Raw genomic sequence first — 55,820 nt, 5'->3', positions numbered from 1 at the left:
CCGTCACCCAGCGACAGGACTTCCACTGTGTCACCGGCTGGAGTAAGCTCGACTGTGCGTTCACCGGCGTCGAGTTCGCCGAGATCGCGGAGCACGCGGGCGTTCACGACGACGCCGAGCACGTGATGTTCCACGCCCTCGACGGCTACACGACCGACCTCCCGCTCGAGGAGTGTACCCGCGAGGGCGTCCTCTTCGCCTACGGCTACGACGGCGAGGACCTCCCGTCCGACCACGGCGGTCCGCTCCGCGTCGTCACGCCCCACAAGTACGCCTACAAGGGCGCGAAGTGGGTCTCCGGCGTCGAGTTCCTGACGGATCGGGAGCTCGGGTACTGGGAGAAGCGCGGCTACAGCGACACGGCGAACCCGTGGAACGAGGAGCGGTACAGCTAGCTCGCGGACGGCGCCGGTCGTCCGTGCCGGTCGGATGAGTTGACACGCTTAAGAGCCTCCGGTCCCGAATCCTTTTCAATGGAACCGGCGCGTTCGACGTCGTCGCCGACGCTGGTCAGCCGCACGACCGCGATCGACCCGCCCGCGTTCGCCGCGGCGTTCGACGCGCTCCCGACGCCCAGGACGGTCTGGAGCGCCCCCGACGACGCGGTCGTGGTGGCGGGCGGCGCGGCCGCGACGCTAACCGCGAGCGGGGCCGACCGATTCGCCGCCGTCCGTCGGGCGACCGACGAGCTGTTCGACTCCGGCGACGTCCACGCCGGAACGGAGGCGGCCAGGCCGCGCGTGTTCGGCGGGTTCGCCTTCCACGAGGGGGCCTGTGCCGGCGATCCCTGGAAGCCGTTTCCGGAGGCGCGGTTCGTCCTGCCCCGCGTCCAGGTCACCTTCGCCGACAACGGGACCTGGCTCACGGCCACGGACGCCGGGTCGGACGCGTCGCCGGAGGCGGTCGAACGACGATTGGAACACGAGACCGAGCGGCTGGCGGGACGCTCGGTCGCCGGCCCCCGTCCCGCGCGGCCCGGGATCCGCGAGCAGCGACGGACGACGAGTCGGGACGCCTGGCGCGGGAGCGTCACCGCCGCGCTCGACCGGATCGGCGACGGCGAACTCCGCAAGGTCGTGCTCGCGCAGGCGCTCGAGGCGGACCTCGAGCGGGAGTTCCCGCGCGCGGCGACCCTCGAGCGCCTCGCCGGGAAGTACCCCGACTGTCACCGCTACTGTTTCGAACCCGACGACGGCGGGAGCGTCTTCTTCGGCGCGACGCCCGAGCGACTCGTCTCGCTTCGCGGGCGGACCGTCGAGACGGACGCGCTCGCCGGGACGACCGGTCGGGGAGAGACGCCGGCGGAGGACGAGTGGCTCGCCGAGGAGCTGCTCGCCGACGCCAAGAACGTCCACGAACACGAGCTCGTCGCCGAGACCGTGCGCGACCAGTTGGAGCCGTACGCCGCGTCCGTCTCGGCCGGCGACCGTCGCGTCCGCCGGCTCGCGACGGTACAGCACCTCCACACCCCGATCACGGCCGAGTTGGACGCGGATCGACACGTGCTCGAGCTGGTCGAGGCGCTCCACCCGACCCCGGCGGTGGGCGGGCTCCCCCCGGACCAAGCCCTGGAGACGATCCACGAGACCGAGCCGTTCGATCGCGGCTGGTACGCGGCCCCGGTCGGCTGGATCGACGCCGCCGGCAACGGCGCGTTCGCGGTCGCGATCCGTTCCGCGGTCGCGACGCCCACTCGAGCCACGCTCTTCGCCGGCGTCGGCCTCGTCGGCGACTCCGACCCCGACCGCGAGTGGGACGAGATCCAGCTCAAGTACCGGCCGATCCTCGACGAGCTGGAGGCGGACGGCGAGGACTGATCGGGCTACTGGAACATCTTCAGCGGCTCCGCCTGCGAGCTCTCCTCCGTGGCCTGTTGCATCCGCTCGGCGAGCTTCTGCTTCGCGTCCCGGATCTCCGTCGCCTGGTCCACGAGGCCGTCCGTCGGCGTCTCCGTGCCCGCGATCGGATCGATCCCGTCGAGGATGAGCCGCCGTGCGGCCTCCGGGTCGGGGAACTGCGGGTCCGACTCGACGACGAGGCCGACCGCGTCGCGACCGCGCTCCAACGCCTCGGCGAGCATCGCGCCGGTCGGGCCGGAGACGAGGCCGGCCTCGGGCGGGCTCGACAGCTCCGCGCGCGACAGCGCCTCGCCGCCCTCCCCCGTCGCGATCCCGTACAGCTCGGGCGGCTCCTCGTCCTTCTCCCGGCCGAGTCCCGAGAGGAACACCGGGAACGTACCGGTATCGTCGAACCAGGAGTCGAGACAGCCGGCGACCTCAGCCGCCGCGTTCGGGTGAACCGGCACGTCGCTGCGAAGGGCGACCAGGTCGCGGTCGGGATCGGCGTAGAGCCGAACCGGCGTCGTCACCGCCGGGTCGTCCTCCCGATAGACGGCCACCGGCGGGAGCCCGTCGCAGTGGACGTTGGCGTAGTGGGTCATCTCGTGCGCGTCGATCATGTGATCGGTCGCGATCTTGCCGACGAGCCCGACGCCCGGGAACCCCTCCACGAGCGTCGGCTCCTCGAGCGTCACGTCGCCGTCGAGAACGGATATTCGGGCCATACGCGGGCGTACGACGGCGGCGGACCTAAAGGTAGGGCCGTGGACGGATCGGACTGTCGATGGATCGGGCCGTGGCGCGCCTCCTCGCGCCCCGCAGGGCGGGAGGAGGCGGCGAGGTCGCCGGCGTTCCCGATCGCGACCACGTCCGGCCGGGAGACCGCCGACTGCCGACTGCAGACCATCGATCGTGTCCCGAAACCGACTAACCGACCGACACGAAAGAGCGCGCATGAACCCGCTCGACCGGTACGAGACGCTCGTCGACGACGTCGACGCGTTCCGGGCGGCCTGCGACCGACCCCTCCCCTCGGTCGTCCGCACGAACCGGATCAAGGCCTCGCCCGTCCGCGTCCGCGACGCGTTCGACGAGGCGGGCGTCGCATACGACCCGGTCGACTGGCACGACGGCCTGTTCCGGCTGCCGGACGGGAACCCCGGCGGGAACTGGCCACATCTCCACGGCTGGACGCACGGCCAGGAGGAGGTCTCCGTGCTCCCGGCGCTGGCGCTCGACCCGCAGCCCGGCGAACGCGTCTGGGACGCCTGTGCGGCCCCGGGCAGCAAGACGACCCAGATCGCCGACGCGATGGACGACACGGGGACGGTCGTCGCCAACGACAACAACCTCGGCCGGCTCTCGGCGCTCAGACACAACGCCGAGCGCCTCGGCGTGACGAACGCGATCGTCACGAACCAGGACGCGCGAAACTTCTCGACGAAGCCGCTCGCGTTCGACGAGTTCGACCGCGCGCTGGTCGACGCCCCCTGTTCGTGTGAGGGGACCTGTCGGAAGAACCCCGACGTGCTCGACGAGTGGACCCTCGACCACGTCCACGGCGTCGCCGGGATCCAGAAGGGGATCCTGACGCGGGCGATCCAGGCGACCCGCGCCGGCGGAACCGTGGTCTACTCGACCTGTACCTTCGCGCCCGAGGAGAACGAGGCGGTCCTCGACCACGCCCTCGCCAACGAGGCGTGCGAGGTCGTCCCGTTCGACCTCCCCCTCGAGACCGCGCCCGGCGTGACCGAGTGGGAGGGAGAGGAGTACGACGAGAGCGTGACTCGCGCCCGCCGGGTCTACCCCCACCACAACGACACGGGGGGGTTCTTCTGTGCGAAGCTGCGCGTCGGGGGGCCGGACGACCACGCCGGCGAAACGGAGGTGGCGCGATGAGCGATCCCGACCACGACCTCGAGCCCGACGCCGACCACGAACCCGCCAACGACGGCCAGCGGTTCGACCGGCTCCCGGCCACCCCCGCGGACCGCGAGGTCGCGGGACGCGCCAGCCGCGAGGAGGTCCTCGACTGGTGGGAGGAGCGGTTCGGGATCGGCCGCGACTTCCTCGACGGATACAGCTTCTGGGAGAAGGGGGCCGGGAAGGTGTGGGTCTTCAACGGGGAGGCGGACGACCCGAGCCGGGTGGAGGCGATCGGCATGACGTTCCTCCGGACCCGCCAGGAACACTGGAAGCCGACGACCCGTGCAGTCCAGCGGTTCGGCGGGCACGCGACCCGGAACGTCGTCGAACTCGACCCCGAGCGTGCGAGCCGGTTCGCGGCCGGCGAGGATCAGGACCTCCCCGACTGGGACGGCGACTGGGGCTACCTGATCGTGGCCCACCGGATCGCGGGCGGGACCGCCCCGATCGGCGTCGGTCTCTACCTCTACGACGAGCTGCGCTCCGTGGTGCCGAAGGGGAGCCGTGCGGACCTGCCGGTCGTCGATCGATGAGTCGGAGGCGGCGTACATACGGAAAAGGCGGGTGCTCGACCGGGGCGACCGTCCCGATCAGACCGACGTGTCGGTAGGCGGTTCGCGGGCCACGCTGGTGGCCGCGTACGCCCCCCAGAGCAGCAGGCCGAGGAGCATGATCGACGACCGGACCGTGAGCGGGACCAGCGTCTCGTGGACGATCTGGCCCTCCCCCGACACCGGATGCGGTGCCCCCGCGAGTATCTCGAGCAGCCCGATCCCGAGCGTTCCGATCAGGAGCAGGCCGCCGCCGCCGTACAACGCGATCCGTTCCGCCGTGGTGAGTTGAGTCATGTCTGGTTCCTCCGTTAGCCGATGAAGTGCCGCAGCCGCGGGTGGTCCCTCACGAGGTCCGTCCGGGCGAGGTAGGCGTCGATCCCGAGCACGCGGCCGGCCCCGAGCGTCGCGATCATCGCGAAGATCAACAGCCCGAGCAGGTCGCCGGTGATCACGCCGTGTGACCAGCCGCCCGTCTCGCCGTTGACGAAGTAGAAGAACGTCATGAGGAACGCGCCGAAGAAGGCGGCGAGTCTGGTCATCGCGCCGACGATCAGCCCGAGCCCGATCAGCGTCTGCCCGAGCGGCACCATCACGTTGGTGAACGAGAGCAGGATCCCGTCGGAGAACAGGACGAGTATCGGTCCCAGCGTCGTCTGTGCGGCCGCGCCGCCGACGAACCAACTCGCGTCGAAGGGCCACGCAAGGAACTTGTCCAGTCCCGCATGGAGGAACCACCAGCCGACGATCAGCCGCATCACGACCAGCCAGTAGGCCAGTCGCGACTCGTCGACCGGGAACGACACGTCCTGGCCGAGCAACCGCGTTCGGATGTCTGTAACCATATGTATCCCAGATTACACTGCGACCACCAGCTACATATATTTATTTCTGGATTACCACCATGCAGGAACGCCAATTCCGGAGCATGGCTCCGTTCGACGGGTTTCAGGCGTTGTCATCCCCGCGACCGTCGTGATCGTCATCGTCACCGTCGTCGTCACCGCCATCGTCGTCGGTTTCGTTCTCGGCCTTCCGACGGACGGTGCCGCCACCCAGTCCCTCCCATGCGACGCGGTAACCCAGCGCCGAGAGCGTCGCGCTCGCGTCGTCGATCCCGTACGCGTCGAGGCGTTCCTCGACCGCCGACAGCGACATCCCCGGCTCGATCTCGCCGCGGAGCCGCTCGAGGACGGCCGGCCGAACCAGCGTCCGTCCAACGAGCTCGTGGTCGGGGAACGGGCCGTCCTCGATCGCCGACTCGCTCACGCCGTGGCGATCCGCCAGCGCGTCGATCCGGATGACGTCGTCGTCGGGCGCGAACGAGTCCGGGAGCCCCGCACTCGCCTCGGCGACGAGGTCGGCCTCGTACTCGCGGAGGACGTCGACGACGTCCTTAACCCGGACGGTTCCCGTGTAGGTGAGCACGCGGTGGTCGCGCGCGGCGATCTCCTCGCCGACGCCGAGGCTCTCGTCGGCGGCGACGAGCAGGTCCACGTCCTCGACGCCCGCGAGCTGGTCGAGCTTCTTTGCGACGTACTCCGGCGTCCAGAATCCCATCACCTCGAAGTAGAGCCGGAAGTCCGCGTGGTCGTACTCGAACGCGAAGTCGGGGATCATCACCCGCGTTCCGGTCGCGAGGGGATCGGGCTCCCGAACCAGCGTCCAGTCGAGGTCGAGCCCGCGGAACCGTCCGGCGAAGTCGGCCTCGACGCCGCTGTCGAACTCCGGCTCGACGACGGGCTCGACGCCGGGGACGGTCACGTCGGCCTCGGAGAGCGTCATCGTCCGTTCGGTGCCCCGGTCGTCGATCGTCGCCTCGAACCGCCACTCGGCGGTGCCCGCGGCGGTCCGGAGGAGCCGGGCGAACGCGGTTCCATAGCGCCGGGTTCGCCGGAAGAGCGCGTCGGGGCCGGTGACGACGAGCTCCCGCCCGTCGTCGGTCCGTCGGAGCTCGTACATCAGCCGCAGCCGCTTGACCACGCTCACGAGCGCCTTTGGGTCGACGGACCGGACTCGGACCTCCGTGGCGTCGAACAGCGCGGTCTGGGCGAGCGAGAGGTTATACTGTTCGAGCAGGGTGTCGGGGGCGAAACGGACGTCGGCGTCGACGAGCACCTCGTTGACGTCGCGGTCGGCGTACAGGTCGGCGTCGACCGTTTCGGACTCGACGCCGAGGCGGTCGGCCGCGCGGCCGACCGCCCGGTCGCGGTCGCTTTCGCCGGCGACCCCGACGGCCTCGGCCGCCTCGAAGGCGGCACGACGGACCCGCGGCGGCGGGACGGTCGCACGCGTCTCGAAGGTACACTCGCGCTCGACCAGCGCCGCGAGCCCCCGGACGAGCTTGAAGTCGTCCGATCCGGCCTCCAGCGCGTCGAGCGCGTCCGTCAGGACCTCCCGTCGGTCGCCGACGCCGTCCGCGAACGTTCCGAGGACCTTCGCGGCGAGCGGGCGGTGCTCCCGGTCGACGAACTCGGGTCGGTAGCCGCCGCCGGCCCGGGAGACGCGCAGGAGGTCCTTCCGTAACACGCGACGTCGTAGGCGACGGGGGCGTTAATACCCGACGGAGACGATGCGGACGGGAGTAGACCCGAACGTGTTCGGACGTGTTTCCGAACCTCGAGATTCCGATCGCCCCTTAACCGAAAGCGGGGCCGAGGCCGATTCGTGATGAACGACGACGACGCCACCGGTCGGCGCATGGCTTCCAGACGCGGCTTCCTCTCAGTGGGGGCAGCCCTCGGAACCGCGGCGATCGCGGGGTGTGGGGCTCCGCGGTCGGACGCCAGCACGGCGAGCGCGGCGACCACGGACGAGGGAGGTGCGTCGGAGCCGGTCGAGCAGGCCGAGCGGAGCGAGTGGTCCGGGAGCGACTCGACGGCGGTCGAGACGGACCATCCCTACACGGCACCACGGACGACGATCGACCTCGACGAGACGGACGGCGCGATCACGATGTCCACGCGGGCGTGCCGTCACCAGTTGCTCGGAGACGACGCACGCGGTGGCCCGTGGGAGCTCCCGGAGGTCTGGGCGTGGGAGACGCCGGACACCGACCCGAGCGTCCCCGGACCGTTGCTCCGGGTCACGGAGGGGACCGACCTGGAGATCACCTACGACAACACCGAGCACAACCGGCCGCACACGTTCCACGTCCACGGGCTCTCCAAGGACTGGATGGACGACGGGGTCCCGACAACGACGGGACGGCAGGTCGCGCCGGGCGAGGAGTACACCTACGAGATCAGCGCGAACCAGCCGGGAACGCACCTCTACCACTGCCACTATCAGACGCAGAACCACCTCGACATGGGGATGTTCGGGATCCTCCGCGTCGACCCCGAAGGGTACGAGGCCCCGGACAAGGAGGCGTTCATGACGATCAAGGACTGGGACAGCCGGCTGTCGGCGTCGACCGCGGGCGGCGACGTCGACTTCAGTCACCGGAATCGAAACCCCGATGTCTTCACCGTGAACGGTCGCTGTGCGCCGTACACCTTCCACCCCGAGCAGGGATCTCCCCTCATCGTCGAGGAGGGCGATACGGTACGGGTCCATTTCGTCAACGCCGGCTACGAGTCGCACGCGATGCACACCCACAACCACGGCTTCACCGTCGTCGAGAAGGACGGCGGCGTGATCCCCGAGTCCGCCCGGCACCGCGAGGACGTGATCCCCATCGCGCCCGCGGAGCGGAAGACGATCGAGTTCACCGCCGACGCCGACCCCGGCGTCTACGCGCTCCACTGTCACAAGGTGAACCACGCGATGAACGGCGACACCTACCCCGGCGGCATGATCGGCGGGATGGTCTACGAGAGCGTCACGGACACGGAGCAGTTCGCCTCGGTGATGGAGATGGCCGGGTACGAGGGTAACTGACCGCGGGTCAGTCCGCTCCCTCGCCCGTCAGCCTCCGTTTCAGCTCGCCGCTCACGGTCGGGAGGTCCTCGACGAACTCGCGGACGATCGTCCGCTCGACGCGCTGGATCGTCTCGCTACACGTCGATTTCGCGATCCCGGCCGCCTCGGCGACCTCGGTGAGCGTGCTCTCGCGGGGGACGTCGTAGTAGCCGGCCTCGACGGCGATCAGGAGGAGTTCCAACTGGTTGTCGGTGAGCAGCTGGCTCGGATTCACGCGCTGTTGGACGAACTCGACCTCGTAGGACAGCCCCATTCCGGCGAGATGGTCGCCGAACGTCGAGAGGCGGTCGTGCGCGCCGGTCGCGTCGAGCGTGGCGATCCCGTTCGTTATCTCGACGGGCATCTCGATCGGGACGCCGGCACCCTGAGCGGCGAGGAGGAGGAGCGGGGAGGTCGCCTCGATCTGGACCGTCGTCTCGTCGGCCGAGCGCGTCATCACCGACGTCTCGGCGAGCCCGGAGTGGGCCTCCATCGCGGCGAGCACGTCCTCGACCTCGTCGGTCGTGATCCGGACGAGCGCGAACCCCGCCTCGTCCCCGGGCGTCGCGGTCAACACGCGGAAGACGGCGTCGGGAAACTCCCGGGAGACGTCGGCTATCCACGGGCCGTCCGGGAGGTCGACGAGGAGGCGTATCTGTGCCATGGTGATCACCCGAGCCGCCCGGCGTCGCGGGCGGTCGAACGACCGACGGTCGGAGCCGTCGGCGTATAAACGTGTCCGACCGTGTCGACGTACGGGCGTGTCCAACGGAGCGTCGGAGGTCCGGACCGACTCAACAGCAGAACATGAACGGGTAGACGAGCGCGACCCGGTCGCCCGCCTCCAGTTCGGTGTCGAACCCGCGTTCGTTCTCGTTGAACCGGCCGTTGACGAGGATCCGGGCGTACGCGATCGTCTGTTCGCCCACCGGGTTCTTCGTCCACGTCCCGGGAAGCTCCTCGGGCGTCGGGGCCCAGCCGCTGTGGGTGGCGTCCGCCTCGGTCTCCGCGATGAGCAGGTCCTGGAGCTCCGGATAGTCCTCGAAGAGCGCGTCGAGGAAGTCCCGGAGCGTGTCCCCCGCGAAGGTGTACTCGAACTCGTAGGTCCCGTCCAGTTCCGTGCGAACGTGGCCGGTACACCTGACCGTCACGGTCGTCTCCGGCGGCTCCTCGGCGGTCGCGGCGTCGTCCTCGGTCACCCGTTCGTCCGGGCGTTCCTCGGCGGTCGTGCTCATGCCGGAGGATGCGTTCGCCATCCGGGTAAACGACGACCCGAACACGTTCGCCTCCCTGGCCACCGGTGTGGCTCGAGGCGATCTGAGGGGAGGTTCGTGGAGATCGTACGCGTGTTTCACGCCGATCCTCCCGGATCGATCGCTCTCACCTCCCCACGGATCGATGGGCTCCCACTGCGGCCGATCAGCCCTCGTCGGGACCGGCGTCCAGCCGCCGGAAGGACCGACCGGCGAGCCACACCGACGCTCCGGCGATCCCGAGCGTGGCGAGCGCCAACCCGCCGCCGGGTTCGTACAGAAGCGGCGGATGGTAGCCGGCCCAGTAGTCGACGACGACGTTCGCGACGCCGAGCACGGCGGCGAGCCCCAGCGCCCCGCGGGTGGTCCGCCCGAACGCCGGGAACGAGAGCGCGAGCCCGACGAAACACAGGTGCGTCCCCAACACCCCCCAGTAGTAGATCCACGCGTCGGGCGCGGTCACGTACGACCGGAACGCGAGGTTGAGCGAGACGACCGGCCAGAGTCCGAACTGGACGAGCCAGACGAACGAGACGGTGTGGAGGTACGCGAGCGGACGGTTCGTCGGGGTCTCAGTCACCGGATCCCCGGAGCCGACGGTCGGCAGCAGCGTCGCGAGCGAGAGGGTACCGAGCGCGACCGCCACCGCGGAGTCGGCGTACAGCGGCCACAGGACCGTCGGAACCTCCCCGAGAGTGCCGGCGTAGTAGTCGACGCCGATGAGGAACATGAACGCCGTCAGTCCGAACACGACGCCGAGGCTGCGAGCGTCCCCGAGCAGCTCCCCGGCGACCGCGTCACGAACTCGCCGACGAACCGTCGGATCGCGGAGCCGACGGAGACGAGTCACGTCCCCGTGTGAGCGGTGAGACGGCTAAAACCTCACGCTCCCGACACCGTGGTTATCAATCACGGGTATTTGCCAGACACCTTTTTCAACGGGCGAGGAGTGTTCCGACTCATGAACGGAGGCGGCACGGAGCGTTCGCCAGTTCCCCCGGAGGACGACGACGGGAGGGCGGGAGCGACGCCTCCGTCCGCCGACGTCGCCAGGGTCGGCCGGTACACCTGGCACGACTTCCTCGTGGGACGAGGTAGGGACGACGTCGCGTCCGTGCTGTACGAGTGGGTCCCCAACGTCCCCTCGGTGCCGGCGAGCGCGATCAAGGGGAGGTTCGACGGATTCGACGGGCCCGTCGTCCGTGCGGTCGGCGTCGTGGAGCCCTTCCTGGCGGACGGCTCGACCGCCGTCGACGGTCACGGCACCCCCGAGAAGGGGGCGCTCGTCGTCGGGGACCGCGACGTGGTCGTCGACGGTCGAGCCGTCTTCGACGACGGCTACGGCGGCTCCGACGAGGTGGATGACACGAACGGCGTCCCGGGCTCCGTCGTCGTCTCGGGAACGGACGTCGAACCCGCGCCGGCCGGCCCGCCGACCGAGCTCGACTGGGAGCGCGTCGCGTTCGACCCGACGGAGTTCCTCGGCTTCGACCCGACGGAGACGGACGATCGGGTCCGGGGGGCGGTCGCGGTCGGCGATCTCCTGTGGGACCGGTGTCACGCCCGGTATAACCTCTACGAAGTACCGGTGCTCAAGGGGTACTACACCTGGGACGACTACGCCGACGAGTACTTCTACGACGAGGAGGGGAACCCGCCCACGGACGAGGAGGGCGAGCCGCTGTCGTTTACCCAGCGGGACAAGGCCGACGCGCTGGGGTTCGATCCGGACCGGATCGACGAGGCGCTCTCCTCGGGCGGGGACGCGGCCGAGGACCTCGCCGAGCTGGTCGACGAGCGGACGGTCGACGTCGACCCCGAGATCGACGAGGACGCGTTCTTCTCGACGGCGGACGGGTCGACCACCCTCGTGAACCGCTACGACCTCGAGAAGGCGGTCCCGATGCCGAAGAAGACCCACTTCCGCGAGGAGGAGCGCTACTGGGTGAACGAGCCGTACGCGTTCGTGATCGTGTTCCGCTCGACGAAGGAGAACGAGCGGAAGTACTACGCGGTCCAGCCGTACCTGACGCGGATCGAGACGGACCTGACCGAGTTCCTCACGGGAAAGCTCCGCACCTCGATCAAGTACGCGGACGAGTCAATCGCGGGCGGCGACGAGGCGTTCCGCGAGGACGTCATCGCCGAGGAGACCAGAGCGCTGCTCGACCGATACGGCCTCTACGAGGAGACGGGAGGAGCCGACGAGTTCGTGACGGACCTCCTCGACCGACTCGACCGGTTCGGGATCGACTTCGACCGGCTCGGGATCGACCCGACCGAGGGTCTCCCGGGCCGACTCGCCGAGGCGATCGGATACCGTCCGGCGGACGACGGGGACCCCGCGAGCGACGGGGACGCTCCCGTAAGGATCAGCGTGCGTCCGGAGCCGGCGATACTCGAGGACGACGCACGGACCCTCTCGGCGTATCAGGTGGAGAAGCTGTTGTACTACCTCAAACGCGACTTCATCGGGTACGAGCGGATCGACCCGATCAAACACGACATCAACGTGGAGGACATCTCCTGTGACGGGTACGAGTCGCCGGTCTTCGTCTACCACGCCGACTACGAGCAGATCATCACCAACGTCTACCACGGCACGGACGAGCTCGACGACTTCGTGGTGAAGCTCGCCCAGCGGTCCGGCAAGGGGATCTCGAAGCGCCGTCCGCAGGTGGACGCGACCCTCCCCGACGGTTCGCGGGCACAGCTCACGCTCGGCCGGGAGGTCTCGGACCACGGAACCAACTACACCATCCGGCAGTTCAACGACATCCCGTTCACGCCGATCGACCTGATCAACTGGAAGACGTTCTCGCTCGACCAGATGGCGTTCCTCTGGCTCTGTATCGAGAACAACAAGAACCTGATCTTCGCCGGCGGGACCGCCTCCGGGAAGACGACGAGCCTGAACGCGGTGTCGCTCTTCATCCCCTCGAACGCGAAGATCGTCTCTATCGAGGACACCCGCGAGGTCGAGCTGCCCCAGCGCAACTGGATCGCGTCGGTGACGCGGCCCTCCTTCTCGGACGACGACAAGGGAGACGTCGACGAGTTCGACCTGCTCGAGGCCGCGCTCCGCCAGCGCCCGGACTACATCGTGATGGGCGAGATCCGCGGGGAGGAGGGCCGGACCGCGTTCCAGGTGATGTCGACGGGCCACACCACCTACACCACGTTCCACGCCGACTCCGTCGGCGAGGTGCTCAAGCGCTTCACCACCGACCCGATCAACGTCTCGAAGACGATGTTCACCGCCCTCGATCTGGTCTCCATCCAGACGTCGACGCGGGTCCAGGGGCGGAAGGTCCGCCGGAACAAGTCGATCACCGAGATCAACCACTACGACGCCGAGAACGACGAGATCAACGTCCAAGACGTCTTCCAGTGGCAGGCCGAGACCGACGAGTTCCTCCGGATGGGCGACTCGAACGTCCTCGAGGAGATCATGTTCGACCGCGGATGGAGCCGGGCGACGCTGGACGACGAGCTCCGAAAGCGCCGGATCGTGTTGGCGTACCTCATCGACCGCGGGCTCAACAGCTACGCGCAGGTGGCCGCGACGTTCCAGGCGTTCATCAACGACCCGGAGACGGTCCTCGCGCTGATGGCCAACGACGAACTGGAGCGGTCCCTGGAGGACCTCCGGGAGATGGAGTCGGTCCTGATCGACGTCGACCGCGACAAGGAGGCGATGGTCCCGCGACCGGACCCCGACGAGGCGGGTCGCGAGGAGGCGGCGGCGATCCTCGCGGACGCCGAGGAGGTGTTCGAGACCTACCGCGGCTCGGTCCCCGACTCGGTCGCCGGCGCGCTGCTCGCGGTCGACCCCGCCCCCGGCGTCGAGGCCCACCCCGACGACGAGCGTGAGGTCCTCGCGGAGATAGCGGAGGACGCGGCCGCGTTCGAGGCGAATGCAGCCGAGTTCGAGGCGGACGCAGCCGAGCCGTCGGCCGGGGGTGACGACCGCGTGGACGGCCCCAGTGACGGTTTCACGGTGGACCGGGAGGGGTCGAACGCAGATGCCAGCGGCGGGATCGACTTCGGACGATCCTTCGACGACGGGATCGACGTGGTCGGACCCGTGTCTGACCCGGAAACCGAGACGGACGGCCTCCTCGGAGACGTCGGGTCGTCCGAGAATCCTCCGACGGAGGCGATCGATCGCGAGTGGGACGAAAACGAGTCCACGCGGGAGGAGAGCGACGCGCGAGAAGCCGGCGACGGGGAAGTGGGCGGGCGAAACGGCGAGGAGGCGACTCACGATGAGGGTGAGGACGGGAGAGCCGTGGTAGAGGATGAGGGTTCGGACGAGGAAGGCATGGCCGACCATAACGTCGAGGACGAGGAGGACGCGACCGAGGATGAAGGCGAGGACGAGGGAGACGCGGCCGACGACGATGCCGAGCCCGTCGACGACGGGTGGGGATTCGAGGCCGTCGAGCCGGCCGAGGAGGGGGGATAGCGCCGTGAGATCCCGCCGAGGGCATCGATGAGCCTCGACGCAGGCGTCGGAGCCGATTCGGTCGACGGCGACCTCCTCGGACAGCTCTTCTATCCGGTCTTCGGCCTGCTCTTCGATCCGGACGGCGACCTCGTCGGCGACGTCGAGCGCAAACTCGCGGAGGCGCGGATGCCCGACCCCGTCGAGATGTACGTCTCGCGGGCGCTCGGCGTGGGCGTGCTGGTGGGCGTCGCCCTCGCCGTCGTCGGAACGCTTCTGGGGTACGGCGTGTTCGCGCTCGGAGCGCTCTCGCCGGAGGCGCTGTCGCTCGGGATCCCCGCACCCAACCCGGGCACTCGGGAGCTGATGCGGTCGCTCGTGGTCCCGACGGCGGTCCTCGTCAGCGGCGGCGTCTTCGGATCGATCGGGTTCGCCACGGGCTTCGGCGGACTGCTCGCGGTTCCGTACTCGCGGTCGGCGAGCCGGGAGCGGGAGATCAACATGCTGCTCGCCGACTCCGTCTCATTCATGTACGCGCTGTCGGTCGGCGGGCTCAACCAGCTCGAGATCCTGCGGGCGATGGCGACCGCTGAGGACACCTACGGGGAGGTGTCACGGGAGTTCCAGAGCATCATCAACGAGACGGAGTACTTCGGGACCGACTACCGGAACGCGCTTCGAAAACAGTCGATGGAGACGCCCTCCGAGGAACTGTCACAGTTCCTCGCCGACATGCTCTCGATCGTCAACTCCGGCGGCGAGATGGAGCCGTTCCTGAAGGACAAAAAGGAGAAACACCTCCGGACGTCCAAACAGGAGCGCGAGATGACCCTCGAGACGCTGGAGCTGTTCGGGGAGATGTACATGACGCTCTCGCTCTTCCCGTTGCTTCTCATCATCATCCTCGTGATCATGGGGATGATGGGCGAGTCCGACGATCGACTGCTGTACGCGACGGTGTACGTCCTCATCCCGTTGACCGGGATCGGTTTTCTCGTGCTGGTCTCGACCGTGAAACAGGACGAGCCGGGCGACGGCTTCCTCCGGCCGGACGGCGGCAGCGACCGGCTCCGACAGACGAGCCGCGAGGGACTGCTCCACTTCGGGCTGATCGAGGCGTTCGTCGGCCGCGGTAGCGTCTTCGACCGGATCCGCGACCGCGAGGGGACCCACAAGACCAAGCAGATCCTCGCGGCACCCCACCACTTCCTCCGGGACAACCCGCTTTACACCCTCGCGTTGACCGTCCCGGCCACGCTGGCGCTCCTGGCGATCGCGCTCGGGGCGGAGGCGGCCCCGACGACCTTCGACGGCTGGGTCGGTGCCCCGGTCTGGTCGGCGTTCCTCTGGGTATACGTCCCGGCGTACCTGACGCTGATCCCGCTCGCGACGTTCTACGAGTGGGACCAGCGCGCCAAGCGGTCGGTCACGGGGAAGCTCTCGGAGAACCTCCGGAAGCTGTCGTCGGCCAACGACACGGGACAGACGCTCCTCGAGTCCGTCCGGACCGTCGCGGACACCTCCTCGGGAACGCTCGCGGAGGAGTTCGAGGTGATCCACGCCAAGGTGAACTACGGGATGAGCCTGCGCGACGCGCTCGTCGAGTTCAACAACAAGTACGCGGTCCCGCGGCTCGCGCGGACGGTGAAGCTGATCGCCGAGGCACAGGAGGCCTCCTCACAGATCACGGACGTGTTGACCACCGCGGCACAGGCCTCCGAGAACCAGGACGACATCGAGCGGGAGCGGCGGTCGCGGACCCGGATGCAGGTGGCGATCATCATCATGACGTACGTCACGCTGCTCGGCGTGATGGCCATCCTCCAGACGCAGTTCATCGACGTGATGGGCGGGCTCGCACAGGGTGCGGAGGGAGCCTCCGGCGGTGCCGGGGCCGTCGCCGGCGGCGGGGGCGGGTTCGGCGGCGGCGGCGTCGATCCCGACACCCTCTCGATGCTGTTCTTCCACGCGGTGACGATCCAGGCCGTGCTCTCGGGGTTCATCGCCGGATACATCCGGAACGCGGAGCTCCTCTCCGGAGTGAAGTTCGCCGTCGCCCTGATGACGCTCGCGCTGGGGGTGTGGATCTATGTCGGGTGAGAGGCCCGACGGGAGCACAGTCGCCGACGGGGGCCGCCGGGACGACCGCGGCCAGACCCAGATCGACTTCGCGGTCGGTGCCGGCGTGTTCCTGGTGACGCTCGCGTTCGTGATCGCGTTCGTTCCGACGCTCTTCGAGCCGTTCGCCGTCGCCGATACCGCCTCGCCGCTCGTTTCGGACCGGATCGCCGACGGGACCCTCGACCTGCTCGGCGCTTCCACGAACGTCTCCGGCGAGGCCACCGCGGTCCACGCGCCGACCCGACCGGGCGTCCTCTCGCCGGCGTGTACCGTCGCGTTCTTCGCACCTGACGCACCGTTCGCGAACGACACCGGCTGCCCGTTCGACGCCGACACCGACCTCGCCGTGCTGTTCGGGACCGACGACGACGTCCAGATCGTCGTCCACGACCTCAACGAGACCGCGCCGACGGAAGGCGCCGACGGACTCGACGTCGAGACGCGGGCCGGAACCGTCGAGAACGTCAGCCTCCATCGGTCGACCGCCGATCCCGGGTCCGCCGTCGACGACGTCACCGTCTCCCGCCGGATCGTCTCGCTGAACGGGGCCCAGTACCGGCTGACGGTGCGGGTGTGGTGACGATGTCTCACCCCCGTTCCGTCCCGATCGGCCCCGACGACCGCGGACAGGCGCACACGCTGGAGGCGTTCGTGGCGGCGATGTTGCTCGTCGCGGGTCTCACCTTCGCGCTCCAGGCGACGGCCGTGACGCCTTTGTCCGCCAGCACGTCGAACCAGCACGTCGAGAACCAACAGCGGGCGGCCGCGACCGACCTTCTCGAGACGAGCGCCGCCAACGGAGACCTCCGCGAAGCCGTCCTCGACTGGCATCCCGGAAACGCCACTACCGACTCTCTCGGGTTCAATTCGGGGAGCGAGGATCGCGACTACTACGCGGCCGGCGGACCGCCGAACGCCTTCGGGGACGCCCTCGATCGAACGTTCCTCGATCGGCGGATCGCGTTCAACGTCCACGTCCGCTATCACGTCGACCCGGCGTCGTACGACGAGACGCCGATGAAACGACAGCAGATGGTGTACATGGGAACGCCGAGCGACAACGCCGTGATGGCGAGCCGAACGATCACCGTGTCGAACGACACTACGCTGACCGCCTCCGAAAACGAGACGCTCGCCGAAGTCCCGCCCGACTCTGACTCCGATAAGGGGTTCTACGCTCCGCCCGTCGACGACGGCCCGATCTACAATCATCTGGAGGTGCGCATCGTCGTATGGCGGATGTGATCCCCCATCGCCCGGACGGCCGACGGTTCCGTGAGGCCGACCGTGGGCAGATGTTGGTCGTCGCCGGACTCGTGATGGCGGTCTCGCTCGTGGCGCTCGTCGTCCTGTTGAACGCCACCATCTACAGCGAGAACCTCGCCACGCGCGGCGTCGAAGGGGCCGACCGTGAGGCGGCGGACGTCAGGGCGACCGCGGTCGGGGGGGTCGGGGAACTGATCGACGCGACGAACCGGGCAGGACCGGCCCCGAACGAAACCGTCGTCAAAGGGGTCGAAGCACTCGACCAACGGATGGCGCGGAGCTACGCGGAACGTGGCGGGGTGGTCCACCTCACCACCAACGAGTCACGGATCACGCGGGGGAAGTACGTCACAACCGACGGCAACGCCACGAAGCTGGCGAACGCAACGAACGCGACCACATACACGTTCGCGGGCGGCGTCGACCGGACGAGACGGTTCACCCTCGAGATCGAACTCGAATCACTCGCGAATACTACCAGATCGAACGCGACCGACGAGGCGTTTCACGTCGCGTTCAACGGCTCCGATCTCTCGGAGAGCCAGGAAGTGTACGTCTATCGGAACACGACGACCGATCGCGTGATCGTGGCGAACGCGACCGGCGGCGGCGATCCGACGGTTCGCTGTGAGATCGATCCCGGAACTGACGGGGAGGTGACTGTCGACCTCACCGACGAACGCCTCGACGATACGCCCTGTTTCGGCGTCTGGCCCTCGGCGCTTTTCGCCCCGTCCGCCACGTACACGATCGACTTCGGGAACGCGGACGCGGCCGAGGGAACCGCGACCGCGACGGTCAGGCCGCGACCGACGGGGACGGACGTCGACGCCGACCACGCGGGCGTCTCCCCCGCCGTCTACGACGCGACGATCGACCTCCGCTACCGAACGGCGAACTTCCGGTTCGAGACGACGGTCCGGGTCGCCCCGGGTGAGCCGCGTGCGTAACTCGAACGAACTCGCCGATCCGAGCGGGCCGAACGATCCGGACGATCCGAGCGATCCGAACGGATCGCTCCGTGGCGACGACCGGGCGGTGAGCACGACCGTCGGCTACGTGTTGACGCTCGCGATCGGGGCCGTGTTACTCTCGGGGGTCGTCATCGGCGTCGGCGGCGTGGTCGACTCCCAGACCGACCGTGCGGTCCGCGGCGACTTGACGGTCGTCGGCGAGAAGCTCGCGGCCGAACTCGAGGGTGCGGACCGACTCGCCAGGCTCGCGGAGGCGGGGCGGACCGACCCCGATATCGATCTCGACGACGCGAACGCGACCGCCACCGTCGACGTCGACCTTCCGGGGCGGGTGGCGGGAATACCTTACACCGTCGAGATCGTGGATGACCCGGATTCTGAGGTGATCCTCCGAACGACCCGACCTGACGTGATCCTTCGGATTCCGTACCGGTCGGACACGACGGTCGAGAACACGACGCTCCGAGGTGGTCCGGTCCGGATCACGTACGTCGCCAACGAAACCGACCCGAGTGACGGTACTCTGGAGGTGACGGAGCGGTGAGTCCAGACCGCTATACTGGGCCAAGCAAGATCCGTGGGTGGCTGTCCATCCTCGATGACCGGGGCGTCAGCGACGTGGTCGGGTACGTACTCGTGTTCGCGCTGGTCACGGCGACTATCACATCGGTGTTCGCCATCGGAATGGGTGGGATCGAGGACCGGCGGGACGCCGAACGCGTCGAGAACGTCGAGCGGGCGTTCGACGTCCTCGACGACAACCTCCGGGACCTCGAACGGTACGGTGACCCGAGCCGCGCGACCGAAGTCCGACTCAGCGGCGGCGAGCTCTCGCTGTCGTCGAAAACGAATGTCACGATCGAGCAAGTCGACGACAACGGGACGCGTATCAGCGAGAACGTAACCGAGGTGAACTCCAGCGCGGTGACGTACACTCGCGGGGAGACGACGATCGGCTACGACATGGGCGCGCGGTTCCGGACGGACGGGGACACGACGCTGTTCCGTTCGGAACCCCGGTTCGTCTCGGCCGAAGGCGAACCGAACCGGACGGTTATCCCCATCGTGCGGACCCGACCCGGCGACGGCCCGGAGACGGCGACCGGCGACGGGACGGTACAGATATCCGCCTCCGTGGGCGAAGTGAAGCGATTCGAGTACCCGGAGGACGGCATTGATCCGGACGAAATCGACGAGATCGACGAGATCGGCGAAATCCGGATCCGGATCCGGATCGAATCGCCGCGGGCCGACGCGTGGGAACGGTACCTGGACGACACCGAGGAGGTATTCAGCAACGTGTCGGCAGACGAGAACGAAGTAGTCGCGACGGTCGACCGCGACGAGGCGGTGTACGTGCGGGTGATCGTCGTGAACGTGTCGTACCGTCGATGAACGGTTGAGAGAGGAGTCGGCCGGAGTGGGGAGCGCGGTCGGCGTCATCTCACTGAACCGCGAGATCCCGTTCTCAGTCGAACCGTAGCTTGACCCTGTTCCGGCTCACGTGGAGATAGGTGATCGGGTTCTGTCCCGGTCCGCCGGTGATCGTCAGCGTGAGGTCGTTCAGGCTATCGTCTTCGTCGTCGTATTCCATTGCGGCCGCGCCGCCGAGGTCGAGCCGTTCGAACACGAACGCCCCTCTGAGCGTCGGGTTTCCGTTCGCCTCCACGTTCGCGTTCGGGGCGTAGATGATCGCATCGATCTCCGCGTTCCCCATCCCGTTGGTGTTCTCCGCGATCCCGCCGTTCACGTAGAACTGGGTTCGCCTCGCGTCCACCGTCGACGCCTCGGTTCCGATCGTGGGGTTGTTGAGATCGACGCTCCCGTTGACGTAGTATTTGACCACGTTATCCGTTCCGTCGGTGATCTGGAGGTCGTTGCCGCCGATGTCGAAGTCGCCGTCGATCGCGATCGTCACGTTACCACCGGTGGTGTCGAAGTCGACGTCCCCGTTCAACGCGGTGTCGCCGTCAGCGTAGTAGAGTCCGGACGAACACGACCCGCCGTCGAAACAGTCCTCGACCGACTGGCCGTTCGTCGAGGCGTTCTCGATCCGTTCGTCGATGATCGGCGACGGCGACGGGTGGGACGCGCCGAGTTCGTAGTCGTCCTCGTGAAGCGGGATGTCGGTGTCCGTGTCTGAACTGCCGAGAGACAGCGGCTTGTCCAACTCGACCTCACCCGGGACGACGAGCCGCGCGGTGGCCGTCCGGTTCGCGTCGTCCTTCGTGACCTCGCCCTCCGCCCGCTGACTGAAGAAGTCGTACCACCCCTCGTAGTAGTCGCTTTGAACCTCGACGACCACGGTCCCGTTCTCGAGCGGGTTCGACACGGTCGGGAAGACCTCCTCGCTGGTGGCGTTCGTAACGACGCCGGTTCCGCGGGACGGGGCGGTCTCGTCGCCGGTCAACTGAACGATCGGGAACGTGAGCGTCGAGTCGCGGTAGTGGTACTCCGGCGGCGACACCATCCGCCCGCGGGTGCCGTCGGTCGTCCAGACGCCGCCGCCCTGGACCGCGATCTCTCGGTTCTCGCCGGCGTACACCAGCGTCCCGAGACTGGACCTGTTTCTGGCCACGGTTCCGTTCTCACCCTCGATCCGGACCTCGACGTGCCCGGCGTCCTCGTCCAGCCGGAGGTCGCCGCCGTCGACCGAGCCCAGGTCGAACCGCTTGGCGTCCGTCTCGCCGAGGGCGACGAGGCTGGCTTGGGAGGTGAACTGGGACATCCCGTTCTCGACGCCCGCCGTCTGCGCCTCGTCGGTGACGGCCGCGAGCGCCGCGCTCCCCGTCGCCACCGTGACCGTCACGGCGGCGATGGTGATCCCCAGAAGGAGCACGGTCCCGAGGACCTCGCTCTGGGCGCGCTCGCTGCGGTACATGCCGGCCCTCGGCGCCCCGGACGGTTAAACGTCGACCCCCGGATATCGGATCTGATAGCGGATCGACTCGGATCCCGGCACGCCGTCGGCTTCGCGCCGGGGCGCACCACTTAACACCGATGGCGAGCGAGACACCGATATGACGGCTCCCCCGGTCGGCGACGAGAAGCGACGATTCAGGCGGGCCGCCGGGGTGAACGTCCTCGGCAACGCCGCGAAGATCCTCGTCGAGGGGGCTGCGGGGTTCGCGTTCGGCAGCGTCGCGCTCGTCGCCGACGCGGCCCACTCCGTCGCCGACCTCGTCGCGAGCGGCGTGGTGTTCGTCTGGGGCGGGGCCCGCTACGACGCCGCCGACGCGGAACACCCGCACGGCCACCAGCGGATCGAGCCGCTAACCGCGCTCTTCGTCGGCGCGGTGGTCGCCCTCCTCGGGCTCAACCTGCTGTGGAGTTCGATCGAGGGGATCCGGTTCGGGACCGACGTGCGGTTCAGCCGGCTGCTGCTCGCCGCCCTGGCGTTCGCGCTGGTCGACATGTACGTCCTCTACTGGTACACGATGCGGGTGAACGCGGACCTGGGGTCGACAGCGCTCTCGGCGCTCGCGGTCGACTGTCTCAACGACATCTACACCACCGTCGCCGCGGTGATCGGCGTGTTCGGCGTGTTCCTCGACGTTCCGATCCTGGACCCGATCGCGGGCGCGGTCGTGAGCCTGCTCGTCGTCTACCAGGGCGTCGACATCGGCCGCGAGAACGTCACGTATCTCGTCGGCGCGGCCCCGCCGTCGGGCGACCGCGAGCGGATCACCGAGGCACTCCGCGAGCATCCCGAAGTCGTCGGGGTTCACGACCTCCGCGTGTTCTACGACGGGACCGACCTGGAGGTGGAGGTCCACGTCGAGGTCGACGGCGAGATGACGCTCCGGCGGGCGCACGACATCGAGACGGAACTCGTCACGCGGCTTCGCGGGCTGGCGGACGTCGGGGACGTCCACGTCCACCTCGACCCCTCCGGCGTCGGCGAGTGGAAGGACGCGGACGACGGCGGCTCGGACACCGACCAGGACGCCGCAGGTCCGGTCGGGAGCGAGTGAGAACGGGACGCGGTTCGGGCCGGAGAGTAGGGCCGACCGCTACGGGAACAGTCCGCGGTACTCGTGGGCGCTGGCGGTGCGCTCGAGCGCGAGGGTGTACGCGGCGGTCCGGAGGTCGGGGACTTCCCCCTCGTCGTAGCGCTCGATGGTCTCGTCGAACGCGGAGCCGATGCGGCGCTCGAGCTCGACGTTTACGGTCTCGAGCGGCCAGGAGAACTCCTGGGAGTTCTGGACCCACTCGAGATACGAGACGATGATCCCGCCGGCGTTCGCGAGGATGTCCGGTACCACGGGAACGTCACGCTGGGTGAGCGTCTCGTCGGCCGCAACGGTCGTCGGGCCGTTGGCGGCCTCGACGATCGCGCTCGCGCAGAGGTCGTCGACGTTGTCGGCGGTGATCACGCCCTCGATGGCCGCGGGAATGAGCACGTCGACGTCGAGCGCCAGCAGCTCCGCGTTCGAGACGAGGTCGGCGTCGTCCCCGGCGGAACCGGCCCCCGTTCCGCGGACGTCGCCGGCGGTGTACTCCTCGATCATGCCGCCGGCCTCCACGTGTGCGCCCAGCGCGCCCACGTCGAGCCCGTCGGGGTCGTAGGCGGCGCCGGTCACGTCGGAGGTCGCGACGATCCGCGCGCCCGCGTCGTCCAGCAGGCGGGCCGCGTTCGAGCCGACGTTCCCGAAGCCCTGGATGGCGATGCTCGCGTCGGTCAGGTCCCGCTCGAGGTACTCGAAGAGCTTCTCGGTGATGATCGAGACGCCGCGGCCCGTCGCCTCGACGCGCCCCGGCGTCCCGCCGATCTCCAGCGGCTTCCCGGTGACGACCTTGGGGACCGTGTACCCCTCGTACATCGAGTAGGTGTCCATCATCCACGCCATCGTCTGCGGGTTCGTGTTCATGTCCGGCGCGGGCACGTCGATGTCGGGGCCGATCATGCGGCGGATGCCCTCCGTGTAGCGCCGGGTGAGCCGTTCGAGGTCACGCTCCGTGAGGTCCTTCGGCTCGCAGATGACGCCGCCCTTCGCGCCGCCGTACGGGAGGTCGACGAGTGCGGCCTTCCAGGTCATCCATCCCGCGAGCGCCTCGACCTCGCGCTGGGAGACCGTCGGGTGATACCGGACGCCGCCCTTGAACGGCCCGCGCGCGCCGTCGAACTGACACCGGAACCCCTCGAACACCTCCACCTCGCCCGACTCCAACTCAACGGGGAGCGTGACCTTCAGCGTCCGCTCGGGGTGTTTGAGCCGCTCGAAGACGCCGTGGTCGACGTCCGCGTACTCCTCGGCGCGGTCCATCTGTGCAAGCATGTTCTCGAACGGATCGTCGGCCATCATCGAGGAGTCCTCCATGATCGATTATATTCCTTTCGCAAATATTGCGAGGGCGTGTAAATAACACGCATGGGACGGGATCGAGACGAGGGGCCGAACGAACACGGCCGGGGCGACACGGCGGGTCGCCCGTTCCGCCGGATCTTATAAGTGGCCGTCGACAACGGTGGGCCATGAGCCCTCGACACGCGACGGAGGACGGCCGATGACGACCCAGCGACTCCATCCGCGCGTACGGATCGTCTGGATCCTTCGCGCCGTCCTCGCCGCCGCGATACTCACCGCCCCCGTCGCCGGCGGGTACTACTTCGGCTACCTCCCGGAGTGGGCTCCGGTCGCCGCAGGGGGAGTCCTCGTCGCTCTCGGCGTCGTCCACGCGGTCCTCCGCTACCGACGGTGGAGCTACGAGATCCGCGAGGACGCGCTCTACCTCGACCGCGGCGTGATCACGCAGGTCAGGACGACGGTCCCGCTCGTCCGCATCCAGCACGTGGACTCCCGACGCGGCCCCGTCGAGCGGGGCGTCGGGCTGGCCTCGTGTGTGGTGTACACCGCCGGTTCCCGTGGGGCCGACGTCCGCATCCCCGGGCTGACGCCCGACGGGGCGAGCGACCTCCGCGAGGAGTTGAAGCGACTGGCGATCCGCGCCGACGGGGAGGACGCGGTGTGAAACTCGCGCCCCAGTCGGTCCCGTACCGCGCGCTCCAGAAGGTGGCCGGGGTCGTCGTCGTCCTCTTCTTCGTCGTGAACGATAGCGGATGGGGGTTCCCGGCGGCCGCCGGCGCCGTGGGCGCGGTCCTCCTCGTCGCCGGCGGGTACGAGATCGCGTACTACCGACGGTTCGAGTACGAACTCACCGAGGACACCCTCGACATCCGGTCGGGCGTGATCTCGCGACGCGAGCGGGAGATCCCCTACCGCCGGATACAGAACGTCGACGTGAGCCGAAGCGTGATCCAGCGAGCGATCGGCGTCGCCGCCGTCGACCTGGAGACCGCGGGCGGATCGAGCACCGAGGGGTCGATCCGGTTCGTGACTCCCGAGGAGGCCACGCGACTCCAGCGCGAGGTCCAGCGGCGGAAGTCCGCGGACTCGGACGAAAGCGACTCGGCCGGCGACCCGACGGGACCCGTCGAGGAGGACCTGTTCGCCATCTCGCCGCGCGAACTCGCCCTGGTCGGGGCGTTATCGTTCGACGGCCGGCTCATCGGGCTCCTCGCGTTCGCGGGATCGGGGTCCGTTCCCGTGTTGTCCGGATACCTCCCGGAGACCTCGGCGCTGGCGCTCAGCGCGGCGGCGGTCGTCGCCGCCGGGGCGCTGTTCCTCGTCTCCTGGGCGATCGGCGCGGCGGTGTCCTTTTCGAACTACTACGGCTTCCGGCTCTCCCGTGCCGGCGACGAGCTCCGGTACGAACGCGGGCTGTTCCGCCGGTACAGCGGCTCGATCCCGACCGAGAAGGTCCAGACGTTGACCGTCTCGGACAACCCCGCGAAGCGCGCGCTCGGGTACGCGACCCTCTCGATCGAGACCGCCGGCTACGCGCCCGGACAGGGCGGCGAGTACGGAAGCGAGGCGGCTATCCCCATCGCGAAGGCCGGTCGCGTGTACGAGCTCGCACACGAGATCGAGTCGTTCGGCACGCCGTCGTTCCGGCGGCCGCCGCGACGGATCCGCTGGCGGTACGCGGTCCGGTACGCCCTCGTCGTCGCCCTCCTGGTCGGCGTCGCCTTCGCGGTCGACTGGTACGTCGCGGCCGACGTTCCGTGGTACGCGCCGGCTGCGCTGCTTCTCGCGGTCCCGGCGGCGGCACACCTGAAGTGGAAACACCGCGGCTACTGGCTCGGCGAGAACCACCTCGTGACTCGAAACGGGTTCTGGAGCCGCAGCGTGCGGGTGGTTCCGTACTACCGGATCCAGAACGTGATCGACAGCCGGTCCGTCTTCCAGCGACGGTGGGGCGTGGCGACCGTGGTCGCCGACACCGCCGGGACCAGTTCGCTCGTCGGAAGCGACGCCGCGGCGGTCGACTTCGACATCGACGAGGCTGCCGATCTCCGGGCGGAACTCGGCGAGCGGCTCCAGCGGGCGCTTCGCGACCGTCGAGAGCCGGCGGCGTCCTTCGAGTGGGTCGAGGGGAAACCCGCCGCGGGAGGCGAGACGGACGCGAAGCCCGACGGCGACGCCGCTCCCGACGGCTCGGATCGCGTCGCCGATGGACCCGACGCCTCCGGGAATCTCGAACCTGACGAGGATCCCGAACCCGACGGGGATCCCGAACCCGACGACCATCAGGACCTCGACGAGGACCTCGATGTCCCCGACGACGGCGTCGTCCGCCCCGACTTCTCGACGTCGGAGCGCGATTACTCCGAACCCGCCGAGCGCGTCGACACCGGCGAGTACGCCGTCGACCGGTTCCCCTCGGACGCGGACGTGGCCCACCGACCCGAGACGGAGAGGGACGCCAGCGACGACCCGGACGCCGGTGGCGACAGGGACGACAACAACGGAGATCCGGAGAAGAGCGGCGGCGACCCGAACGATCCCCCCCGGGACGACGTGACCGACAACTCGAAGTACTGAGAGGAACGCCGACTTCGGCGGCTGAAGGCGTTCTCCGCCTCGGCCGTCGACCGCGACTCCGCTCCGTCCGCTTCTCGAGACGTGTCCCGCGAGGCTTTTTTATGGGTCGTGCCGTAAGATCGGGTAACTGAATGAGCGGACGAGAACACGACACGGCGGATCCCGACCTCGAGTGGTGTCACGAGGCGGTTCAAGGCGTGTCCCGTACCTTCGCGTTGACCGTGGACGTGTTGGAGGAGCCGATGGCCTCACAGATCTGTCTCGGCTACCTCCTCTGTCGGGTCGCCGACACCGTCGAGGACGCGGGCCACATCCCGCCGGAGAGACAGACCGCGGTCCTCGAGACCTACCGGGAGGCGATCGACCCGGACGAGGAGACGGAGATCGGGGACTTCCGGTTGGCGGTCGACGAGTGGCTCCCGGCCCCCGAGGATCGAAACGAGGACTGGGAGGTCGTCGCCGAGTCGCCGACGATCGTGGCGACCTTCGAGGACTTGGAACCCGAGGCGCGCGCGGCGATCGTCCCGCCCGTCCTGGAGATGGTCGACGGGATGGCGATGTTCGTCGACCGCCACGCCGAGGAGGGAGGGCTCCGGATCGACGACCGCGACGAGCTCGAACAGTACTGCTACTACGCCGCCGGCACGGTCGGAAACCTCATCACGAACCTCCTCACGCGCGGCGAGGTCGGCGAGGCGCGCGCACGACGGCTCCGGGAGACCGCCGAGGAGTTCGGGCTCCTCTTACAGCTCGTGAACGTCTCGAAGGACGTCTACGACGACTTCACCGAGGAGAACAACGTCTACCTCCCCGCGCAGTGGCTCGAGGACGAGGGCGTCGACCAGGAGGCGGTGATCGACCCCGAGAACCGCGAGTCGTCCGCCCGCGTCGTCGACCGCACCGCCGAATACGCCCGGTCGTTCCTCGACGACGCGCAGGCGTACCTCGAGACCATGCCGCTTTCACACGGTAACACGATGGAGGCGTGGACCGTCCCGTACCTGCTCGCGGTCGGAACGCTCCGGGAGCTCCGATCCCGTCCGGAGGACGCGCTGACCGAGACCGGCGTGAAGGTGTCCAGACAGGAGGTGTTCGCGGTGATGGCCGTCGCCGGCGAGGCCGGCCGCGACTCGCTCGCGGACCTCAGAGAGACGATCGCGAACACCCCGTACCACCGAGCCGTCGAGCCCGCCGACTGACCCGTTCGGTCGTTCACCGTTCTCCCGTTCAGACCCGGCTTCGCGCCCGCGTCACCGCTGCCACGGAGATCCCGACCGTGTCCGCGAGCGCCTCCGCCGCGCTCAACAGCCACTCCGCGCGCTCGACTCGCGAATCGAGGTCCCCGGGGCCGATCCGATACGCTTCCACCAGTTCCTCGACGGTCGCACCGCGGATCCACTCCTCGAGGATCCGCGCGGTCTTCACCGACTCAAGCCATCCCTCGAAGTCCTCCGGCTCGTTCATTCCGGTCGTCAACCGCGCGGCGTTCGCCCGGGCGAACCGGTACATCTCCGCGCGCTCGCGGTTCCCGAGGTACGTGTCCTGCATGTCCGGCGTGTCACAGATGGTCTCGAAGACGGTGAGCGTCGTGGCGTGCTCCATCCCGGCCGCGGTCCGGAGCCCCTTGACGATCCGTGCGCCGGTCTCCGGACGAACGTACTGTTTCGAGGTCGTCTCGCCGACGGGCGTGGCGTCGATCCGGTAGGTCTCCGCGTCCCCTCGCCGCCGGACCATCCCCGCGTCGACGAGGTCGTCGACCGCGACGGCGACCGCGTCGGCCAGCCCGCCCGCGCCCGTCTCACGGGCGTAGAACGTCCCGTCGAACACGTCGAGGATCTCCGCTTCCGTCTCCGCGAAGCCGGTCGCGATCGCCGAGAGCACGTGGGTCCGGAGCGACGCCGGGTCGGCGAGCTTCGACTCGACGGCCTCGGGATCTCCCTCCACGTATCGCTCCACCAGCTCCTCGCGGGTCGACGCCTCGCCGACGAGGACCGCCTCGCCGTGCGGGTCGAGTCCCGGCCGACCCGCCCGGCCACACATCTGGTGGACCTCGAGCGTCGGCAGCCACTCCATCGACGACCCGGTGTATCGCTTCTGGTCGCGCACGACCACGCGGCGCGCCGGAACGTTCACGCCCGCCGCGAGCGTCGGCGTCGCACAGATACACGCGATCTCGCGGTCGCGAAACGCCGCCTCGACGGCGGCGCGGTGATCCGCGCGGAGCCCCGCGTGGTGGAACGCGACGCCCGCCCGGAGACACGCCGCGAGCTCCCGTCCCGTCACCGTTCCGTCGATGTCGGCCACGTCGTCGCCGACGGCGGCCGCATCGGGACCGATCCCCATCCGCTCCGCGAGGTCGTCCTCGGCGAGCCGCTCGGCGAGCGTCGCGGCCTCCGCCCGCGAGCGGACGAACGCCAGACACTGGCCGCCCTCCGCGACCGCGTCCGCGACGAGCGCGGCCGTGAGGTCCGTCGCGTCGGGGCCGTCCTCCGGGGTCGTGTCCTCGACGACCCCATCGCCTCCATCAGCGACGGATTCGGCGGCCGAGCCGCCGACCTCGACGTGGCGTTCGGTACCGTCGTCGAACCGTATCTCGCCGTCGACGCAGACGCCAGTGCGGAGGTCGACCGGCCGCCACTCAGACTCCACGAGGGTCGCGTCGAGCCAGTCGGCGATCTCCTCGGGGTTGGCGACGGTCGCCGAGAGCGCGACGACCTGGATCGCCGGATTTCGCCGTCGAAGCGTCGCGAGCGTCACCTCTAGGGTCGGGCCGCGCCGCTCCGCGCCGAGCAGGTGGACCTCGTCGACGACGACGCACGCCAGGTCGTCGACCCACTCCGCGCCGTTGCGGATCGCGGAGTCGACCTTCTCGCTCGTCGCGACCACCACGTCGTGGCCCGCGAGGTCCTCGCCCGTCGCGTCGAAGTCGCCCGTCGATATCGCCACGTCGACGCCGGGCAACGCCGCGAACGTCTCGTACTTCTCGCGGGCGAGCGCGCGGAGCGGACAGACGTACAGTCCCGGTCCGCCGGCGGTCAGGAGTGCCGACTGGGCGATGAAGGTCTTCCCCGACGCGGTGGGGACCGCCGCGACGACGTTCGCGCCGTCACAGACGCCGGCCTCGACCGCGGCGACCTGTGGCGGGTACAACTCACGGATCCCCCGGCCTGCGAAGTGATCGACGAACCGCTCGGGAAGCGGCAGGGAACGGACGCGCATCCGAACGTGGGTTCGCCGCGATCGTATTTAAATAGTGTCCGGAGACCGGTAGTGAAGCGTTCGGATGGCTCAGTCCTCGGTGTCGAACTCCCTGAATAGGCCCTCGAAGTCGTCCTTCTCCGTGATCGCCTCGAGCGAGCGGTCGACGTCCTCGCGGATCTCCTCGATCCGAGCCGCCAGCTCCTGGTACTCCTCGTTATCGGCGAGTTCGCTGGCGCTCTTTTCGGCCTCGAGCATCGCCTTCTTCGAGGTCAACGCGAAGAGGTCCTGGACGCCGGCGTCGTACTCCCCACGCCGGAGGAGTCCCTCGACGGTGTCCCGGAGGGTGTCGCTGGCGACGGGTTTGACGAGGTAGTCGTCGAAGCCCATCTCGAGGATGTCGAAGTCGGGCTCGACGGCGGTCACCATCGCGACGCGACAGTCGATCCCGCGTTCCCGGACCGCGGCGAGGACCTCGTCGCCGGAGAGTCCGGGCATTCGCCGGTCGAGCAGGATCGCGTCGACGTCGTCATCGAGTTCGTCGATGGTTTCGAGTGCCTCGTGGCCGCCGTACGCCGTCCGAACCCGGTACTCGTCGCCGAGCCAGGCGGCGTACAAGTCTGCCAGGTCGGGTTCGTCCTCGACGACGAGGACGAGCGGCGGTTGTTCACTCATGGGTCACCCGAGCGACGACGAGTTCGCTCACACGTTTCGTCTCTGCGCGGACTATATTAAAATACCTCTTCGATCCCGACCGAGGGACGCGAGTGCCGCGGGCGTGGGAGGTCGAGCGACGGATCGAGGCGTCCGGACGTGCCGTCACGGTCACGCGTCGACGCCTCCCGGTATCGCCTCCTCCGGACCGTCGTATCCCGTCACGGTGATGCGTCTCGCCTCGATGTCCTCGACGACCGCTCCCCAGCCGCCGACGGTCCATCGCCGATCGTCGGCTGCCACCTCGACGGTCACCTGCCCGGCGAGCTGTCCGATCGGGATCTCGCCGTCCTCCCGCGGCTCGCCGGCGTACACGACGTCGGTGACCGTCCCGGAGACGGTGACGGGATCGCCCGAATCGATCTTCGATCCCTCGACGGTGACGTGAACGTCGGCACCCTCCGCGAAGAGCGGCTCGATGTCGCGGACGAACCGACGGAGGTTGGCGTACACGAGGGGCGGATCCTCGGGTCGTCCGTCGTAGACGAGGTCCCACACCTCCCAGAGGCTGGTGTCGAAGTACCAACGGAAGACGTACGTCAGAGAGAAGTCGCGGACGAGCACGCCGTACTCGTTCACCGACCGTCGGTGCGGCGCGAAACACGTGACGGTCCGGTCCACGATGGCGACGAACGGCGTCGGAAGCGTTCGATGGCGGACCTCGGTCGCGACCCCCTCGTACTCCGTCGGGACCGCCTCGTTCCCGTCCGCGGTGTGGATCGACGCTTTCACTATCGCTCCGTTGTCGTGAGCGGTCGACAACGACTCCCGAAGGTCGTCGAAATTCTCCGGGGTCACCGCGACCTGTACCTCCGTTTCGGCCTCGGCGATGACCTCGCGTGCGTGTTCGAACACCGTGTCGAACCGAGTGACGATGTCGACGCGGTGGTGCTCCAAGGAGGGGGCCTCCCACCGCGTCTCGATCTCGTCGGCCGCCTCCGAGAGTTCCTCCGAACGACGTCTCAGCTCCGAGAGGACGGTGTCCGGCTCCGACGCGCGGGCCCGTAGCGTGTCGCCGTCGTACGTCTCGACGTATCCCTTCTCCTCGAGGTCCCGGAGGACGTCGTAGATCCGCGCGGCGGGGACGCCGCTCTCGTCCGCGAGCTCGGTCGCGCTCGCCGTACCGAGCCGGAGCAGCGCGGTGTACGCCTGCGATTGGTATTTCGAGAGGCCGGCGTCGCGCAACACCCGGCACAGCTCGGATGCGTCCATGTCTCCGTACACAGGTACGCACGCATTAAGTCCAACGCGTGAGAGACGATCACACGCGTACGAGTGGAGACCACACGCTCCGCGGAGCGATCACTCCTGGGGACTGTAGTTCGGCGCCTCGTCGGTGATCATCACGTCGTGCGGGTGGCCCTCGGTCTGGCCCGCACTGGAGACGCGGACGAACCGGGCGGTCTCGTGGACTTCCGGGATCGTGTTCGCCCCGACGTACCCCATCCCGGAGCGCATGCCGCCGGTGAGCTGGTGGAGCTCGGAGGCGAGCGTGCCCTTGTACGGGGTCGCGGCCTCGACGCCCTCGGGGACGAACTCCTCGTCGCCGTCGTCGTCCTTGAGGTAGCGGTCGCCGCCGCCGGACTTCATCGCGCCCACGGATCCCATCCCGCGGTACTGTTTGTACTTCTTCCCCTGCATCGTGATGACGCGGCCGGGCGCCTCCTCGGTGCCGGCGAAGTACGAGCCGAGCATGACCGCGTCGGCTCCGGCGGCGATCGCCTTGATCGCGTCGCCGGAGTAGCGGATCCCGCCGTCGGCGATGACCGGAACGTCGCGTTCGGCGGCGACGTCCGCGACCTCGGAGACCGCGGTGATCTGCGGCATTCCCGCGCCGCTGACGACCCGAGTGGTACAGATCGACCCCGGCCCGATCCCGACCTTGAGCCCGTCCGCGAAGCCGACGGCCGCCTCGGCGGCCTCCCGCGTGCCGACGTTTCCGACGACGACGTCGGCGTCGACGGTCTCCTTTATCGCCTCGGCGGACTCGAGGACGTTGAGGTTGTGCGCGTGCGCACAGTCGATGAAGAGCACGTCGGCGTCCGCCTCGTCGGCGGCGACGGCGCGCTCCTCCTCGAAGGGGCCCACGGCCACGCCGGCGAGCAGGCGACCGTCCTCGTCGCGGGCGGCCTGTTCGTGCTCGCGCCGCTGTAGCACGCCCTGCATCGTCACGAGCCCCACAAGGTGGTCGTCGTCGTCGACGACCGGGACCCGCTCGATCTTGTGGTCGTACATCAGCTCGAGCGCCTCCCGGGCGTCGACCGACTCGGGGGCGGTGATCACCTCGTCGGTCATCGCCTCGCGAACCGCGTCCTCCTCGCCGACCTCGAGGTACGGGCGGATGTCGGTTCCGGAGATGATGCCGAGGACGACGTCGTCGTCGTCGACGACCGGCGCGCCGGAGACTCCCTCGCGTTCCATCAGCCGGTCGGCCTCACGGACCGTGTCGTCCGGCGAGACCGTGACCACGTTCTCGCGACGGATGACGAGCTCGTGGGCGCGTTTGATCCGCTCGACCTCCGCGGCGGTCTCCTCGACGGTCATGTTACGGTGGAGGACGCCGAGACCGCCCTCGCGGGCCATCGCGATGGCGAGGTCGCTCTCGGTGACCGTGTCCATCGCCGCCGAGAGGACGGGAACGTTGAGTTCGACGTTTCTCGAGACGCGGGAGGAGAGGTCCGCGTCGTCGGGTTCGACGCGACTCTCCATCGGACGGAGCAGTACGTCATCGAACGTCAGCGCTTCCGGGACGTCGAGTTTCGCCGAGAACCGGTCGGAATCTGTCGCCATGTAAACCGTCGTGAGAGCGGAATCAAAAACGTTGCGAGTCAGCACGGATGTGCCGGGAATTCACATCCGACCCCGCCCGGTTGATCAGGATCATGGATGAATCGGATCGGCGGGTCGTGATGCGCACGTCCGACTGCTCCGGACACGGCGGGGTCGACGCCCGGAAACCATCGATATCTGGATCGTTTCTCGTGATATTCGTTTACCGATGGATCCTCGGAAGATACGCGATAGAACCTGAACATCTTCACCATTATATATAAATGCGGATTTCGAAACGGCCGAGTCGTGCGATCACTCCTCACACAACGTTTAACCCACGCGCAACACGTAATACGGGTATGGACTCCGACAGTCCCGTGAACGTGCGTATCGCCGGTCAGCCGACGATCGAACTCGGCGCCCCCTTTACACCCGGCAATACGCACACCACCTTTACACGGACTCGTCGGACCCCGGTCGGCTCCGACTCCGATGACCGGATCGGTCATCGGAGGTCGTCCGCTTCCCGCCGTGTGCCCCACGGTCACGGGCATCATCCCTGAATGAGCGTCTCACGTCACCCCGTCGCGCTCCGCCTGGAGCAGCAGGTGGGCGGCGCGACGAAGCTGCTCGCGACGGTGATGGCGCTGCCGCTCGTCGACGGCATATTTCCGGCGCTCGTGGTCGCCGGCGTGCTCGGATCGGCGGCGGGGGTCGTCGAAACCGGGATCCTCATCTTCGGCGGCTCAGCGACCATCGCCGTGATCCTCGCGGAGATGGACGGAACTCGCAGGGAGATGGTGATCTCGGTCCTGCTCATCGGTGCGGTCATCGTGCCGGTCGCCGCCATCGAGGCGGCGTTCGCGCCGACTCTCCGCGGGTTCCTGGAACTCGCCATCTTCGAGCGGTTCGCCGGTCTCGTCATCCTGTCCATCGCCGCGAAGACCGCCAGCGCGGAGTTCGGCGAGTACCTGCCGAGTCCGGCCGTCATCATCGGACTGGGGCTCGTCGCGAGCTTCGATCCGGCCGGGTTCGCGGTCGAGACGTCCATGGAGTACGTCGTGAACGGCACCGCGGCCGCCGCGATCGGGGTGGGCTTCGCGCTCTCGGTCGCGCTGTTGTCCCCGCATCTGCGCGGTCGCGTCGACATCGACCGGTTCCGGTTCGGATCGGCGGTCGCGCTCGGCGTGCTCGCACTTCCCATCCTGTTGCGGCCGTTCGGCCTGATGCAGACGGAGGCTCCCATCGCGTTGGCGGTGCTCGGCGTCACCGCGCTGTTCGCGTACGACCCGAACGCCGACGGCATCGGAGCCTCCGAGAGCGACCACGGAGACGACGACGGAGACGGCTCGATCGACGCCGACGACCCGGACGACACGGACGACGACGGTTCGAGGGCGGACGTCGACGGTCCGGCGACCCCGGACCCGACCGATCGGCCGGTGGACGCGCCGACCGACTCCGGCGGTTTCGTCGATGACGACGTGGCCGTGGCGGCAACGGGAGACGACGGGGACGGGGAGGAGCCCTCGAGCCCGTTCACCGAGGACGACTCCCGCGCGCCGTGGCTGTAGCGCGGTTCCGGTCGTCCCGAAAACCCGTCGTTACCCACCTCGTCCATCCTCCCGAGTCGACGGATCGTCCTCACGATCGCCGGACCGGCTTGACGGGTTTTAGGTAGCTCCGTCGCGTACGTCGGGTATGTCAAATCGCGTCGTGCAGGGTCGGATGGTGACGCCGGAAACGCTTGCAGAACTGGTCGAAGGAGAGTCGATCCTCGAAGCCGAGGACATCGCCGACGCCGACCGCGAGTGTCCCGACTGCGGCGGCGACGTCATCAGCGTCGGGTACATGCCGAGCGTCACGGAGTTCGTGACCGGGTACAAGTGCCAGGAGTGCGATTGGTCCGACGACGACCGGGAGTAGTTCGACGACGGTCGCGTCCCTCGATCGCTCCGGATCGAAACCCCTTTATCCGCGTTTCGGCAACCCTCACTCGCAGAAGCGCGGGGCTGTGGCCAAGCCAGGCATGGCGACTGACTCCAGAGGCCACGCCCGGGACGACACTCCAGACTGATATACCGAGCGGGCGACTGATCATCGCTCGCGTTGACGACCCTCTGGAGTTCCGAGGCGTACCGGAGATATCAGTCGATCGGGGGTTCAAATCCCTCCGGCCCCATAGCGGTCTTCACTCTATCTTATCACTTCCGACAGGTATCTATTTGACTAAAAACACCTCCGCTTCAGGAGGTGTTTTCGCGTGAGCCTCAGTTACTCGCTCCTTCACTGCCGACGGACCCGGAGAGTTCTGGTGTGAGATCTGTGGGGGCTCGCTGTACTCGAAGCCGGAGCGACGGGACCGAGTACGGCCACCTCGTCGGCTGTCCGGACATACGAGCCTACAAGTCCGTCCGGCCGGGATCGCTCGTATGGTACGCGTCACGGTCTGGAACGAGTTCCGTCACGAACGCGAGAACGACGACGTCGCGGAGGTCTACCCCGACGGGATCCACGCGGTCCTCGCCGAAGTGTTCGAAGCGGCCGGCCACGAGGTGCGAACCGCCACCCTCGACGAGGGTCCGGAGCACGGCCTCTCGGAGGAAGTTCTCGAGGACACCGACGTGCTCACGTGGTGGGGCCACGCCGCCCACGACGAGGTCCGAGACGAGATCGCGGAGCGCGTCCACGAGCGCGTCCTCGATGGGATGGGACTTCTCGTCCTCCACTCGGCGCACTACTCGAAGGTGTTCAAACGGCTCATGGGCACCAGCTGCTCGCTCAAGTGGCGCGAGGCCGCCGAGACCGAGCGGCTGTGGACGGTCGAGCCCGGCCACCCGATCGCGGACGGGATCGGAGAGTACGTCGAGCTCGAGGAGACCGAGATGTACGGCGAGCGGTTCGACGTTCCACAGCCCGATTCGCTCGTGTTCACCTCCTGGTTCGCGGGCGGCGAGGTCTTCCGCTCCGGCTGCTGTTACCGGCGGGGGAGCGGCCGGGTGTTCTACTTCCGGCCGGGACACGAGACCTACCCGATCTACTACGACGACGACGTCCGGCAGGTGCTCCGGAACGCCGTCGAGTGGGCGGCGCCGGGCGACGGACCGATCCCCGACTTCGGCAACGCCGACCCGATCGAGGACGTCGACACGAGCGACGATCGAACGGTCCACTAGCGACGGCGTCCTCGTCGGCCCCCGCCGCCCGAACCGCACGACTCCGCGGCCGCTCACGACACCTCGCGCAACCCGATGAACGCGGACATCACTGCCGACTCGGCCTTTCGGAGGTGTTCCGAGGCGGTGCTCGGAGCGGCGTCGATCCGTTCGGCGACCGTCTCGACGGTCGTCTCCCGCGGGGACTCGTAGTACCCGAGCTCGACGGCGGCGGCAAGGGCGTCGAACTGTCGGTCGGTCAGCCCCGGATCGAAGAGGTCCTGTCGCCAGTCGTATTCGCCGATCCGGAGTACCGTCGTCTCGATCCGATCCGGAAGTTCCGCGAGCGCGTCGCGCAGCGGGCCGCCGGTTCCGATGATCGTCAGATGGGCGACCCCGTTCGGACGGAAATCGATCGGCGGGACGACGACGATTCCGGTTCGCTGAAGGGGGCCGAACATCGCGTCATCGACCGTGTCACGTCGCTGTGTGAGGAGGACGTAGTGGGCCGTCTCGTCGATCCGGGTGACTCCGAACTCCCGGATACGGTCGATCGATCGGAGCGCGTCGGTGTACACGTCGATGTCGCCTTCGACGTAGAACAGGAACGTGTCGTCCGGCTCGCCGAGGACCGTTCCGTGGAGGAGGACGTCCCGATCCACCGCGTCCGACTCGTCGATGAGCCGGTGCATGGGATGTCTGAGATCCGGAGGGTATCGGAGTTCGACTCGGAGGTACTTCATGTCGGCCAGTGCCGACGGGCATCGCATAAACACCCGTCCTGATCCGGCAGAAGCGTCGGGTCGTCGGGTCGCGTTCGTCCGAACATGTCGACGGAGGCGCCGATCGAACGGAAAGCAGCCGACGTGGAGGGCCCGTTCTCGTCGATCCGAGGACTAGTCACGACACGAGAGACACATCTGAACGCCCCCGCAGCTCGGATCCGGCCGGACGCGGTCCGGGAGGCACTCTCGACGCTCAAGTCGGAGGCGGGCTACGACCATTTGGCATGTGTCACGGCCCAGGAGTACGAGGACCGGTACGAGTCGATCTACCACCTTCGCTCGTTCGACGACCCGACCCGGGAGGTCAGCGTCGTCGTCCCCGCGGACAAGGACCGTCCAGTCTCGGAGTCGGGCGAGGCGGTGTTCCGCACGGCCGACTGGCACGAGCGGGAGGCGTACGACCTGATCGGGATCGAGTACGACGACCATCCCGACCTCCGGCGGATCCTCCTTCCCGAGACGTGGCAGGGTCACCCGCTCTCGATGGACTACGACGAGGACCAGCCGCAGATCGTCGCGCTCTCCGAAAACGAGCCCGTGGAGCCGGGATCGACGACGGCGACCGGCAGCGACACGATGTTGCTCAACATCGGGCCGCACCACCCGGCGACCCACGGCGTCCTCCACCTCCAAGTCACCCTCGACGGGGAGGACGTGATCGACGTGGAGCCGGACATCGGCTACATCCATCGGTGTGAGGAGCAGATGGCCCAGTCGGGCACCTACCGCCACCAGATCATGCCCTACCCCGACCGCTGGGACTGGGTCGGCGGGGGGCTGCTCAACGAGTGGGCGTACGCGCGCGCGGCGGAGGACCTCGCCGACGTCGAGGTCCCCGAGTACGCGCAGGTGGTCCGGACGATGGCCGCCGAGTTCAGCCGGATCCTCTCGCACATGCTGGCGATGGGAGCGTACGCCCTCGACGTGATCGGCGACTTCACCGCGACGTTCATGTACGCCATCCAGGAGCGGGAGCGCGTTCAGGACCTGCTGGAGGACCTGACGGGCCAGCGGCTGATGTTCAACTACTTCCGGCTCGGCGGCGTCGTCTGGGACCTGCCCGAGTCCCGCGAGGAGTTCTTCTCGGCCGTCCGTGCGTATCTCGACGGACTCCCGCGTCGCCTCGAGGAGTACCACGACCTCCTGACTCGAAACGAGATCCTCCAGATGCGGACCATCGACACGGGGATCCTGCCGTCGGAGGTCGCCAAGGAGTACGGCGCGACCGGCCCCGTACTTCGCGGGTCGGGCGTGGACTACGACCTGCGTCGGGACGACCCGTACGGCTACTACGACGAGCTGGACTGGGACGTCGTGACCGAGGACGGCTGTGACAACTACTCCCGGCTGCTCGTCCGGATGCGCGAGGTCGAGGAGTCCGCGAAGATCATCGAGCAGTGTGTCGACCTGCTCGAGGACTGGCCCGAGGAGGAGCGGAACGTCCAGGCCAACGTCCCGCGGACGCTCCGTCCCGACGACGACACCGAGATCTACCGCGCCGTCGAGGCCGCCAAGGGAGAACTCGGCATCTACATGCGCGCCGACGGCACCGACAAACCCGCCCGCTTCAAGATCCGTGGCCCCTCGTTCTCGAACCTCCAAGCGCTCCCCGAGATCGCGAACGGGGAGTCGATCCCGGACTTGATCGCCTCGCTGGGGAGCCTGGACACGATCATGGGGGAGGTCGATCGGTGACTGAGAGAGGCCGGGTGACTGAGGGAGCCCGCTCGATGAGGTGACGGGATGCCTTCGACGAGCCGTCGGCTGGTGGCTGTAGAGCGACCGCCGCTACGGTGTGGACGTTGAAAGGTGACCGCCCCACGCGAACGCGGGACGACCAGCGGTATCACACACCGGCGGCCGGTCACGTGGGTCTCGGCCGCGCCCAGGGATAAACCCTCGTTCACGTCGCCGGAGCCCTCACCCCTGTGTGGATTCGCTCGCTTCGAACACGCAGGAGCGGAACGAAAACGCATACCTCACTGGCAGTCACAGAGCCGCCATGTCCGTCTCGTTGAGCTGTCACCGGTGTGGAACGCGATACGACGAGGTCCGTGTCCGGTGTGCCTGTGGAGAACCGCTCTGGATCGACGCGGAACCGACGACGTTCACGTGGGACGATCGTCGGATCCCGTCCGGTATCTGGCGGTACGAGGACCGGCTACCGATCGATCGGCCGGAGGGCGTCGCACGGGCGGCGGGTGGCACGCCGCTCGTCAGAACCCCCGGACTCGACGACGTCGCCGGCGGCCGGGTATTCGTCAAAGACGAGAGTGAGAACCCGACGGGCTCGTACAAGGACCGCGGGAGTTCCGTGGCGATTCCCCACGCGGTCGCCGCGGGTGACGACGTGATCGGCACGGTCTCGTACGGGAACATGGCGATCAGCACCGCCGCCCACGCGGCGAGTCTCGACCGGGAGTGTATCGTGTTCGTCCCGGAGGGGATATCGCCGGTCCGACTGGAGCTCATCGCCCAGTACGAGCCGACCATCATACGGGTCCGCGGCGAGTACGGCGCGCTGTACGAGGACGCGCTTGAGCTGTCCGAACGGCTGCCGATCAGCGTCCTCGTGAGCGATGCGCCGACCCGTATCAGCGGGTACAAGACGGCACTGTTCGAGATCTACGAATCGTTCGCCCCCGAGACACCCGACGTGATCGCGCTCCCGGCGAGTTCCGGTGGCTTCGCTTCGGGGGTCTGGCTCGGCATTCGGGAGCTCGAGCGTGCGGGAGCGATCGACGAACCCCCACGCCTGTGCCTCGTCCAGACCGCCGCCGCCGACCCGATAACGCGCGCGTTCGAGGATGGGTCGGCGGACCCGACGCCCATGTCACCCGAGGAGACCGGCGAGACGATCGCCCACTCGATCGGAAATCCGGACCCCCCGAGCGGTGCCCGTGCGCTCGCCGCGGTTCGCGACACGGACGGCGTCGTCGTGTCTGTCACCGACGACGAGATACGCGCCGCACGGCGTCGATTCGCCGTCGATGGCGGCTTCTGCGTCGAACCGGCGTCCGCGACGACGCTGGCCGGCGTATCGCGCCTCGCGGATCGCGGTGGCGTTGCCGCCGAGGACTCGATCGTTCTCGTTCCGACCGGGACGGGCTTCAAGGAGTTGGGGACCGGCGAGACGGACGTCACGACCGAAACGGTCCACGGAGCGGACCTGTCCGACCGGCTCGAATCGATGCTCTCGCCACGGCGGGAGTGACCGTCGGCCGCCGCACGGTCGGCCACCCGTCCCGTTCGATCGCTGGCGCCGCGTCCGTACCGGATCGATTCACTCCGGTCGGTGGACCTTCCCTTCCCGGGTGTCGGCGTCCTTTCGGCGGAGCGCCGCCGCCGCGTTGTTGGCGTCGTACCCGAAGAACACGTCCTTGACGTACGTCTCCGCCACCTCCGTCGCGTGGATCAGGTCGTCGACGTCGACGTCGACGGCGTAGAGCTCGGCGGAGAAGGGCGTCTCCGGCGGCGCGCCGTGGACGTCGTAGTCGCCACCGAGTCGCGAGCGGAAGCCGCGGAGGATCGACTCCAGCCAGTAGGTGGTCGCGTACTCCGTGTCGTACAGCGGGACGACGAACTCGTCGACGTGTTCGGTCAGGGCGTCGAGGTCGAGCCCGGAACGCGCACGGAGGTGTCCCGGATACGGGTCGGGGTAGAGAGTGAGGAGCGTCCGGCCCGGGACGCGTTCGGCCGCCTCGGCGACGAACCCCGTGATCACGTCGGCACGCCAGTCGGCCCGCTCGTCGCGGTCGCTCCCGGCGAACAGCCGCTCACAGCGGTCACAGCGACAGAAACCCTCTCGTGGGAACCCCACGTCGTCGAGGCGAACGTCGTCGTTCTCGGCGGCGCAGTCCTCGATTATCTCGAGGAGTCCCTCGCGGTACTCCGGATGGGTCGGACAGACGTACGCCCAGTCGAAGTACTCGCGGTCGCGGGTCGCCGGCTCGCCGCGGTCGTCGACCGGTACGAGATCCGGGTTCTCGCCGGCGGCCGCGTTGTCGCCGAAACACGACACCATGTTCACGGCGTTCGGGAGGGGCGCGGCCGCCCGTCCGGTGACGTCCTTGACCTCGTAACATCCCAGGTCGAACGGCTCCATGTCGACCTCGTCGGCGTTCCGCGTGACGACCCCGTACATGAGAGTCGCTACGCGGCTGACGGGTAAAAACGGCGGGCTTGCGCCCGGGTAGTCTCGGTCGAACGGTTACGCTCCGTCGACGGTCGGTTCCCTGGCGTCCGTTACTCCACTTCGACCGGCTGTTTGTCGCCGGCGAGGAGGAAGTACGCGAGGACCACGAGCGACAGTACGACGACGAGTTTCGCTTTCGTTCCCATACACGCATCGTCGACCGGCGGCCGCTAAAAACTACCGACGTTCGCCCGCACGTGGACGGGCGATCACATCGAGGTCGCAGAGGGACGAGGCGGAAGCCCACGACGTCAGTCGTGGGTCACTGACGCGTCGATCGGAGTTCACACGTCGATGTGTTCGGCGATGTCCGACCGGAGGACCGTCGAACAGTAGTCACAGCGGACTCCGTCGGCGACCACCTCGAACCGCGTCTCGACCGGCTCGTCGGCGTTGGTGATGCAGTTCCGGTTCGGACACGAGAGCACGCCCGCGACGCGGTCGGGCCGTGTCACGCGGTTCTTCTCGACCACCTCGAACTCGCGGACGATGTTGATCGTCGCCTCCGGAGCGATGAGCGAGAGGACGTCGACCTCCGATTGGGAGAGCTCACGGCCCTCCACCTTCACGAGGTCCTTCCGGCCGAGACGGTCGGAGGGGACGTTCATTCCGACGGAGACGCCGAGTCCCTCGGAGCCGTCGATCCCGAGGATCGCGAGCACGTTGAGCGCCTGCCCGCCCTCGACGTGGTCGATCACGGTCCCGTCGCGGATCTTCGAGACGCGGAGCTCGTGTTCGCTCATCGGTCCACCTCCATCCCCTCGGCCGCCTCGGCGTTCTCCAGTAGGGTATCGAGAAGCGCCATCCGGACCGGGATCCCGTTGTGTGCCTGTTCGAAGTAGCGAGCGTGATCGGTGTCGTCGACGTCGGCGGCGATCTCGTCGACGCGGGGAAGCGGGTGCATCACGGTGAGGTCGTCGGGCGCGGCCTCGAGCGTGTCGGCGTCGATCCGGTACTGTCCCGCGACGCGGTGGTACTCGTTCTCGTCGGGGAACCGCTCCTTCTGGATGCGGGTGACGTACAGCACGTCGAGCTCCGGAAGGACTCCCTCCAAGTCCTCGTGTTCGCGTATCTGCGCGCCCGTCTCGTGGAGGTCGAACCGGACCGATCGGGGCAGTCGAAGCGACTCGGGACTGATGAAGTGCTGGCGGGCGTCGAAGTTGGTTAGCGCGGTCGCGAGCGAGTGGACCGTTCGACCGTACTTCAGATCACCCATGATACCGACCGTGAGGTCGTCGAGGCCGTGGTTCTCCCGGATCGTGTGGAGGTCGAGCAGGGTCTGGGACGGGTGTTGACCCGCCCCGTCACCCGCGTTTATCACGGGGACGTCGACGAACTCCGCGGCCAGCGTCGCCGCGCCCTCGCTGGGGTGTCGCAACACGATCGAGTCGGCGTATCCCTCGATGACGCGGACGGTGTCCGCGAGCGATTCGCCCTTCGAGACCGACGAGGAGTCCACGTCGCCCATGTCGATCGTGTCGATCCCGAGGCGTTTCGCGGCGGCGTCGAAGCTCATCCGCGTGCGCGTGCTCGGTTCGAAGAAGCAGAGCGCGAGCATCGTCCCCCCGTGTCGGCCCGCGTACGCTTCGGGGTCGGCGGCGACCTCGCGGGCCCGATCGAGTACCGCCTCGATGTCATCCCGCGAGAGCTGGGTCGCGGTGATGAGGTGGTCCTGACGCATCGTCGGAGTAGGGGTCCGGCAGTATCTTGAATCCCTCGGGTCGCCGACGGTCTCGGTCGACGCGGGTAGTAACTCCGACCCGGTCGATCGTCCCCGCCCCTCCGCCGCCACAACCGCCTTACCGACGCGGCCCGTATCGGTTCCCATGAGCGACACCGACGCGGCGTCGACCGGCGCGGACGACCTCGAGGACCTGACCGACGAGGAGTGGCGCGAGCGGCTCTCCGAGGAGGAGTACCGCGTGCTCAGAGAGAGCGGAACCGAGGCGCGGTTCTCGGGCGAGTACGTCGACCACCTGCCCGAGGACGGGGAGTATCGCTGTGCGGCCTGCGGCGAACGGTTGTTCGCCGCCGAGACGAAGTACGAGTCCGGCTGCGGCTGGCCCGCCTTCTACGCCGCCGAGGAGGACTCGGTGACGACGACGCTCGACACCAGCCACGGAATGCGCCGCACCGAGGTCCGGTGTGCGTCCTGCGACTCGCATCTCGGCCACGTCTTCGACGACGGACCGGAGCCGACCGGCAAGCGCTTCTGTATCAACTCCGTCGCGATGGAGTTCGACGGGGAGTGACCGGCTCCGATCCCGTGGCTACGCCGTCAACCTTCGGCTGACGACGGGGACGATCCCTTCGGTTCGTCGTCCTCACCCCACCGTCGCCCCCACCCCACCGTCGCCCCCACCCCACCGTCGTCCCCACGTTCCCGGGTCCGTGAAACGCCACCAACCGCATCGCGTTGCCCATCCGGGGTGGATCACACGAAGCACCGGTCGTGAAACTCGAGGAGGCGGAGTTCGTCGAGGTGGACCGACTGTGTGATCGATCCGTCGAGCGAATCGACTTCTCGAGTGTGAGATGGCCGAGTACGGGCGTATTTGATGGCATGAAAAAACTTCAGAAGGCGTGCCGAATGCGACGTGCGTAGTCAGCACCGAGCAACGCCAAAGAGCGTCGACCGTTACGGAGTCCGTTTCACATTGAGGGAAGGCGCGGATCTAGCGTTGTTTGAGCCGGAACCGTCGACCCCGCCGAGCGAGGAGCATCGCGTACGTACACTTAAGTTTCATCGATTTATTAGCTGGAAAGTAGGGTGCTGTATCCCCTCCCTACTCGTTCACTTCACTCCGTTCTGTTCACTCCTTGAGGAAGGGGGCTTAGCACCCTACTTTCCAGCTAAACTCCAATCAATTACAGCAGAGACAGTCGGAGAGGCCGCTGTCATTGGAAGGAATACTTCGGGTTCCACGTTCAGACGCAACTGGTACTTACTGTCCCGGGTGCCCGTCGCTTCTCGAGTTGGGTCGAGAAGTGGATATCCGGTCGTGAAATCCTCGACGAGATCCCAATACTCCGGGAGATCAATGTCGAGCTGGTCTGCGAGGTATACAATGCGTTTCGTTGCAGCACCGTTCCCGACCCGACGGAGATGTTCTACGACCGTTTCCCACGAACACCGCTTCTCTGTCGCGTTTTACATCGCCTTGGCGGGTTCACCGACTCCCCCGCAGAACTCGGGATGATCAGCACAGTCGACCAGCGTCTTTTCGATACTGGCGATGTTCACCTGTGTCGATCCGACTGCTGTCGGCTGATATCCAAAGAATTTCTGCTCAGTGACCGACACCGGTCGGTACTCGACGCCATGGATCTCGAGTGATTCTGCGCGCTTCGTCGTTACGAGGTATACCGTCCGCGACATCTGCTCCGTGAGACCGCGATGATTCATCGCGCTCCAGTAGCCGATGTACATCGGTTCCACGAGTGCCGAAGCGATGACGAACTCGTGTCCCGCGTAAACCGCACTGTCTCCAGCCGAAAGTGGTAGGATGAGATATTTTCCTTGAGAGAGACGCTCTAGCCAGCCTTTCTCCTTGAGGGAATACGCCATGTCCTTGGCTGATTTTCGAGAGATCTCTAGCGTATCCTCGACGTCGCCGACAGTGATGACTTGTCGCCCCTCGCTCGCGAGCCGCGAGAGAGCTTGAGATTCACGCGTCGATAGACTCTTTCTTTGAGTCTCTGACTCGTTTATCGATCCCATAGCCGCTCAGTATACATAGAGTCTAAATCCGCTCGGAAAATAACGGTATTCGTTGAGTGTTCTTGGTTCTAAAGTCGACTACACAGCCGCTTAGAGTACTTAGACTCTAAAAGCAGTCAGAAATATTTTATTTACTACAGTAGTCTGGAGACTAATTGGTACGCAAAAGCGCCACTGGAGAAGTTGACTCACGAAGAGACGAATTTCAGACCCAGGAGAATACAATAGTGGTCGCACCTGTATCGGAGAAGTCGTGTTGCGTGGGTTCCGATCAATTCGTCCTCCACCTACACCTTATTAAGAGTGGTTCGATCGAACACGTGGTCGAAGGAAGGCTTCGCGCGCGGTCGACCGAGGTTTTAGCCCCGTGATTGTCATCTAAATCCTAGCGAATCGCCTGATTGCGGCGACCTCCATTCGGAATCCGAATGAAATGTTCGACGGAGATAGCGTCTTCTTTAAAAGGGACGCTACCCTGTCGTGCGAATGTGGACCGTTCGGAAAACGAATGGGCGCTGCAGGATTTGAACCCGCGACAACTTGGTCCGAAGCCAAGCACTCTATCCAGACTGAGCTAAGCGCCCGTACCCATCGGTATCGCGCTGACGGTTTTAAGTCCCGCGATCCGGATCGATCGCCGACGGTCGGTTGCCGGTCTCGAACGTCGTCGATCCGTGGACTGCGACGGATTCGCCACCGTCTCGGACGACTCGATCCGCGTCCTCATCGGAGCGACGGCCGATCAAAAAGAATATTATCGGGACTGGAGATGTTTTCCGTAGTCGATGTATCCCGGTCGGAGACGGTCGTCGAACGAGTGGTCCGCGTCCATCCCCCCGCGATCGAGGTACACTCATGTATGATTTAGCTCCCCACCTCGACGCGGAGGTGGAACCGGGAACGAACCTGCTTCTCACCGGCCCCCCCCTTACCGGGAAGCGCTCCCTCGCTATGGACGTCCTCGCGGACGGGACCGACCGGGGTGACGGCGCGATCGTCGTCACGACGAAGGACGGTGCCGATCGGGTGTTGAAGGACTACGAGAAGCGGACGCCTTACGAGGGGAAACCCGTGGCGGTCGTCGACTGCGTCACCCGCCAGCAGGGGTCCGACGTCCGCGACTCCGACCGGATCAAGTACGCCTCGTCTCCGGTCGACATGACCGGGATCGGGATCAAGCTCTCGGAGTTCCTCCAGGCGTTCGGCGACCGCGGGATCGACCGGAACCGGGTCATGGTCCACTCGCTTTCGACGCTTCTGATGTACTCGGACCTCCAGACGGTCTTCCGGTTCCTCCACGTGTTCACCGGTCGCGTCCAGAGCGTCAACGGGCTCGGGCTGTTCAGCATCGATTCGACTGCACACGACGACCAGAGCCTGAACACCCTCAAACAGCTGTTCGACGGGATCGTGACGGTTTCGGAGGACGACGAAGTCGAGGTCCGGTTGGCCTGAGGGTCGCGTTAACTTTGGCGTGAATTGTGGTAGACTGCGACGGCTTCAAGCCAATTTTGAGCTGTCTCTAGCGCGACATTGCTGAAACTATTCGCAAACGATGATGTTCGTCGTTCTATTTCCCAAAAAACACGTTCGATGGCATTCCGATTTCCATGTTGAATGATTGAAATCGATAGCCGTCTTCAGCGAGGACAGATCCGAGATAGTCTGCGTCATCGACGAGAAGTTCCACATTATCGAGCTGATAGCGCCGGTGTAGCTCGGTGAGAAACCATCGCGTCGTCTGTTTATTTGCGGTCGGATAGAGGCTCACGTGAAGGATCTCGTTCGTAAACGGATCAACCGCACCGTACAGCCAGAACTTCTAGCCGTGGAGGCGGATCATCTTTTCGTCAACCGCGAGTTGATCCGCAGACACGGTCGAGATCGGCTGTAGATCGGCTTTATGAACCCAGTTATGGATAGCGACGTGACTCCGATCGATCCCGTATTCATCGAGAAATTTACTTACCTCACGTAGTGATATGCCGGCCAAGTGACAGCGGATCCCTATTTCAATCGCCCATCGCGGAGTTCGATCTCGCTCCACAAACGACAAGTCGATCCACGCGATACGTTGGCTGAGGCGTTCGATTTCGGTCATAGACACTCTGAAGTCGAACGCCTCATTCTCTAACTTTACGCGACCGAGATGGGCTGGTGGAGCCATATTTAGCATAGTGGAGCGCGTATCTCCGTTATGGACGCAGACGAATTGACCCAATCAGTCTGGGACATCACCGAGGGCGAGTTTCCCGATGGATCCCCTCTCGGAGAACAGGCGAAGTTCCTGCTCCGCTATGCGATTTTAGCCCCGTCAAGTCACAACTCTCAACCGTGGCAGTTCACGATTCGGGACGAAACGATCGAAATCGCCTTCGACAAGACACGATGGCTCGAAGTCGCTGACCAAGACAAGCGAGAGCTATTCATCAGTATCGGCTGTGCGCTCGAAAATCTCTGTACTGCGGCCGAACACTTCGAGGTCGGTTACGAAATCACGTATCATACCGACGAGGACGACAACCTCGTCTCGACGGTCACACTCGAACCTGATAGCGACCCATCGTCCAGTCGACCATCGGAGTTGTTCGACGAGCTCACAGAGCGGTATACGAGCCACCAGTTGTTCGAAGACCAAGCACTCCCTCGGGAAACGAGAGATCAGTTCCGTCGAGTAATCGAATGGGACAGCGTGACATTGTCCCTGATCGATGACCCCGAGCAAAAGCGTTCTATCGGCGAACTCCAAGCCGAGGCGGATGAGGCACAGATGGCTGACCCAACATATCGGCAAGAACTGGGCTACTGGGTCGGGACGGGCGCGCTCGGCAGTTCGTGGCTCATGGCCCGTCTCGGGCAGGCGGTCGTTTCTCACTTCGATCTCGGAGAACGGGAAGGCCGAAAGAACTCGAAACTTATCGAATGCGCGCCAGTCGTCGCATTGCTGGCAACCCAGGAAGACACTGCAACGGCCCAGGTCAAAACCGGTCAAGTCTTCGAACGACTCGCCCTTCTCGCGAGTGCTGAAGATTTCGCCGTCCATCCACTGAGTCAGATCTTGGAACGGCCAGAAATGCGAACGAAACTCGCTACCAGAGCTGGCACTGGAGAGGAGATACCCCAACATCTGTTCCGTCTGGGGTATGTCGAAGAAGAGCGAACGCACACTCCACGATGGCCACTCGAATCTGTACCCTTAACAAACCAATAGATTCACTACCTCTGAATCTGTGAACTTTCACAGTTTCGGAGTTTAGGACCGAAAGTTCACTGGTACGGAATCGATGCAGCGCTCTGAGGTCGAGTGTATAATCGGCTTGCAACGACCTGAAAGAGTCCTCAATTGTCGTGTAGCGCTTTCATACCGAAGTTACTTTCCTGATCCGATCGGTGGTACACATAATGGCCACCTATGAAGCGTTTGACCAAGGCGTAGAGGTGAACGGTCAAACGGTCCTCACGATCGTCGAAACGGCAATGGGACGGTTTTCTGAAGCCTATCAGGAACGGGCGCTCCAAGCACTTGCTGCGGAAGGAATCACTGATCCGGACCCCGAAGAGTGGTATCCACAACAAACCTGGCTGGATACCTTTGAGACGATCGCTGAGGAGTTACAGCCGCACGTTCTCGATCGGCTGGGTGAACAACTTCCGGAAGTCGCCACGTGGCCGAAAGACTTCGATACCGTTCCCGAGGGCCTCCAGTCGATCGATGAGGCCTACCAGCAGAATCATCGTGGTGGCGACATCGGCTACTATGAGTTCGAACAGACCGAGGATCGAACCGGCGAACTCACGTGTTACAATCCATACCCTTGTCCGTTCGATCGTGGACTCATCCGTGGTGTCGCCAGACAGTACGCGTCTGTCGATGCGTTCGTCTTCATCGAGGAAACGGGAGAGACATGTCGTCGTGACGGAGACGATGCCTGTACGTACACCGTGTACTGGTGACTATCGATCGTAGGATTCGAGCGCGTCGCGGAGTTCTGCGGCGGTGAAGTTTGACGCGAGTGTGACGATCTCTTGTAGATCTTCGTAGGTGTCTCGAAGCTCCTCGATCCGTTCACCCTCGGTTTCGCTCTCGTCCGGGAGTTGTGCTTGCGCGCGCTGAATCGTCCGGAGTGTCGTCTGAATCTCTCGTTGGACGTACTGTTGAAACACGTCCTGTAGAATGAACCAGATCTCCCGCTCGGCGGTATACTGAACGCGTCGGCCGCCGCCTGCCGATGATCGACGGTGAATAAGTCCGATCCGCGTCAAGGTACGGGTGACGTTGCTAATCGTTGATTTCGCGTAGCCGGTCTCGTCGACGAGTTCCGGGATTGAAAGGGGTTCGTCAGAGAAGTATAACACACCATAAATGCGGCCTGCACTCCGGCTGAGACCGTAGACTTCTGCCGACTGCTCCATCGACTCGATGATCCGCTCGCGGGCGACGGCGCGATCATCCTCACTCATAGATGGATATTGTCCATACTCCGTGATGGGTACTCTGTTGAGTCATACTTCGGTTATGAATTCCGTAAGTATTAAATCGTTTGATTCGGTTGTTCGGAGTGAACCGAACAAACAGAATAAGCCGGTCACGCCCTGATCAAACCTATGGCAAGCGCCTTCCCACACCAGCCTCCCGTCACCCACGCCCCCCGTGAACAAACGAACATCGTCATCGACCGAAACGAGCAAACTGAGGTGCTCCAAGTCCTTTCATCCGAGACTGCACAGAAGATCTTGAGCACACTCGAATCGGAGCCGAAAACGGCATCCGAGATCGCCAAGTCACTCGACCAATCCGTACAGAACGTCTCATACCACCTTGATCGGCTCTGCGATGCGGAACTCATCACACCGATCGAGACGTGGTACTCCGAGAAGGGCCGAGAAATGACGGTGTATGCCCTCGCGATCGAACAACTCGTCGTCCAATTCCACGACGACGTCGAGTGAGCCCCACTCTCGTCCAATACCTTTTGGGGTGAGAGAGGTAACTGGATACATGGAACGACGGTGTCCGGATTGTGGCGTCACGATGGAACACATAACGGTTCGAGCTGGAGGCCATACCTTACGGGCGACACAGAAAACACACGAGAAGGCGTACTCGGGACACTCGACATGACAGAGACCGTTGATATCGAGCCAGTCGCTTGACCCGACTGTGGTCTCGTACGAACGAATCTGCCGGCAGAAACCGCGTAGCACGCAGACAAAGAATACGATTCGTCAATCCGTCACTATAGCCCTTCGCTTTCAAACTCAGTTATGTGAACGGGAATATACAGTATACACAGGTGATACTCTCACCCTGATGGAGTCGTACTGGACGGCAACGTACCCTATTGAGAGTACGGCGATGAGTACGACCACACCGACGTTAACAAGTCCCGAAACGCCGACGAACCTGGTCGGACCGGTGAATTCCGGGCGGAGCAGCGCGGCAGCGACCTCCGCAGTCTCCGGTCGAACATTACTCAACCCGTAGACGTTGTTGAACGCGAGATTCGTTGCAAAATGAATGCCGATCGGTATTGCCAGCGAGTCAGTGATGACGTACACGCTGCCAAGAACCAGACCCATCAACACCCAGAACCCAAGCGCGGGCAGTGACGTCGCTTGATCGACGTGGACGACGCCGAACAGCAGTGAGGACGCAACGAGGCCAGCCAGCACTGCACCGCGTTCCGAGAACCACTGCGTATGGAATCCTTCAGCGGCGTTTTTGAGCACGAGCCCTCGAAACAGGAGTTCTTCCCAGATTCCGACGAGCAGGAACTGGGCGACGAACGCGATTAGAGCTACTGCGAAGGGGAGTGCGTTCGCAGCGTTCCCTGGCGACAGGACAGCCGAGATGTGTGTCCACCCGACAGTGAGATGTACTGCAAGCGCTAGCCCCCACGCGACGAACGCGATGACGACACCGGCACCTGCGTCCCGCACCCATTCCGGTCCGACGTGAAGACCATACTCGGTGAGTCGGCGTCGATCGACGTATCGAGCCCAGATTACGATCACCAGGAGTACAGTGACAACGGTGAAGATATTCTGCGTTAATCCCAGCAGAGATGGCGGGAGATCGCTATTACTGAACAGTACGGATGGGAGTACCTGTGAACCGGTTGCGACGAGTATGAACGCACCGAGAATCCGCCAAAGGGCACGGAGGCGATTCTCAGTACGATTCCAAAACGGAGCGAGGAGTGTCCGTTTAGCTTGTTTGGAGGGGCTATCTACATCACGGGGCATATTCGACTTCGACATCGATACCGACTCCAACACATGCGATATCAAAGAGCGCCTTTGCCTGGTTTCAGCGGTTGAAGCCAACCACAACCGACACGATCCACCGAACTGTTATTGAGAACCACATAGATGTGGGAGTTGTTGTGTCGGACGGAACGGATGCGGCGGGACTCGCAGATCTCCTCGCAGATGACTGTGCCCGACGTATCCTCATCGAAACGAAAAACGGTCCCTGTTCGGCGTCCGAACTCAGTAAGCGACTCGACACGTCGGAACCGACGGTTTACCGTCGACTCGAACGACTCCGAAAGTACGACCTCATATCCGAAGAGATCCAGCCAGTTACGGACGGGAAGAACTACAAAGTGTACCAGGCACAACTTCACAGCCTTACGCTGACACTCACCGATGAGGGCTTCGAGATCACTGTCTCGCGTCGTGAACGGATGGCCGACCGGTTCACTTGCTTCGTTGAAAACAGATGACCACATTTGAACTACTCCTCCAGTCGATCGATCTCGATACGCTCAGCCGTATTCGAACCGCCAGTGAACTCATCTCCGTCGCACTCGGCTTAACCATCAGCTATCTTGCGTATCTCGGCTATCGACGGAACCAAAGCCGACCGATGCTGTTCATCGCACTCGGATTTGCGCTTATCCTCGGTGTTCCAGGTGCCGCACTCGTGATCTTAGGATTTGGACTTAATGTACCAGTCCCGATCGTCAATAGCGTCGGCCAAGTCAGTGAACTCGCAGGACTCGTAGCGATTCTCTATGGGCTGTGGACGCCGCAACGCACCTAGCCCTTGGACTTACGGATCAACTGAAGAAATACGCCGTTTCCTTTTGGTCTGAGTTCTTCAGTAATTCCCAAGATCGTTCGAGCGCTTCTAGTTGTTTCCACTCACGATTGTATGTTTGACGCTGGGCGTCGTTCTTGGTTGCGTTCGTATGCAGCGAGTTGTTCAATACGGTCGTCTGTTGGCGGGTGGGTTCGGAACAGCCACCGTTCGAGTTGGTGCAGTCGTGTGCGGAGCCACCAGTACGACGGTTCTGTGTTGCCCTCTGGACCGAGCATCACCTTTTCCAACTCCTCCGGTTCAAGAGGAAGGATCGAGAGCGACGAGATTCCGGACGCTTCACGTAAATCTCGGTTGGGTGTTTCCGAAATGCCTTGATCAAGCTGTTTGAGTGCAGTAGCAAGGGCTGCAGGTGACCCAGTGATTTGTGCTGCAACTTGGTCCGCGACACGTTCTCTCACTCGGGACAAGCGAGCGGTGATTGCTTTCCCGATTACCCAGACAATCGTCGAGATGAATGCGAGCGGGACAATAACGATTGCAGCCCACCCCGGATTTTCAACGTCTGCGAGTCTGGAACCGAGTCCATTAGCGAGAATCACGGGAAGCGAGAGGATCGTCATTACCATTGCGTCCCGATTTTTCACGTGTGCGAGTTCGTGGGCGATTACGGCTTCCAGTTCCGCGGTTCCATCAAGCGTGTTGACTGTCCCGCGGGACAGGACCAAGTGAATGTTCCCCGGTCGAAATCCGACGACAAGGGCTTCGGGTGCCCGCCGTTCCGAGAGCGCGATCGTCGGGACCGGAATATCGAGTTGTGTTGCGATGCGTGTGACTAGCTCGTACAACGCTGGTTCGGCCTCTCTATCGACACGCTGGGCGTCAGCAACTCGTTCGATCGTATCGATTTGCCTGTATTCGAGATATCCGACAGTCACGATCGTCAGCACAGTGATCCCCGCTGCGAGGGATGATGCCGAGGCCACGTCAAAGAAAGAGAGTACCCCATAGAGGACAACCCAGACACCAACGAGAAATCCCACGGCAACTACTGTTAATCCAATCACTGCAGAAACCATCTTCACTGTAAGTGACAGCGACTTGGAGGGCATACCAGAACGATTCGAATGACGGGTAAAGAAGTTTGATTCCCCAGTACGCTCTTGTACCGGAGATTGTTAGTGAGTCATAGCGTAGTTTCGGGATGGTTTTGAGCGCTTCTTCCCCCGGTTTTCGGAACACTTCACGCGGGATCTGGAACGCTCGGAAATACGTGTGAGTCTGTCTTTAGAGATGCCTCGTTGCGGCGAGAGCCAGTGTCGTGTTAGCGACGCGTGGCTCTCGTGCGTGTTCACATCACGGCAGGTACGTTGCAAGGAAATTAATGAATATTGTCATCCCAAATCGGTCCTCATAGTGCTCCGATGAGGGAGAACAGTCCGAGCGCAACCACTAACCCAAGTCCCGCGACGAAGATATCGATCCCCCATCGAAGGAGCCAGTCACGTGCCCGTGTCCCCTCAGGGCGGATACCGAACCGGACGGAGAGGTATCGAACGATCACGACCCACGTGACGAGGACGAACCCGAACAGAAACGGCCACACGTCGATGCCGAGTCGAAACTGCACGAGGTAGACCGGGAGTACGCCGATCAACACCGGCGTTGCGGCGATCCGGATCGCAGCACGGAGCGGTCGGCGTTGAGGCGTCGGACGGTCGTCAGGCGTCAATTCGGGAACTGACACGTCACACGATCGAAAGCTGGCAGCGACTTCGTGCAGCCGTCCGCGCGGTACGAGGACTCCCTCTGGCTTCGTGACTGTGAAGGAGTGGTAGTGAAGTCGAGCAGCTACGATCGGACCGAGTGGGATGAATTGAATGGCGTCTACCGTGTCGAGGTCAACCGTCCGTTCGTCAGTGCCGGTCGCCGCTGCGAACTGTTCAGTCTCGGGATCGTCGAATTCAGGTTTGATCGTCAACGTGCGCTTCTCGGGACCAAGCCGGTAGTGATTCGTTTTGAATCCCGCACTCGAAAACCACACCATCAGCCACAGGCACGCACAGACGATCACGTACGCGACGGCTGCCCGAGAGCCAACGACAGTCACCGAACCGAGGACCGCAAGCGGGAGTGCGACGAAAAAGCCGCCCCAGATCACAGGGTGCATCGTGACGATAAACGCCGCCATCCGGTGCGGAAGCCGACGAATACCGTGTAGGATCGTCTTCCAGCTGAGACCGGGATCTGTTCGTACCGTGCTCGTGGAGGGCATATCGACTCACTCACGGGAGATCGAGTTAGAAGTGGTGGTGTCAGATTCGATCCCGCTGTTCCCCAGTGACCGCCAGATTAACGCGTTGAACGGCGCTATCTCCGAACTGAGATGGAACTCTGGGGTGTTGTTCGGGGGTTCGTTTCCGGGCTGGCGGGGCTCGGGTTCGTACTGATCTTCTTGTTTGCACAGACGGGGATCGTTTCACTACCAGTTCTACTGGCGATGGGGAGTGTCACGATCGTCGCCCTGTTCGCGGCTGGCGGGCGGCCAGCTATCCGACGACTGACCGGACGTGCGGAAACGACCGAAGACGAAATGGGGGAGACAGACTGGTGGCTCGCACGGGTCGAACCGGCACTTGAGGACCCGTGGAACGCGTGGTCAGATCTCGTGTTGTCGGTGTCTCTCGCTGTTGTCGGAATCGGATCGTTCGCACTCCTTGTTATAGTGAGGTGGCGTTCTTCGAACTTGAGGGTACGTGGCTTTCACTCTACCAAGAGACCGCCTCGCCAAGGACGCGAACGTTCCTGACGAAGGAGACGGTTTCTCGGGAGTGACGTTAGCGCACAACGTTGCAAGCAAAGACGAGGTTACATCGATTCTCGCAGAAGCTGAAGCCGCAGGGGGTCAGATAGTGAAGCAAGCACAAGACGTATTTTGGGGCGGGTATTCCGGGTACTTTGCTGACCCCGACGGCCACCTGTGGGAAGTTGCGTATCCGAAACTCACGGAGGAGTAGGTTCGTCCCACAATTCGTTCTATTAGCAGGTTCGTTCTGCGATGTGATTCGGATAGGTAAGACACAGAGGACTCTCATCATTTCGCCGGATAGAGACGGGCAAATGGACCAATATTCCCGTACTTACGGAACCAGTACCAGATGAGTGGAACTCCGAGAACGGTCGGCCAAAGCCAGCTCACGACCGGAGAGACGTTACTGAAATTGACGACTGACACCGCGGTCACCGTGGCAATATACGCACCCATCATTCGCCCGAGATGCTCTATCATCCATGGACCTCGTTGAGCCGAGCTACGGAACTCTCGGATGTCCGAGACTCCAACGAGAATGCCGATAGCACCGAAGACGATCATCACCGTTCCAAACGAGTCCCCACCGAGAAGAGATCCAACGCCCCATCCGCCAAGGAACAGACACGCGCCGACGACGAGAAGTGCTGCTATCCAATCGATTCGTCCAACGGTATCGGAGGATCGCTTTCGGGAGAGCACTCGATACCCGGAAAACGCAAAGTAGCCGCTGAAGATGGCGACCAGCGTGAGAAAGATTCGATTCGGGGTAGGGTCGAAAGCGAGTAACGGAAAGACCGTTCCGACGACTACAGCCATTGCGCCAACGTATACACGTCCGGCAAGCCGGTGACGATGGCCCCCTTTTGTGGTGACGAGAGCACCAACTCCTGCCAGCAGCGCAGCGACCCCCGAAAGAATGTGTGCCCAAAGTGTGACCGATTCAGCAGTTACCATGTCACCTATCCACATAGCAAGACGATAGCTGTACTGGTGGTAGAACTCTACAGCAGATTAGTGTGTGAGTGCGTACGTAATTCGATCGTAGCCGCCTGTACTGAGCGCACTCCGCACAGGCTCCGCTAAAACGCTTTTAGTGTCTCATGGAACGGTTAGCACACTTGTGTTGCTCCTCGGGAATCGGTCCGTTCAGAGCAAGCAAGTATCAGTCGATCACATCGACAGCCGCGTAATCTCGTCTGATGCCGGTGAATCAGATCGAATTGGTCGTGGATCGTCTTCGAAGCGCTGGTGAGCGTGA

General features: G+C 65.4%; 50 protein-coding genes, 2 tRNA genes and 5 pseudogenes (1 of these 57 running past the window's edge). 30 read left to right on the top strand and 27 right to left on the bottom strand.

All coding sequences use genetic code 11. From position 1 onward, the window contains the following. Both EAO78_RS10500 and EAO78_RS10495 read left to right on the top strand, forming a co-directional pair. On the top strand, positions 1 to 395 hold the 3' portion of the coding sequence (locus EAO78_RS10500; RefSeq protein WP_122105788.1) for a molybdopterin-dependent oxidoreductase. The gene continues 241 nt to the left of window position 1, outside the view; the window shows 395 of its 636 coding nt (coding positions 242–636); its start codon lies off the left edge, out of view; the stop codon is at positions 393 to 395. Between the two features lie 78 nt (positions 396 to 473). Further along, positions 474 to 1,817: an isochorismate synthase gene (locus EAO78_RS10495; protein WP_122105787.1), complete on the top strand. Its 1,344-nt coding sequence runs from the start codon at positions 474 to 476 to the stop codon at positions 1,815 to 1,817. A 5-nt stretch (positions 1,818 to 1,822) separates the two neighbouring features. Here EAO78_RS10495 and EAO78_RS10490 read toward each other — a convergent pair whose 3' ends face one another. Then, positions 1,823 to 2,563, bottom strand: coding sequence for a proteasome assembly chaperone family protein (locus EAO78_RS10490; protein WP_122105786.1), 741 nt, complete (start codon positions 2,561 to 2,563; stop codon positions 1,823 to 1,825). Further along, positions 2,530 to 2,745, bottom strand: coding sequence for a hypothetical protein (locus EAO78_RS17720; RefSeq protein WP_136516505.1), 216 nt, complete (start codon positions 2,743 to 2,745; stop codon positions 2,530 to 2,532). The genes EAO78_RS10490 and EAO78_RS17720 overlap by 34 nt, the downstream gene beginning before the upstream one ends. Before the next feature lie 47 nt (positions 2,746 to 2,792). Here EAO78_RS17720 and EAO78_RS10485 point away from each other — a divergent pair, with 47 nt between their 5' ends. Together EAO78_RS10485 and EAO78_RS10480 are read left to right on the top strand one after the other, a co-directional pair. Beyond that, positions 2,793 to 3,737 carry an RsmB/NOP family class I SAM-dependent RNA methyltransferase gene (locus EAO78_RS10485; RefSeq protein WP_122105785.1) on the top strand — a complete coding sequence of 315 codons (945 nt, stop codon included), beginning with the start codon at positions 2,793 to 2,795 and terminating at the stop codon, positions 3,735 to 3,737. Continuing rightward, positions 3,734 to 4,297, top strand: a complete 564-nt coding sequence (locus EAO78_RS10480; RefSeq protein ID WP_122105784.1) for a DUF7122 family protein — start codon at positions 3,734 to 3,736, stop codon at positions 4,295 to 4,297. Before EAO78_RS10485 ends, EAO78_RS10480 begins: the two co-directional genes overlap by 4 nt. A 57-nt stretch (positions 4,298 to 4,354) precedes the next feature. Here EAO78_RS10480 and EAO78_RS10475 read toward each other — a convergent pair whose 3' ends face one another. From EAO78_RS10475 to EAO78_RS10465, 3 genes and pseudogenes are all read right to left on the bottom strand, one after another. Further along, entirely contained in the window at positions 4,355 to 4,612 is a 258-nt protein-coding gene (locus EAO78_RS10475; protein ID WP_122105783.1) for a hypothetical protein, read from the bottom strand. Positions 4,613 to 4,626: 14 nt separating this feature from the next. Continuing rightward, entirely contained in the window at positions 4,627 to 5,160 is a 534-nt protein-coding gene (locus tag EAO78_RS10470; protein WP_122105782.1) for a DoxX family protein, read from the bottom strand. Between the two features lie 187 nt (positions 5,161 to 5,347). Continuing rightward, positions 5,348 to 6,844, bottom strand: a pseudogene (locus EAO78_RS10465) (DUF790 family protein); the annotation flags it as partial. Positions 6,845 to 6,985: 141 nt separating this feature from the next. Here EAO78_RS10465 and EAO78_RS10460 point away from each other — a divergent pair. Continuing rightward, positions 6,986 to 8,197 carry a multicopper oxidase domain-containing protein gene (locus EAO78_RS10460; RefSeq protein WP_122105780.1) on the top strand — a complete coding sequence of 404 codons (1,212 nt, stop codon included), beginning with the start codon at positions 6,986 to 6,988 and terminating at the stop codon, positions 8,195 to 8,197. 7 nt (positions 8,198 to 8,204) lie between these two features. Here EAO78_RS10460 and EAO78_RS10455 read toward each other — a convergent pair whose 3' ends face one another. The 3 genes from EAO78_RS10455 to EAO78_RS10445 all read right to left on the bottom strand — a co-directional run bounded on the left by EAO78_RS10455 (position 8,205) and on the right by EAO78_RS10445 (position 10,321). After that, a complete protein-coding gene (locus EAO78_RS10455) occupies positions 8,205 to 8,882 on the bottom strand; it encodes a helix-turn-helix domain-containing protein (RefSeq protein ID WP_122105779.1) in 678 nt (225 codons plus the stop codon). Positions 8,883 to 9,012: 130 nt separating this feature from the next. Beyond that, entirely contained in the window at positions 9,013 to 9,453 is a 441-nt protein-coding gene (locus EAO78_RS10450) for a MoaD/ThiS family protein (RefSeq protein ID WP_122105778.1), read from the bottom strand. Positions 9,454 to 9,637: 184 nt separating this feature from the next. Continuing rightward, positions 9,638 to 10,321 (bottom strand): DUF1405 domain-containing protein, encoded by a 684-nt coding sequence (locus EAO78_RS10445; RefSeq protein WP_122105777.1) that lies wholly within the window; start codon positions 10,319 to 10,321, stop codon positions 9,638 to 9,640. 111 nt (positions 10,322 to 10,432) lie between these two features. Here EAO78_RS10445 and EAO78_RS10440 point away from each other — a divergent pair, with 111 nt between their 5' ends. The 7 genes from EAO78_RS10440 to EAO78_RS17905 are packed head-to-tail and all read left to right on the top strand — an operon-like array spanning position 10,433 to position 19,674. After that, entirely contained in the window at positions 10,433 to 13,939 is a 3,507-nt protein-coding gene (locus tag EAO78_RS10440) for a type II/IV secretion system ATPase subunit (RefSeq protein WP_122105776.1), read from the top strand. 27 nt (positions 13,940 to 13,966) lie between these two features. Then, the gene (locus tag EAO78_RS10435) at positions 13,967 to 16,018 is read left to right on the top strand and encodes a type II secretion system F family protein (protein WP_122105775.1); all 2,052 of its coding nucleotides are present in this window, start codon (positions 13,967 to 13,969) and stop codon (positions 16,016 to 16,018) included. After that, positions 16,008 to 16,619 carry a DUF7287 family protein gene (locus EAO78_RS10430; RefSeq protein WP_122105774.1) on the top strand — a complete coding sequence of 204 codons (612 nt, stop codon included), beginning with the start codon at positions 16,008 to 16,010 and terminating at the stop codon, positions 16,617 to 16,619. The genes EAO78_RS10435 and EAO78_RS10430 overlap by 11 nt, the downstream gene beginning before the upstream one ends. Positions 16,620 to 16,621: 2 nt before the next feature. Continuing rightward, positions 16,622 to 17,284, top strand: a complete 663-nt coding sequence (locus EAO78_RS10425; protein WP_122105914.1) for a DUF7288 family protein — start codon at positions 16,622 to 16,624, stop codon at positions 17,282 to 17,284. Then, positions 17,272 to 18,255: a DUF7261 family protein gene (locus tag EAO78_RS10420; RefSeq protein ID WP_122105773.1), complete on the top strand. Its 984-nt coding sequence runs from the start codon at positions 17,272 to 17,274 to the stop codon at positions 18,253 to 18,255. Before EAO78_RS10425 ends, EAO78_RS10420 begins: the two co-directional genes overlap by 13 nt. After that, complete coding sequence (locus EAO78_RS10415) at positions 18,248 to 18,823, top strand: DUF7266 family protein (RefSeq protein WP_238987665.1); 576 nt, start codon at positions 18,248 to 18,250, stop codon at positions 18,821 to 18,823. The genes EAO78_RS10420 and EAO78_RS10415 overlap by 8 nt, the downstream gene beginning before the upstream one ends. Next, positions 18,820 to 19,674 (top strand): DUF7289 family protein, encoded by an 855-nt coding sequence (locus EAO78_RS17905; RefSeq protein WP_162498066.1) that lies wholly within the window; start codon positions 18,820 to 18,822, stop codon positions 19,672 to 19,674. The genes EAO78_RS10415 and EAO78_RS17905 overlap by 4 nt, the downstream gene beginning before the upstream one ends. A gap of 73 nt (positions 19,675 to 19,747) precedes the next feature. Here EAO78_RS17905 and EAO78_RS10405 read toward each other — a convergent pair whose 3' ends face one another. Next, the gene (locus tag EAO78_RS10405; protein ID WP_122105772.1) at positions 19,748 to 21,160 is read right to left on the bottom strand and encodes a DUF7289 family protein; all 1,413 of its coding nucleotides are present in this window, start codon (positions 21,158 to 21,160) and stop codon (positions 19,748 to 19,750) included. A gap of 139 nt (positions 21,161 to 21,299) precedes the next feature. On the opposite strand from EAO78_RS10405, the gene EAO78_RS10400 reads away from it, so the two are divergent. Then, on the top strand, positions 21,300 to 22,253 hold the full coding sequence (locus EAO78_RS10400; protein WP_122105771.1) for a cation diffusion facilitator family transporter: 954 nt from the start codon (positions 21,300 to 21,302) through the stop codon (positions 22,251 to 22,253). A 39-nt stretch (positions 22,254 to 22,292) separates the two neighbouring features. Here the strand turns inward: EAO78_RS10400 and EAO78_RS10395 are convergent, their stop codons facing one another. Next, positions 22,293 to 23,582, bottom strand: a complete 1,290-nt coding sequence (locus EAO78_RS10395) for a Glu/Leu/Phe/Val family dehydrogenase (protein WP_122105911.1) — start codon at positions 23,580 to 23,582, stop codon at positions 22,293 to 22,295. A 205-nt stretch (positions 23,583 to 23,787) separates the two neighbouring features. Between EAO78_RS10395 and EAO78_RS10390 the strand changes: the two genes are divergently transcribed. From EAO78_RS10390 to EAO78_RS10380, 3 genes are all read left to right on the top strand, one after another. Next, positions 23,788 to 24,252, top strand: coding sequence for a PH domain-containing protein (locus tag EAO78_RS10390; RefSeq protein ID WP_122105770.1), 465 nt, complete (start codon positions 23,788 to 23,790; stop codon positions 24,250 to 24,252). Further along, on the top strand, positions 24,249 to 26,165 hold the full coding sequence (locus tag EAO78_RS10385) for a PH domain-containing protein (RefSeq protein ID WP_122105769.1): 1,917 nt from the start codon (positions 24,249 to 24,251) through the stop codon (positions 26,163 to 26,165). Before EAO78_RS10390 ends, EAO78_RS10385 begins: the two co-directional genes overlap by 4 nt. 131 nt (positions 26,166 to 26,296) lie before the next feature. Further along, positions 26,297 to 27,364 (top strand): phytoene/squalene synthase family protein, encoded by a 1,068-nt coding sequence (locus tag EAO78_RS10380; protein ID WP_122105768.1) that lies wholly within the window; start codon positions 26,297 to 26,299, stop codon positions 27,362 to 27,364. Positions 27,365 to 27,392: 28 nt separating this feature from the next. Here the strand turns inward: EAO78_RS10380 and EAO78_RS10375 are convergent, their stop codons facing one another. From EAO78_RS10375 to guaB, 4 genes are all read right to left on the bottom strand, one after another. Next, a complete protein-coding gene (locus EAO78_RS10375) occupies positions 27,393 to 29,384 on the bottom strand; it encodes a DEAD/DEAH box helicase (RefSeq protein ID WP_122105767.1) in 1,992 nt (663 codons plus the stop codon). Positions 29,385 to 29,453: 69 nt separating this feature from the next. Next, positions 29,454 to 30,038: a HalX domain-containing protein gene (locus tag EAO78_RS10370; protein ID WP_122105766.1), complete on the bottom strand. Its 585-nt coding sequence runs from the start codon at positions 30,036 to 30,038 to the stop codon at positions 29,454 to 29,456. A gap of 150 nt (positions 30,039 to 30,188) precedes the next feature. Next, entirely contained in the window at positions 30,189 to 31,289 is a 1,101-nt protein-coding gene (locus EAO78_RS10365; protein WP_122105765.1) for a TrmB family transcriptional regulator, read from the bottom strand. Between the two features lie 90 nt (positions 31,290 to 31,379). Next, complete coding sequence (gene guaB, locus EAO78_RS10360) at positions 31,380 to 32,867, bottom strand: IMP dehydrogenase (RefSeq protein WP_122105764.1); 1,488 nt, start codon at positions 32,865 to 32,867, stop codon at positions 31,380 to 31,382. A 545-nt stretch (positions 32,868 to 33,412) separates the two neighbouring features. Between guaB and EAO78_RS10350 the strand changes: the two genes are divergently transcribed. The 4 genes from EAO78_RS10350 to EAO78_RS10340 all read left to right on the top strand — a co-directional run bounded on the left by EAO78_RS10350 (position 33,413) and on the right by EAO78_RS10340 (position 36,025). Next, positions 33,413 to 34,423 carry a DUF5794 domain-containing protein gene (locus EAO78_RS10350; RefSeq protein WP_122105762.1) on the top strand — a complete coding sequence of 337 codons (1,011 nt, stop codon included), beginning with the start codon at positions 33,413 to 33,415 and terminating at the stop codon, positions 34,421 to 34,423. A gap of 127 nt (positions 34,424 to 34,550) precedes the next feature. Beyond that, the gene (locus tag EAO78_RS10345; protein WP_122105761.1) at positions 34,551 to 34,775 is read left to right on the top strand and encodes a DUF5795 family protein; all 225 of its coding nucleotides are present in this window, start codon (positions 34,551 to 34,553) and stop codon (positions 34,773 to 34,775) included. 82 nt (positions 34,776 to 34,857) lie between these two features. Next, positions 34,858 to 35,031 (top strand) — tRNA-Trp (locus tag EAO78_RS17900). Positions 35,032 to 35,281: 250 nt separating this feature from the next. Further along, positions 35,282 to 36,025: a ThuA domain-containing protein gene (locus EAO78_RS10340; protein ID WP_122105760.1), complete on the top strand. Its 744-nt coding sequence runs from the start codon at positions 35,282 to 35,284 to the stop codon at positions 36,023 to 36,025. Positions 36,026 to 36,078: 53 nt separating this feature from the next. On the opposite strand, the gene EAO78_RS10335 is transcribed toward EAO78_RS10340, so the two are convergent. Continuing rightward, positions 36,079 to 36,747, bottom strand: a complete 669-nt coding sequence (locus EAO78_RS10335; RefSeq protein WP_122105759.1) for a helix-turn-helix domain-containing protein — start codon at positions 36,745 to 36,747, stop codon at positions 36,079 to 36,081. 84 nt (positions 36,748 to 36,831) lie between these two features. On the opposite strand from EAO78_RS10335, the gene EAO78_RS10330 reads away from it, so the two are divergent. After that, complete coding sequence (locus EAO78_RS10330) at positions 36,832 to 38,484, top strand: NADH-quinone oxidoreductase subunit D (RefSeq protein ID WP_122105758.1); 1,653 nt, start codon at positions 36,832 to 36,834, stop codon at positions 38,482 to 38,484. 307 nt (positions 38,485 to 38,791) lie between these two features. Beyond that, positions 38,792 to 40,003, top strand: a complete 1,212-nt coding sequence (locus EAO78_RS10325) for a threonine synthase (protein ID WP_203227867.1) — start codon at positions 38,792 to 38,794, stop codon at positions 40,001 to 40,003. A gap of 69 nt (positions 40,004 to 40,072) precedes the next feature. Here EAO78_RS10325 and EAO78_RS10320 read toward each other — a convergent pair whose 3' ends face one another. From EAO78_RS10320 to pyrB, 3 genes are all read right to left on the bottom strand, one after another. Beyond that, a complete protein-coding gene (locus tag EAO78_RS10320; protein WP_122105757.1) occupies positions 40,073 to 40,933 on the bottom strand; it encodes a hypothetical protein in 861 nt (286 codons plus the stop codon). Between the two features lie 335 nt (positions 40,934 to 41,268). Then, positions 41,269 to 41,727 carry an aspartate carbamoyltransferase regulatory subunit gene (gene pyrI / locus EAO78_RS10315; protein WP_122105756.1) on the bottom strand — a complete coding sequence of 153 codons (459 nt, stop codon included), beginning with the start codon at positions 41,725 to 41,727 and terminating at the stop codon, positions 41,269 to 41,271. Beyond that, entirely contained in the window at positions 41,724 to 42,665 is a 942-nt protein-coding gene (pyrB, locus tag EAO78_RS10310; RefSeq protein WP_122105755.1) for an aspartate carbamoyltransferase, read from the bottom strand. Before pyrB ends, pyrI begins: the two co-directional genes overlap by 4 nt. A gap of 145 nt (positions 42,666 to 42,810) precedes the next feature. Here pyrB and msrB point away from each other — a divergent pair, with 145 nt between their 5' ends. Beyond that, positions 42,811 to 43,236 carry a peptide-methionine (R)-S-oxide reductase MsrB gene (gene msrB, locus EAO78_RS10305; RefSeq protein ID WP_122105754.1) on the top strand — a complete coding sequence of 142 codons (426 nt, stop codon included), beginning with the start codon at positions 42,811 to 42,813 and terminating at the stop codon, positions 43,234 to 43,236. Between the two features lie 590 nt (positions 43,237 to 43,826). Here msrB and EAO78_RS18735 read toward each other — a convergent pair. Both EAO78_RS18735 and EAO78_RS10295 read right to left on the bottom strand, forming a co-directional pair. Beyond that, positions 43,827 to 44,705, bottom strand: a pseudogene (locus EAO78_RS18735) (type IV toxin-antitoxin system AbiEi family antitoxin domain-containing protein). A 509-nt stretch (positions 44,706 to 45,214) separates the two neighbouring features. Next, positions 45,215 to 45,289: transfer RNA gene (locus EAO78_RS10295), tRNA-Arg, on the bottom strand. A gap of 271 nt (positions 45,290 to 45,560) precedes the next feature. Between EAO78_RS10295 and EAO78_RS10290 the strand changes: the two genes are divergently transcribed. Further along, positions 45,561 to 46,160 carry an RAD55 family ATPase gene (locus EAO78_RS10290; RefSeq protein ID WP_122105753.1) on the top strand — a complete coding sequence of 200 codons (600 nt, stop codon included), beginning with the start codon at positions 45,561 to 45,563 and terminating at the stop codon, positions 46,158 to 46,160. An 8-nt stretch (positions 46,161 to 46,168) separates the two neighbouring features. Here EAO78_RS10290 and EAO78_RS10285 read toward each other — a convergent pair. Further along, positions 46,169 to 46,806, bottom strand: a pseudogene (locus EAO78_RS10285) (IS6 family transposase). A 96-nt stretch (positions 46,807 to 46,902) separates the two neighbouring features. Here EAO78_RS10285 and EAO78_RS10280 point away from each other — a divergent pair. Continuing rightward, on the top strand, positions 46,903 to 47,916 hold the full coding sequence (locus EAO78_RS10280) for an Acg family FMN-binding oxidoreductase (protein ID WP_122105752.1): 1,014 nt from the start codon (positions 46,903 to 46,905) through the stop codon (positions 47,914 to 47,916). Between the two features lie 191 nt (positions 47,917 to 48,107). After that, on the top strand, positions 48,108 to 48,659 hold the full coding sequence (locus EAO78_RS10275) for a hypothetical protein (RefSeq protein WP_122105751.1): 552 nt from the start codon (positions 48,108 to 48,110) through the stop codon (positions 48,657 to 48,659). Here EAO78_RS10275 and EAO78_RS10270 read toward each other — a convergent pair whose 3' ends face one another. Beyond that, entirely contained in the window at positions 48,660 to 49,166 is a 507-nt protein-coding gene (locus EAO78_RS10270; RefSeq protein WP_122105750.1) for a GbsR/MarR family transcriptional regulator, read from the bottom strand. 144 nt (positions 49,167 to 49,310) lie between these two features. On the opposite strand from EAO78_RS10270, the gene EAO78_RS10265 reads away from it, so the two are divergent. Beyond that, positions 49,311 to 49,655, top strand: a complete 345-nt coding sequence (locus EAO78_RS10265) for an ArsR/SmtB family transcription factor (protein ID WP_122105749.1) — start codon at positions 49,311 to 49,313, stop codon at positions 49,653 to 49,655. Between the two features lie 309 nt (positions 49,656 to 49,964). Here the strand turns inward: EAO78_RS10265 and EAO78_RS10260 are convergent, their stop codons facing one another. Next, on the bottom strand, positions 49,965 to 50,720 hold the full coding sequence (locus tag EAO78_RS10260) for a CPBP family intramembrane glutamic endopeptidase (RefSeq protein WP_238987662.1): 756 nt from the start codon (positions 50,718 to 50,720) through the stop codon (positions 49,965 to 49,967). A 371-nt stretch (positions 50,721 to 51,091) separates the two neighbouring features. Here EAO78_RS10260 and EAO78_RS10255 point away from each other — a divergent pair, with 371 nt between their 5' ends. Both EAO78_RS10255 and EAO78_RS10250 read left to right on the top strand, forming a co-directional pair. Then, positions 51,092 to 51,433, top strand: a complete 342-nt coding sequence (locus EAO78_RS10255; protein ID WP_203227866.1) for an ArsR/SmtB family transcription factor — start codon at positions 51,092 to 51,094, stop codon at positions 51,431 to 51,433. Continuing rightward, positions 51,430 to 51,753 carry a DUF7521 family protein gene (locus EAO78_RS10250; RefSeq protein ID WP_122105747.1) on the top strand — a complete coding sequence of 108 codons (324 nt, stop codon included), beginning with the start codon at positions 51,430 to 51,432 and terminating at the stop codon, positions 51,751 to 51,753. The genes EAO78_RS10255 and EAO78_RS10250 overlap by 4 nt, the downstream gene beginning before the upstream one ends. Positions 51,754 to 51,854: 101 nt before the next feature. On the opposite strand, the gene EAO78_RS10245 is transcribed toward EAO78_RS10250, so the two are convergent. From EAO78_RS10245 to EAO78_RS10235, 3 genes and pseudogenes are all read right to left on the bottom strand, one after another. Further along, on the bottom strand, positions 51,855 to 52,862 hold the full coding sequence (locus EAO78_RS10245) for a M48 family metalloprotease (RefSeq protein ID WP_238987661.1): 1,008 nt from the start codon (positions 52,860 to 52,862) through the stop codon (positions 51,855 to 51,857). Between the two features lie 91 nt (positions 52,863 to 52,953). After that, positions 52,954 to 53,105: pseudogene (locus tag EAO78_RS10240) on the bottom strand (IS1595 family transposase); the annotation flags it as partial. Positions 53,106 to 53,161: 56 nt separating this feature from the next. Then, positions 53,162 to 54,025, bottom strand: a complete 864-nt coding sequence (locus EAO78_RS10235) for a hypothetical protein (protein WP_238987660.1) — start codon at positions 54,023 to 54,025, stop codon at positions 53,162 to 53,164. A 449-nt stretch (positions 54,026 to 54,474) separates the two neighbouring features. Here EAO78_RS10235 and EAO78_RS18440 point away from each other — a divergent pair. Further along, positions 54,475 to 54,767, top strand: a pseudogene (locus EAO78_RS18440) (VOC family protein); the annotation flags it as partial. Between the two features lie 77 nt (positions 54,768 to 54,844). Here the strand turns inward: EAO78_RS18440 and EAO78_RS10225 are convergent. Then, positions 54,845 to 55,516 (bottom strand): DUF2306 domain-containing protein, encoded by a 672-nt coding sequence (locus EAO78_RS10225; RefSeq protein ID WP_122105744.1) that lies wholly within the window; start codon positions 55,514 to 55,516, stop codon positions 54,845 to 54,847. Between the last annotated feature and the right edge of the window lie 304 nt (positions 55,517 to 55,820).

The organism is Halobellus captivus, from assembly GCF_003697845.1.
Taxonomy (GTDB): Archaea; Halobacteriota; Halobacteria; order Halobacteriales; family Haloferacaceae; genus Halorubrum; species Halorubrum glutamatedens.
The sequence above is the reverse complement of the archived record's forward strand: the minus strand, read 5'-3'. Positions and strand labels throughout refer to the sequence as shown.

What these genes read in the sequence shown, in the direction of transcription:
- EAO78_RS10435 (WP_122105775.1), top strand. Translation starts at nt 13,967, where the DNA reads ATGAGCCTCGACGCAGGCGTCGGAGCCGATTCGGTCGACGGCGACCTC.
- EAO78_RS10335 (WP_122105759.1), bottom strand. Translation starts at nt 36,747, where the DNA reads ATGAAGTACCTCCGAGTCGAACTCCGATACCCTCCGGATCTCAGACAT.
- EAO78_RS17720 (WP_136516505.1), bottom strand. Translation starts at nt 2,745, where the DNA reads ATGGTCTGCAGTCGGCAGTCGGCGGTCTCCCGGCCGGACGTGGTCGCG.
- EAO78_RS10475 (WP_122105783.1), bottom strand. Translation starts at nt 4,612, where the DNA reads ATGACTCAACTCACCACGGCGGAACGGATCGCGTTGTACGGCGGCGGC.
- EAO78_RS10430 (WP_122105774.1), top strand. Translation starts at nt 16,008, where the DNA reads ATGTCGGGTGAGAGGCCCGACGGGAGCACAGTCGCCGACGGGGGCCGC.
- EAO78_RS10320 (WP_122105757.1), bottom strand. Translation starts at nt 40,933, where the DNA reads ATGTACGGGGTCGTCACGCGGAACGCCGACGAGGTCGACATGGAGCCG.
- guaB (WP_122105764.1), bottom strand. Translation starts at nt 32,867, where the DNA reads ATGGCGACAGATTCCGACCGGTTCTCGGCGAAACTCGACGTCCCGGAA.
- EAO78_RS10455 (WP_122105779.1), bottom strand. Translation starts at nt 8,882, where the DNA reads ATGGCACAGATACGCCTCCTCGTCGACCTCCCGGACGGCCCGTGGATA.
- EAO78_RS10440 (WP_122105776.1), top strand. Translation starts at nt 10,433, where the DNA reads ATGAACGGAGGCGGCACGGAGCGTTCGCCAGTTCCCCCGGAGGACGAC.
- EAO78_RS10290 (WP_122105753.1), top strand. Translation starts at nt 45,561, where the DNA reads ATGTATGATTTAGCTCCCCACCTCGACGCGGAGGTGGAACCGGGAACG.
- EAO78_RS10265 (WP_122105749.1), top strand. Translation starts at nt 49,311, where the DNA reads ATGGCAAGCGCCTTCCCACACCAGCCTCCCGTCACCCACGCCCCCCGT.
- EAO78_RS10485 (WP_122105785.1), top strand. Translation starts at nt 2,793, where the DNA reads ATGAACCCGCTCGACCGGTACGAGACGCTCGTCGACGACGTCGACGCG.
- EAO78_RS10380 (WP_122105768.1), top strand. Translation starts at nt 26,297, where the DNA reads ATGAGCGGACGAGAACACGACACGGCGGATCCCGACCTCGAGTGGTGT.
- EAO78_RS10490 (WP_122105786.1), bottom strand. Translation starts at nt 2,563, where the DNA reads ATGGCCCGAATATCCGTTCTCGACGGCGACGTGACGCTCGAGGAGCCG.
- EAO78_RS10470 (WP_122105782.1), bottom strand. Translation starts at nt 5,160, where the DNA reads ATGGTTACAGACATCCGAACGCGGTTGCTCGGCCAGGACGTGTCGTTC.
- EAO78_RS10370 (WP_122105766.1), bottom strand. Translation starts at nt 30,038, where the DNA reads ATGAGTGAACAACCGCCGCTCGTCCTCGTCGTCGAGGACGAACCCGAC.
- pyrI (WP_122105756.1), bottom strand. Translation starts at nt 41,727, where the DNA reads ATGAGCGAACACGAGCTCCGCGTCTCGAAGATCCGCGACGGGACCGTG.
- EAO78_RS10275 (WP_122105751.1), top strand. Translation starts at nt 48,108, where the DNA reads ATGGCCACCTATGAAGCGTTTGACCAAGGCGTAGAGGTGAACGGTCAA.
- EAO78_RS10400 (WP_122105771.1), top strand. Translation starts at nt 21,300, where the DNA reads ATGACGGCTCCCCCGGTCGGCGACGAGAAGCGACGATTCAGGCGGGCC.
- EAO78_RS10425 (WP_122105914.1), top strand. Translation starts at nt 16,622, where the DNA reads ATGTCTCACCCCCGTTCCGTCCCGATCGGCCCCGACGACCGCGGACAG.
- pyrB (WP_122105755.1), bottom strand. Translation starts at nt 42,665, where the DNA reads ATGCGTCAGGACCACCTCATCACCGCGACCCAGCTCTCGCGGGATGAC.
- EAO78_RS10375 (WP_122105767.1), bottom strand. Translation starts at nt 29,384, where the DNA reads ATGCGCGTCCGTTCCCTGCCGCTTCCCGAGCGGTTCGTCGATCACTTC.
- EAO78_RS10345 (WP_122105761.1), top strand. Translation starts at nt 34,551, where the DNA reads ATGTCAAATCGCGTCGTGCAGGGTCGGATGGTGACGCCGGAAACGCTT.
- EAO78_RS10350 (WP_122105762.1), top strand. Translation starts at nt 33,413, where the DNA reads ATGAGCGTCTCACGTCACCCCGTCGCGCTCCGCCTGGAGCAGCAGGTG.
- EAO78_RS10450 (WP_122105778.1), bottom strand. Translation starts at nt 9,453, where the DNA reads ATGAGCACGACCGCCGAGGAACGCCCGGACGAACGGGTGACCGAGGAC.
- EAO78_RS10480 (WP_122105784.1), top strand. Translation starts at nt 3,734, where the DNA reads ATGAGCGATCCCGACCACGACCTCGAGCCCGACGCCGACCACGAACCC.
- EAO78_RS10405 (WP_122105772.1), bottom strand. Translation starts at nt 21,160, where the DNA reads ATGTACCGCAGCGAGCGCGCCCAGAGCGAGGTCCTCGGGACCGTGCTC.
- EAO78_RS10280 (WP_122105752.1), top strand. Translation starts at nt 46,903, where the DNA reads ATGGACGCAGACGAATTGACCCAATCAGTCTGGGACATCACCGAGGGC.
- EAO78_RS10495 (WP_122105787.1), top strand. Translation starts at nt 474, where the DNA reads ATGGAACCGGCGCGTTCGACGTCGTCGCCGACGCTGGTCAGCCGCACG.
- EAO78_RS10235 (WP_238987660.1), bottom strand. Translation starts at nt 54,025, where the DNA reads ATGCCCTCCACGAGCACGGTACGAACAGATCCCGGTCTCAGCTGGAAG.
- EAO78_RS10330 (WP_122105758.1), top strand. Translation starts at nt 36,832, where the DNA reads ATGTCGACGGAGGCGCCGATCGAACGGAAAGCAGCCGACGTGGAGGGC.
- EAO78_RS10225 (WP_122105744.1), bottom strand. Translation starts at nt 55,516, where the DNA reads ATGGTAACTGCTGAATCGGTCACACTTTGGGCACACATTCTTTCGGGG.
- EAO78_RS10250 (WP_122105747.1), top strand. Translation starts at nt 51,430, where the DNA reads ATGACCACATTTGAACTACTCCTCCAGTCGATCGATCTCGATACGCTC.
- EAO78_RS10270 (WP_122105750.1), bottom strand. Translation starts at nt 49,166, where the DNA reads ATGAGTGAGGATGATCGCGCCGTCGCCCGCGAGCGGATCATCGAGTCG.
- EAO78_RS10245 (WP_238987661.1), bottom strand. Translation starts at nt 52,862, where the DNA reads ATGCCCTCCAAGTCGCTGTCACTTACAGTGAAGATGGTTTCTGCAGTG.
- EAO78_RS10395 (WP_122105911.1), bottom strand. Translation starts at nt 23,582, where the DNA reads ATGGCCGACGATCCGTTCGAGAACATGCTTGCACAGATGGACCGCGCC.
- EAO78_RS10365 (WP_122105765.1), bottom strand. Translation starts at nt 31,289, where the DNA reads ATGGACGCATCCGAGCTGTGCCGGGTGTTGCGCGACGCCGGCCTCTCG.
- EAO78_RS10340 (WP_122105760.1), top strand. Translation starts at nt 35,282, where the DNA reads ATGGTACGCGTCACGGTCTGGAACGAGTTCCGTCACGAACGCGAGAAC.
- EAO78_RS10420 (WP_122105773.1), top strand. Translation starts at nt 17,272, where the DNA reads ATGGCGGATGTGATCCCCCATCGCCCGGACGGCCGACGGTTCCGTGAG.
- msrB (WP_122105754.1), top strand. Translation starts at nt 42,811, where the DNA reads ATGAGCGACACCGACGCGGCGTCGACCGGCGCGGACGACCTCGAGGAC.
- EAO78_RS10390 (WP_122105770.1), top strand. Translation starts at nt 23,788, where the DNA reads ATGACGACCCAGCGACTCCATCCGCGCGTACGGATCGTCTGGATCCTT.
- EAO78_RS10460 (WP_122105780.1), top strand. Translation starts at nt 6,986, where the DNA reads ATGAACGACGACGACGCCACCGGTCGGCGCATGGCTTCCAGACGCGGC.
- EAO78_RS10325 (WP_203227867.1), top strand. Translation starts at nt 38,792, where the DNA reads ATGTCCGTCTCGTTGAGCTGTCACCGGTGTGGAACGCGATACGACGAG.